General features: G+C 63.7%; 46 protein-coding genes, 1 tRNA gene and 2 pseudogenes. 26 read left to right on the top strand and 23 right to left on the bottom strand.

The genetic code is table 11. From position 1 onward, the window contains the following. Positions 1-91 precede the first annotated feature (91 nt). Together C8K18_RS24060 and C8K18_RS34085 are read left to right on the top strand one after the other, a co-directional pair. Positions 92-640 carry an META domain-containing protein gene (locus C8K18_RS24060; RefSeq protein WP_107710261.1) on the top strand — a complete coding sequence of 183 codons (549 nt, stop codon included), beginning with the start codon at positions 92-94 and terminating at the stop codon, positions 638-640. Between the two features lie 170 nt (positions 641-810). Continuing rightward, the gene (locus C8K18_RS34085) at positions 811-5,325 is read left to right on the top strand and encodes a DNA translocase FtsK (RefSeq protein ID WP_107710263.1); all 4,515 of its coding nucleotides are present in this window, start codon (positions 811-813) and stop codon (positions 5,323-5,325) included. Between the two features lie 138 nt (positions 5,326-5,463). Here the strand turns inward: C8K18_RS34085 and C8K18_RS24050 are convergent, their stop codons facing one another. Further along, on the bottom strand, positions 5,464-6,756 hold the full coding sequence (locus C8K18_RS24050) for a lactonase family protein (RefSeq protein ID WP_107710265.1): 1,293 nt from the start codon (positions 6,754-6,756) through the stop codon (positions 5,464-5,466). 242 nt (positions 6,757-6,998) lie between these two features. Here C8K18_RS24050 and C8K18_RS24045 point away from each other — a divergent pair, with 242 nt between their 5' ends. Continuing rightward, positions 6,999-7,151, top strand: a complete 153-nt coding sequence (locus C8K18_RS24045; protein WP_006048361.1) for a DUF3096 domain-containing protein — start codon at positions 6,999-7,001, stop codon at positions 7,149-7,151. A 223-nt stretch (positions 7,152-7,374) separates the two neighbouring features. Here C8K18_RS24045 and C8K18_RS24040 read toward each other — a convergent pair whose 3' ends face one another. Further along, a complete protein-coding gene (locus C8K18_RS24040; RefSeq protein WP_006048362.1) occupies positions 7,375-7,620 on the bottom strand; it encodes a hypothetical protein in 246 nt (81 codons plus the stop codon). Between the two features lie 253 nt (positions 7,621-7,873). On the opposite strand from C8K18_RS24040, the gene C8K18_RS24035 reads away from it, so the two are divergent. After that, a complete protein-coding gene (locus C8K18_RS24035; protein WP_107710267.1) occupies positions 7,874-9,796 on the top strand; it encodes a glycoside hydrolase family 15 protein in 1,923 nt (640 codons plus the stop codon). Between the two features lie 181 nt (positions 9,797-9,977). Beyond that, positions 9,978-11,255 carry a polyhydroxyalkanoate depolymerase gene (locus C8K18_RS24030; protein WP_006048364.1) on the top strand — a complete coding sequence of 426 codons (1,278 nt, stop codon included), beginning with the start codon at positions 9,978-9,980 and terminating at the stop codon, positions 11,253-11,255. A gap of 110 nt (positions 11,256-11,365) precedes the next feature. Here the strand turns inward: C8K18_RS24030 and C8K18_RS24025 are convergent, their stop codons facing one another. After that, the gene (locus C8K18_RS24025; RefSeq protein WP_006048365.1) at positions 11,366-11,998 is read right to left on the bottom strand and encodes a TetR/AcrR family transcriptional regulator; all 633 of its coding nucleotides are present in this window, start codon (positions 11,996-11,998) and stop codon (positions 11,366-11,368) included. Positions 11,999-12,299: 301 nt separating this feature from the next. Between C8K18_RS24025 and rsxB the strand changes: the two genes are divergently transcribed. The 3 genes from rsxB (at position 12,300) to C8K18_RS24010 (ending at position 14,472) form a co-directional block, all read left to right on the top strand. After that, on the top strand, positions 12,300-13,217 hold the full coding sequence (gene rsxB, locus C8K18_RS24020) for an electron transport complex subunit RsxB (protein WP_107710269.1): 918 nt from the start codon (positions 12,300-12,302) through the stop codon (positions 13,215-13,217). A gap of 40 nt (positions 13,218-13,257) precedes the next feature. Next, positions 13,258-13,902, top strand: a complete 645-nt coding sequence (nth, locus tag C8K18_RS24015) for an endonuclease III (RefSeq protein ID WP_006048367.1) — start codon at positions 13,258-13,260, stop codon at positions 13,900-13,902. Between the two features lie 135 nt (positions 13,903-14,037). Continuing rightward, positions 14,038-14,472, top strand: a complete 435-nt coding sequence (locus tag C8K18_RS24010) for a DUF1841 family protein (RefSeq protein WP_006048368.1) — start codon at positions 14,038-14,040, stop codon at positions 14,470-14,472. Between the two features lie 95 nt (positions 14,473-14,567). Here C8K18_RS24010 and C8K18_RS24005 read toward each other — a convergent pair whose 3' ends face one another. Continuing rightward, entirely contained in the window at positions 14,568-14,951 is a 384-nt protein-coding gene (locus tag C8K18_RS24005; protein ID WP_006048369.1) for a c-type cytochrome, read from the bottom strand. Positions 14,952-15,009: 58 nt separating this feature from the next. Further along, positions 15,010-15,378, bottom strand: coding sequence for a c-type cytochrome (locus tag C8K18_RS24000; protein WP_107710271.1), 369 nt, complete (start codon positions 15,376-15,378; stop codon positions 15,010-15,012). 312 nt (positions 15,379-15,690) lie between these two features. On the opposite strand from C8K18_RS24000, the gene C8K18_RS23995 reads away from it, so the two are divergent. From C8K18_RS23995 to C8K18_RS23975, 5 genes are all read left to right on the top strand, one after another. Next, complete coding sequence (locus tag C8K18_RS23995) at positions 15,691-16,533, top strand: MoxR family ATPase (protein WP_006048371.1); 843 nt, start codon at positions 15,691-15,693, stop codon at positions 16,531-16,533. 56 nt (positions 16,534-16,589) lie between these two features. Continuing rightward, positions 16,590-17,765 (top strand): VWA domain-containing protein, encoded by a 1,176-nt coding sequence (locus C8K18_RS23990; RefSeq protein ID WP_006048372.1) that lies wholly within the window; start codon positions 16,590-16,592, stop codon positions 17,763-17,765. 67 nt (positions 17,766-17,832) lie between these two features. After that, positions 17,833-19,053, top strand: coding sequence for a benzoate/H(+) symporter BenE family transporter (locus C8K18_RS23985; protein ID WP_107710273.1), 1,221 nt, complete (start codon positions 17,833-17,835; stop codon positions 19,051-19,053). A gap of 263 nt (positions 19,054-19,316) precedes the next feature. Then, positions 19,317-20,270 carry a transaldolase gene (tal, locus tag C8K18_RS23980; protein ID WP_006048374.1) on the top strand — a complete coding sequence of 318 codons (954 nt, stop codon included), beginning with the start codon at positions 19,317-19,319 and terminating at the stop codon, positions 20,268-20,270. Positions 20,271-20,554: 284 nt separating this feature from the next. Next, the gene (locus C8K18_RS23975; RefSeq protein WP_006048375.1) at positions 20,555-20,974 is read left to right on the top strand and encodes a VOC family protein; all 420 of its coding nucleotides are present in this window, start codon (positions 20,555-20,557) and stop codon (positions 20,972-20,974) included. Positions 20,975-21,027: 53 nt separating this feature from the next. On the opposite strand, the gene C8K18_RS23970 is transcribed toward C8K18_RS23975, so the two are convergent. The 5 genes and pseudogenes from C8K18_RS23970 to C8K18_RS33795 all read right to left on the bottom strand — a co-directional run. Continuing rightward, a complete protein-coding gene (locus tag C8K18_RS23970; RefSeq protein ID WP_029969984.1) occupies positions 21,028-22,209 on the bottom strand; it encodes an FUSC family protein in 1,182 nt (393 codons plus the stop codon). A 116-nt stretch (positions 22,210-22,325) separates the two neighbouring features. Continuing rightward, a complete protein-coding gene (mctP, locus tag C8K18_RS23965) occupies positions 22,326-23,876 on the bottom strand; it encodes a monocarboxylate uptake permease MctP (RefSeq protein ID WP_006048377.1) in 1,551 nt (516 codons plus the stop codon). After that, the gene (locus C8K18_RS23960) at positions 23,876-24,115 is read right to left on the bottom strand and encodes a DUF3311 domain-containing protein (protein ID WP_006048378.1); all 240 of its coding nucleotides are present in this window, start codon (positions 24,113-24,115) and stop codon (positions 23,876-23,878) included. The genes mctP and C8K18_RS23960 overlap by 1 nt, the downstream gene beginning before the upstream one ends. Before the next feature lie 492 nt (positions 24,116-24,607). After that, positions 24,608-25,543, bottom strand: a complete 936-nt coding sequence (locus C8K18_RS23955; RefSeq protein ID WP_107710275.1) for a spermidine synthase — start codon at positions 25,541-25,543, stop codon at positions 24,608-24,610. After that, a pseudogene (locus C8K18_RS33795) lies at positions 25,540-25,692 on the bottom strand (DNA-deoxyinosine glycosylase); the annotation flags it as partial. The pseudogene C8K18_RS33795 and the gene C8K18_RS23955, both read right to left, overlap by 4 nt. 107 nt (positions 25,693-25,799) lie before the next feature. Between C8K18_RS33795 and C8K18_RS23945 the strand changes: the two are divergent. Both C8K18_RS23945 and C8K18_RS23935 read left to right on the top strand, forming a co-directional pair. Next, positions 25,800-26,963, top strand: a complete 1,164-nt coding sequence (locus C8K18_RS23945; RefSeq protein WP_132384615.1) for a hypothetical protein — start codon at positions 25,800-25,802, stop codon at positions 26,961-26,963. A gap of 327 nt (positions 26,964-27,290) precedes the next feature. After that, a complete protein-coding gene (locus C8K18_RS23935; protein ID WP_107710281.1) occupies positions 27,291-28,379 on the top strand; it encodes a hypothetical protein in 1,089 nt (362 codons plus the stop codon). Positions 28,380-28,415: 36 nt separating this feature from the next. Here C8K18_RS23935 and C8K18_RS23930 read toward each other — a convergent pair whose 3' ends face one another. Together C8K18_RS23930 and C8K18_RS23925 are read right to left on the bottom strand one after the other, a co-directional pair. Further along, complete coding sequence (locus C8K18_RS23930; RefSeq protein WP_107710283.1) at positions 28,416-28,889, bottom strand: DNA-deoxyinosine glycosylase; 474 nt, start codon at positions 28,887-28,889, stop codon at positions 28,416-28,418. Then, a complete protein-coding gene (locus tag C8K18_RS23925) occupies positions 28,890-29,609 on the bottom strand; it encodes a chorismate lyase (protein WP_107710285.1) in 720 nt (239 codons plus the stop codon). Between the two features lie 238 nt (positions 29,610-29,847). On the opposite strand from C8K18_RS23925, the gene C8K18_RS23920 reads away from it, so the two are divergent. Further along, complete coding sequence (locus C8K18_RS23920; protein ID WP_006048382.1) at positions 29,848-30,354, top strand: OmpA family protein; 507 nt, start codon at positions 29,848-29,850, stop codon at positions 30,352-30,354. 86 nt (positions 30,355-30,440) lie between these two features. On the opposite strand, the pseudogene C8K18_RS23915 reads toward C8K18_RS23920, so the two are convergent. Continuing rightward, positions 30,441-32,164 (bottom strand): annotated as a pseudogene (locus tag C8K18_RS23915) (hypothetical protein). Between the two features lie 13 nt (positions 32,165-32,177). Then, a complete protein-coding gene (locus C8K18_RS23910) occupies positions 32,178-34,052 on the bottom strand; it encodes a tetratricopeptide repeat protein (protein ID WP_107710287.1) in 1,875 nt (624 codons plus the stop codon). Positions 34,053-34,346: 294 nt separating this feature from the next. Here C8K18_RS23910 and C8K18_RS23905 point away from each other — a divergent pair, with 294 nt between their 5' ends. Beyond that, on the top strand, positions 34,347-34,616 hold the full coding sequence (locus tag C8K18_RS23905; RefSeq protein WP_006048385.1) for a hypothetical protein: 270 nt from the start codon (positions 34,347-34,349) through the stop codon (positions 34,614-34,616). Positions 34,617-34,723: 107 nt separating this feature from the next. Here C8K18_RS23905 and htpG read toward each other — a convergent pair whose 3' ends face one another. Continuing rightward, complete coding sequence (gene htpG / locus C8K18_RS23900; protein ID WP_107710289.1) at positions 34,724-36,628, bottom strand: molecular chaperone HtpG; 1,905 nt, start codon at positions 36,626-36,628, stop codon at positions 34,724-34,726. A gap of 97 nt (positions 36,629-36,725) precedes the next feature. Continuing rightward, a complete protein-coding gene (locus C8K18_RS23895) occupies positions 36,726-38,177 on the bottom strand; it encodes a PLP-dependent aminotransferase family protein (protein WP_053857735.1) in 1,452 nt (483 codons plus the stop codon). Between the two features lie 457 nt (positions 38,178-38,634). Between C8K18_RS23895 and C8K18_RS23890 the strand changes: the two genes are divergently transcribed. From C8K18_RS23890 to C8K18_RS23865, 6 genes are all read left to right on the top strand, one after another. After that, positions 38,635-39,333 (top strand): VOC family protein, encoded by a 699-nt coding sequence (locus C8K18_RS23890; RefSeq protein ID WP_107710291.1) that lies wholly within the window; start codon positions 38,635-38,637, stop codon positions 39,331-39,333. A 75-nt stretch (positions 39,334-39,408) separates the two neighbouring features. After that, positions 39,409-40,605 (top strand): PLP-dependent aminotransferase family protein, encoded by a 1,197-nt coding sequence (locus tag C8K18_RS23885; protein ID WP_053857733.1) that lies wholly within the window; start codon positions 39,409-39,411, stop codon positions 40,603-40,605. Positions 40,606-40,685: 80 nt separating this feature from the next. Further along, positions 40,686-41,150, top strand: coding sequence for a RidA family protein (locus C8K18_RS23880; RefSeq protein WP_006048390.1), 465 nt, complete (start codon positions 40,686-40,688; stop codon positions 41,148-41,150). Positions 41,151-41,339: 189 nt separating this feature from the next. After that, positions 41,340-42,242, top strand: coding sequence for a PhzF family phenazine biosynthesis protein (locus C8K18_RS23875; RefSeq protein ID WP_107710293.1), 903 nt, complete (start codon positions 41,340-41,342; stop codon positions 42,240-42,242). A gap of 609 nt (positions 42,243-42,851) precedes the next feature. Further along, complete coding sequence (locus C8K18_RS23870) at positions 42,852-45,200, top strand: EAL domain-containing protein (protein ID WP_006048392.1); 2,349 nt, start codon at positions 42,852-42,854, stop codon at positions 45,198-45,200. A gap of 195 nt (positions 45,201-45,395) precedes the next feature. Further along, entirely contained in the window at positions 45,396-46,604 is a 1,209-nt protein-coding gene (locus C8K18_RS23865) for a chromate transporter (protein WP_029969996.1), read from the top strand. A 5-nt stretch (positions 46,605-46,609) separates the two neighbouring features. Here C8K18_RS23865 and C8K18_RS23860 read toward each other — a convergent pair whose 3' ends face one another. From C8K18_RS23860 to C8K18_RS23840, 5 genes are all read right to left on the bottom strand, one after another. Further along, a complete protein-coding gene (locus C8K18_RS23860; RefSeq protein WP_029969999.1) occupies positions 46,610-47,068 on the bottom strand; it encodes a CopD family protein in 459 nt (152 codons plus the stop codon). A gap of 319 nt (positions 47,069-47,387) precedes the next feature. Next, positions 47,388-49,712, bottom strand: coding sequence for a DNA topoisomerase IV subunit A (gene parC / locus C8K18_RS23855; RefSeq protein WP_107710294.1), 2,325 nt, complete (start codon positions 49,710-49,712; stop codon positions 47,388-47,390). A gap of 58 nt (positions 49,713-49,770) precedes the next feature. Next, positions 49,771-51,756 carry a DNA topoisomerase IV subunit B gene (locus C8K18_RS23850; protein WP_006048396.1) on the bottom strand — a complete coding sequence of 662 codons (1,986 nt, stop codon included), beginning with the start codon at positions 51,754-51,756 and terminating at the stop codon, positions 49,771-49,773. A 394-nt stretch (positions 51,757-52,150) separates the two neighbouring features. Continuing rightward, on the bottom strand, positions 52,151-54,145 hold the full coding sequence (locus C8K18_RS23845; RefSeq protein WP_006048397.1) for an ATP-binding cassette domain-containing protein: 1,995 nt from the start codon (positions 54,143-54,145) through the stop codon (positions 52,151-52,153). 247 nt (positions 54,146-54,392) lie between these two features. Beyond that, entirely contained in the window at positions 54,393-54,794 is a 402-nt protein-coding gene (locus C8K18_RS23840; RefSeq protein WP_107710296.1) for a DUF4399 domain-containing protein, read from the bottom strand. A 217-nt stretch (positions 54,795-55,011) separates the two neighbouring features. On the opposite strand from C8K18_RS23840, the gene C8K18_RS23835 reads away from it, so the two are divergent. From C8K18_RS23835 to C8K18_RS23825, 3 genes are all read left to right on the top strand, one after another. Further along, on the top strand, positions 55,012-55,203 hold the full coding sequence (locus C8K18_RS23835; RefSeq protein WP_029970007.1) for a rubredoxin: 192 nt from the start codon (positions 55,012-55,014) through the stop codon (positions 55,201-55,203). Between the two features lie 140 nt (positions 55,204-55,343). Then, positions 55,344-55,418, top strand: a tRNA-Arg gene (locus tag C8K18_RS23830). A gap of 138 nt (positions 55,419-55,556) precedes the next feature. Continuing rightward, entirely contained in the window at positions 55,557-55,829 is a 273-nt protein-coding gene (locus C8K18_RS23825; RefSeq protein WP_029970008.1) for a hypothetical protein, read from the top strand. 465 nt (positions 55,830-56,294) lie between these two features. On the opposite strand, the gene C8K18_RS23815 is transcribed toward C8K18_RS23825, so the two are convergent. Together C8K18_RS23815 and C8K18_RS34080 are read right to left on the bottom strand one after the other, a co-directional pair. Further along, on the bottom strand, positions 56,295-56,999 hold the full coding sequence (locus C8K18_RS23815; protein WP_107710300.1) for a glutathione binding-like protein: 705 nt from the start codon (positions 56,997-56,999) through the stop codon (positions 56,295-56,297). 225 nt (positions 57,000-57,224) lie between these two features. Continuing rightward, positions 57,225-57,446, bottom strand: a complete 222-nt coding sequence (locus C8K18_RS34080) for a hypothetical protein (protein ID WP_029970009.1) — start codon at positions 57,444-57,446, stop codon at positions 57,225-57,227. Between the last annotated feature and the right edge of the window lie 225 nt (positions 57,447-57,671).

Raw genomic sequence — 57,671 nt, 5'->3', positions numbered from 1 at the left:
CGCCTAGTCAGTTCGCGCCAATGTCCACGAGCGCGCCGCGCGCCGAGTGCGTTACCCTTACGCCTTTGCCAGTTTGAAGAGGAACGACGCCATGCAACCACGCTTGTCCACGCGACGTCTTGCGCGCATCGCCCCTTACGCGCGCACGGCCCTCGCCGCGTTGAGCGTCGCGGCGCTGCTCGGCGCATGCGCGATTCCGAAACATCCGGATTCGGAAGCAGCCGCGCCTGACCCGTTCAACCCCGCCGCGACGCAATTGCTCGATGACACGAGTTGGACGCTCACCGCGTGGAAACAGTCGGACGGCACGGCGCGCACGGTTCCGTTCGCGAACCTCGGCACGCCGATCACGCTCACGCTTTCGACTGCCGGAGGCCAGCGGCACGCGAGCGGCTTCTCCGGCTGCAACCGCTATATGGGCTCGTACGCGCTGAAGGACGGCAAGCTCTCGTTCGGCACACTCGGCGGTACGCGCATGGCCTGCGCGACGCCGGGCGGACAGATCGAAAGCACTTATCTGAACGCGCTCACGCATATCGCGCGAACCGGCGTGCAGATGCGCGCGCCGCAGCAGATGCAGCTCGTGCTCGACAACGGCGATACGCTGGTGTTCGAGCGCAGCGGCAGTGGGGACAAATAAGCGGGAAACAGTGGTGAAGCGAACGGCGCGTGAGTTTGAGTTGTCCGGCGCGCCGCCCGCTTTGCACGAGGACGCAGGCATACTTGCGTCCGCCTTCGAAGCGTTGCGCTTCGCCGGTTTAAACTCGACGGATTGCGTTTTTGCCAATCCGTCATTCGTCGATGTCTAGTATGCACACGGTAGTTTTCGGCTGGTTCGGCGGGTCGGCCGTCTGGTTCATTCCTCTCATCTGGCGGCTCATCAAGTCGATGTTGCCGGGCGGCGCGGGCTTGCGCGGCCCCGGCACGATCCGGCTATGGCTCGGCTTCGTCTGTGCGATGGTGGCGAGCTGCACGCTCGAGGCGTCGCTGATCGGCGCGGCCGGTATGAACGCGATCGGTCACGCGCTCGCGGCGGGCTTCGGCCATCTGCTCGGGCATATCGGCACGCCGCTCGCGGCGCTCGCGCTCTTGGTCGTGAGCCTGCCGTGGCTGATCGGCTTTCACTGGAGCGAGTTCCTCGCGTGGGCGGACGGCGCGTTCGGCCTCGGCCTCGCGTCGCGCGGTCTTGCGAAACGCGACGACGAAGCGCGCCGCCATCGCGCGCTCGACGACGGTGCGCCGCCGCACATCTCCAGTTCGATGAACACGATGGCGCCAAAAAGCAAGGGGCGCTACGCGCGGCCGACCGTGTGGCGGCCGCCTGTCAAGGGACGAGCTGCGGGTGGTGCGGCTGTCGGCGGTGCGGGTTCGGTGGCGGCTGGACCGGCTGCTGGCCGGGACGCGGGGACGCGCGCGGCTGCGCAAGGGTGGCGTGGCGGGCAAGGTGTGACGCGCGGCCAGGTTGCGCCGGTTGAGCCGGTGTTGCGGACTGGTAGTGCGGCGCCGGTGCGGCAGGCGTCGGGGCAGACGCCGGTGTCTGGGTCCGGTGCTGGGAAATCGGGTTGGTCGCCGGCTGAGCCGGTTGCGCCCGCTGGGTGGTTGCGGGAAGGGAGTCCGCGGTCGGGGGCGGGTGCGAAGGTCGGCGTTGGTGGCGTCGGTGGCGTCGGTGGTGTTGGTGGTGTTGGTGGTGTTGGTGGCGTCGGTGGGGCTGCGTCGGTGGCCGTCGGCCGCGCGGCTCGCGAGCCTGCAAGCGGTGGATCGTTGCTTAGCGGAGCCGCCGCTGGTGTTTCAGGTGCGGGCGCGACTGCCGCCTACGGTGCGTCGAGTCTTGCCGCCCGCGCGGGAACAGCAGCCGACGCGACGCCGACTAGCGTGGACGTCAGTGGACGTCCTATAGCGAACAGAACCGCCGCGCCGCTCAATCGCGCGGTATCGCCAGCGCACGGGTTGTCGTCGGCTGCGCGCGTGGAGGATGCCGCGGCGGCCTCGGGCGTGCGCCGTCCGTCATCGACGGCGCCGGCCTTTACGAGGCCGATGGCCGCCGCCGAAAAAGTCACGCCGCCCGCCAGCGTCCAGGAGACGCTGCGCAGCATCGCGGAAAACGCCGCACGTTGGACGGATATGGCCGGCGTCAGCCTCGCGCGCAGTAGCGGCGCGGAAGGCGCGAAAATCGCGGGTATGAATGTAGCGTCGAAGGGTCTGGCGGGCGCTGGTTTGGTGGGCGGGGCGAGCGAGGCGGCTTCGGGAGGCCCCGGAGTCGCTTTGGGAGGTAGCGGAGCTGCTGCAGATTCACAGGGCAGCGGAGTCGAAGCCACTTTGGCACGCGCCGGAGTCGAGGCTGCTTCACGATGCACCAGCGTCGATGCCGGTTTGGTAGGTGGCGGAGCCGCGGCCGATTCACAAAGCAACGGAGTCGATGCCACTTTGGCACGCACCGGAGTCGACGCTGGTTCACCATGCGTCGAAGTCGACGCCGCTTCGGGACGCGCCGCAAGCGACGCGCCGTCCTCTGACGCGCACGCCCTTTCGCGCGACGCTGTGGAATCCGCATCCTCAACGAGCGATGCGTCGCATCAGCAGTCCGATCGCAGTGTCGAAGACGCTTCTATCGCGCCGACCGTTCAATCGGCATCGCCTACGCCCGCGGAAACGTCGCCGGAAACGGCTGTCGAAACGCCGACTCGCGCGCCGTGGACTGAAACGCAGCCCTCTGCTGCGGCCAGTCCCCCGCCAGTCGTGCAATGGCCGATCGAACCGCCTGTCATTCAAACACCGGCTGGCGCACTGACCGACCAAGCTGTACCTTCCGCGCCCGCGTTCCAGCAGGCAGCGTCTATCACGCCAGCGACACAGCCCGCAGCAGAAGCGCCCGCGCGGACAGCAGTGGCTGAACCGTCATCTGCTTTTGCATCGACGGTCGCCCCGCCGGTTGCGCCAACGACGCACGTCGCCCCGCCGCTTGCTCGCACGCCGTTCGGAATCTTCGCGAGCCGGTTGCAGCAAACGGATGCGCCGTCGCAGACGCCGCCGTGGGAACAGGAGGTGCACTCTTCGACGGAAGAACGGGAAGAGGACGCGCAAGAAGACACGCACGGTATAGCAAGCGCAAACGCGAGCACGGATACCAACCCCGACACGGACCGGAACCGCGATCCGCAACGCGAACTACCCGCTGCGCCGCCCGCGGACGACGCGCGGTTCATCGCATCTGACAACGGTTCGTGGACGCCGCACGCTGCAAGTGCAAGTGCAAGTACAAGCAAAGACGCAGCGGCAGGCGCAGCTACGCCGTCGTCGTCGGCCGATAGCGACGCGCTCGCGTCCCCTGCTCTCTCGCACGTCGAACCGAGGCTCGCTGATGTCGACAGCCCGCAAGTAGCCGAGCTCGCCGCCGCACCCGAGCAAACCATCGCACCGCCGGCATCATCGAACGTCGTGCGCTTCCCGGGTCTCGCGACGCCGATGCAAGCGCAGACGGAGGCACATGCACCGACGCACGCCGCGCCGGTCCAGCACAATAGCGTCACTGCGCCGCCGCCCGCTGCACTCGTTCAGCCGACGCCTGGCCAAAGTCATGGCCTCTTGGCACCGCTCGCTCAAGCGAACGCTGAGCGCGAGCCGACGCCCGCCCAAAATCCGGACCTCTTGGCATCGTCCGCTCAGGCTCACGCTCAAGCTCAAGCTCAAGCGAACACCGAATTCCAGCCGACGCCGCCCCAAAACCCAAGCCTCTCCGCACCACCCGCTGAGGCGCCGGCCCAGCCAACCACCGAACCCCAACGCACGCCCCTGCGCGGCCACGGTCCAACCAACGGCTTCGAATTCCACGCGCCGGCTGCGTCGATGGTCGAACTGCCCACGCTCGACCTGCTCGCGCCCGCGGACACCCACATCGAACCCGTCTCCGAGGAGAAGCTCATCGAGACAGGCCTTCTGATCGAGCAACGACTGCAGGAATTCAAAGTGCCGGTCACGGTGGTCGGCGCATCGGCCGGTCCCGTGATTACGCGCTTCGAAGTGGAACCGGCGCTCGGCGTGCGCGGCAGCCAGATCGTCGGCCTGATGAAGGACCTGTCGCGCGGTCTCGGACTCACGTCGATCCGCGTCGTCGAAACGATTCCCGGCAAGACCTGCATGGGGCTCGAGTTGCCGAACGCGAAGCGCCAGACGATCCGCCTGTCCGAGATTCTCGAAGCGAGCGTCTATCAGAATTCGCACTCGCAACTGACGCTCGCGATGGGCAAGGACATCACCGGCCATCCGGTCGTCGCCGATCTCGCGAAGGCGCCGCACATGCTGGTCGCGGGCACGACGGGTTCGGGCAAGTCGGTCGCGATCAACGCGATGATCTGCTCGCTGCTCTTCAAGGCGACGCCCGAGGAAGTGCGCCTCATCATGATCGACCCGAAGATGCTCGAGCTGTCGGTCTACGAAGGCATTCCGCATCTGCTCGCGCCCGTCGTCACCGACATGAAGCTCGCCGCCAATGCGCTGAACTGGTGTGTCGGCGAAATGGAGAAGCGTTATCGGCTGATGTCCGCAGTCGGCGTGAGAAATCTCCCTGGCTTCAATCAGAAAATTCGCGACACGGAAGCGAAAGGCAAGAAGCTCGGCAATCCGTTTTCGCTGACGCCCGAAGCGCCCGAGCCGCTCGCGCCGTTGCCGCTGATCGTCGTCGTGATCGACGAGCTTGCGGACCTCATGATGGTGGCGGGCAAGAAGATCGAGGAACTGATCGCGCGGCTCGCGCAGAAAGCGCGCGCGGCCGGCATCCATCTGATTCTGGCGACGCAGCGGCCGTCCGTCGATGTCATCACCGGGCTCATCAAGGCGAACATTCCGACGCGCGTCGCGTTCCAGGTGTCGTCGAAGATCGACTCGCGCACGATTCTCGACCAGATGGGCGCGGAGTCGCTGCTCGGCCAGGGCGACATGCTGTTCCTGCCGCCGGGCACGGGCTATCCGCAGCGCGTGCACGGCGCATTTGTCGCCGACGAGGAAGTGCATGCAATCGTCGAGTATCTGAAGCAGTTCGGCGAGCCGCAATACGAGGAAGGCATTCTCGACGGCCCTGCGACCGACGGCGGCGCGGCGCAGGACCTGTTCGGCGACTCGCCGGATGCGGAAGCCGATCCGCTTTACGACGAAGCCGTGGCGTTCGTGGTGCGCACGCGGCGCGCGTCGATTTCGTCGGTACAGCGGCAGTTGCGCATCGGCTATAACCGCGCGGCGCGTCTTGTCGAACAGATGGAGACGGCCGGGCTCGTGTCGGCGATGGGCATCAACGGCAGCCGCGAAGTGCTCGCGCCCGGGCCGGCGGAATAGCGCGCAGACCGCCGGCAAATTGCCGGCAGCAACCATGCGCGTGCATGACGCCGGTTAGCGGCGCCGCATGAACCACCAGCCACGAACAGGGGCCGCTCGAAGCGGCCCCTGTTCGTTCAACCTGCCGCCTCGCCTCCCTCACGACGGCGACACCAGCTTGAAGTCCACCGGCGAGCCGATCTCGATCCGCTTGGGATTCGCTTCCAGCAAACCGCTCTGCTGATCGCGCCGGAACACATAGACGGTATCGCTGTTCTGATTGCCGACGATCAGCCATTTGCCGGTCGGATCGATTGCAAACTCGCGCGGCGACTTGCCGAGACTCGATTGACGCCCGATCTTCTTCAGATGTCCATTCGTCGGATCGACGGAGAAGATCACGATCTCGTTCGCATCGCCGCGATTGGTCGCGTAGAGAAAGCGCCCGTCCGGCGACAGATGAATCGCCGCCGCGCCTACCGCGCCCTTGAAGCCCGGCTCGGTCAGCGGGATGGTCTGGACCTGCGTGAGCTTGCCGTCGGCGTAATTGAACGTGCTGACGGTCGCGGCGAGTTCGCTCGTCAGGTAGGCGTGCTTGCCGTCGGCGCCGAAAACCAGGTGCCGCGGACCGGTGCCTGGCTTCTCCTGCGTGTAGCGCCAGTCGGTCGGACTGAACAAACCGCGGCTGCCGTCAGCCGTGTAGCGGTACGAGTACAGCTTGTCGGCGCCGAGATCCTGCGCGAAAAGATAGTGCCCGTCCGGAGAAAACACCGTCGAGTGCACGTGCGCGTTGTCCTGGCGCCCCTTGACCGGACCGCTGCCTTCATGATGCACGGTCAGCACCGACGCGCCGAGTTGCCCGTCGGCTTGCACCGGCAAAACGGAGAAGCTGCCGCCCGGATCGGCCGCGACCGAATAGTTCGCGGCGAGCAGGTATTTGCCGTCCGGCGAGAGACTCAGGAAGCACGGGTCGTTGCCATCGGCGGAAACCTTGTTGAGAAAGGTCAACTGGCCGCTCGCGGCGTCGAAGCGAAACGCGCTGACGCCGCCGCGCTGGCTCGCCGGTCCGTTGTCGCCCGGCAGCTCGTTGACCGCGTAGACGAAGCGGCGGTCGCGGCTCACCACCAGGTACGACGGGTTCACCGTCTGCGCGACGGACACGCGTGTGGCGTCGCCCGTCTTCGTGTCGAAGCGATAGACGTACAAGCCTTCGCTCTTGCCGCCGGTGTAGGTGCCGACCAGCAGGTTATAGACGGCGTCGGCGGGAGCGGAACCGGCACCCGAACCGGCGTCTTGCGCGAACGCGGGCGAAGCGGCAATCGAGACCATGAGCGCGAAACCTTTTATGATCGAGCGGGCGGAGTGCATGGGAGACCACGCGCGCACGCGTCGTGAAGAAGACCGGTCAGGAGCTGGCGCGGCAGGCACAGCGTCCCGGTGACGAAGAAGCATACGACCTCCTCTACGTGGATTATGAGAGCAAAGCGGTTGTCATCGTGCCTCTGGTCTGCCGCGCCGAAGTCGAGCGTTATTCTTGTCGGGCAAGTATAAAAGCGTTGCAACGGATCATGCAGCGAAGCGGCCTGCCGTGTCGCCGCGGCGAATCGTCGGGCGGCATGACGACTGCATCGGTAGCAATTGCCCTGCCTCTCGGGGACGTTTTTAATCGCGTGTCACCACACTACGGAGTTTTCATGAACATCACACTGAGCCTGGGCCCGCTGGTTTCGCTGATCGCCGGCATTCTGATTCTCGTGATGCCGCGGCTGTTGAACTACATCGTCGCGTTGTATCTGATCATCATCGGGATCATTGGTATTTTTGGCGTGGGCTCGTCGCACTTCTGACCGGAGAAGCCGGGCGCAGGACGGCCCGGCTTCTCTCGTTGGTAAAAGACGTGGATGCAGCGGGAAAGAATGCCGTAGGGGGAGCAACGGCGCGCGAAGACGCACGCGCGCCGGCGCGACCGCACCGTTCATTGGCGCGCGTTAAGCGATAGATATCATGCGTTCAAACGGCACAGCGCATCCGGCCGCAGCCGGCCGCCGACACCTGCGTCGCAGACGCGACTCAGCCGTTCGAAAGCTGTTCGAGGCGCCAGCGCCCCTGCAGCGACAACGCGCCGACGGCATAATGGCCGTCACCTTCCTGATAGCGCCGGAAGCAGGCGCGTTCGATCAGAAAGCTCGCGGCAGTCTGCATGCCATTGCGGCTGAGACCGAGGCGGCTATGATCGAGTGGCAGCATGGAATCGTCCGCGAGTTGGCTCGCGGCGGAGAGAATCGTGATGCAGTCGGATTTTGACGGATTCAGCATGGCTTTCGTCCTCCAAACGGCGTGTGCATGCGCGATGGGCAAGCCGGCTTCGCAAACCCGAAAGTTTTAGGCATCGGCTGGATTACTGATTGTAGGCAGCCATTTGACAATTACAACCCGCGTTTTGCCGCATTGTGTGCGGTGAACCAAACTGCAACCCGCAAGTCCGGAAGAAACCAGTGGGGCGCAGCCGAACTTGCCGCGCCCGCTACTCAAAACGATCAACGTACATTAGGTATCGAAACGCACGGCCATGCCCGCACTCATCGAAGACTATGCGCTCATCGGCGACGGCCACACGGCCGCGCTCGTCTCACGCGAAGGTTCCGTCGACTGGCTCTGCTGGCCGCGCTTCGACTCCGGCGCCTGCTTCGCCGCGCTGCTCGGCACGCCGGACCACGGCCGCTGGCTGATCTGCCCCGATAGCGGCAGCGGCAGCGGCACCGAGACCGACGCCGACAGCGGCAGCGACACGCCGCCGAAAATCACCCGCCGTTATCGCGGCGAAACGCTGATCCTCGAGACCGACTTCGAAACGCCCGAAGGCGCGGTCACGCTCGTCGACTTCATGCCGCCGGGCAACGGCTGGTCGGAGATGGTGCGCATCGTCGTCGGCAAGCGCGGCACCGTGCGCATGAAGATGGAACTGGTGCTGCGCTTCGACTACGGCTTTTCGATTCCGTGGGTCGACCGCCTGAAGCACGAGAGCGGGATTCGCGCGATCGTCGGTCCGGACAACGCGGTGCTGCGCACGCCCGTCGATCTGCGCGGCGAGAACATGAAGACGGTTGCCGAGTTCACCGTCAGCGAAGGCGAGCGCGTGCCGTTCTCGCTCGCGTACTCGGCCTCGCATCTGCGGCTGCCGCCCGCGCGCGATCCGCATACGGCGCTGGCGCGCACCGAGAATCACTGGCTCGAATGGTCGGCGCGCGGCACCATCGAAGGCAAATGGGCCGAGCCGATTCGCCGCTCGCTGATCACGCTGCGGGCGCTCGCGTATGAACCGACCGGCGGAATCGTCGCCGCGCCCACGACGTCGCTGCCGGAACAGCTCGGCGGCACGCGCAACTGGGACTACCGCTACTGCTGGCTGCGCGACGCGACGATCACGCTGCTCGCGCTGATGCGCGGCGGCTACTACGACGAGGCGCGCGCCTGGCGTACCTGGCTCGGCCGCGTGATGGCCGGCGCGCCCGACCAGTTGCAGATCATGTACGGCCTGGCCGGCGAGCGGCGCCTGACCGAATACGAGGTCGACTGGCTGCCCGGCTATTGCGGCGCGAAGCCGGTGCGGATCGGCAACAACGCGGTCGGACAGCTCCAGCTCGACGTGTATGGTGAAGTCATGAACGCGCTGCATCTCGCGCGGGTCGGCGGCCTGCAGGCAGACGACACCGCGTGGAACGTGCAGTGCGCGCTGCTGCGTCACCTCGGCACGATCTGGCAGCAACCCGACGAAGGCATCTGGGAAACGCGCGGCGGCCGCCAGCATTTCACTTTCTCGAAGGTGATGGCGTGGGTCGCGTTCGACCGCGCGCTGGCATCGGCGGAAATGTTCAATCTCGAGGGGCCGCTCGACGAATGGCGCGCCACCCGCGCGCAGATTCACGCGGAAGTCTGCGACAAGGCGTGGAACGCTTCGCGCAATGCGTTCTCGCAGACGTACGGCAGCGATCAGCTCGACGCTAGCCTGCTGCTGCTGCCGCTCGTCGGCTTCTTGCCGCCGCACGATCCGCGCGTGAAAGGCACGGTGGAGGCGATCGAGCGCGACCTGATGCACGACGGCTTCGTAATGCGCTACCGCACCACCGAATTCGACGACGGCCTGCCGCCGGGGGAAGGCACGTTTCTGGCTTGTTCGTTCTGGATGGTGGACAACCTGGCGCTGCAAGGCCGCCTCGACGAAGCCATTGCCATGTACGAACGGCTGCTCGGCCTCTGTAACGACGTCGGGCTCCTCGCCGAGGAATACGATCCGGCGGCAAAGCGGCTCGTCGGCAACTTCCCGCAGGCGTTCTCGCATGTGGCGCTCGTCAACACGGGCCTGAACCTGATGAAGCACGAACAGGCGATGGCGCGCGCAACCGGGCAGCCGTCGCATAACGGCACGGAAGATGCTGAACTTAAGGCTGCTGCAAGCCCTGATGGCGGCGCAGCAGCATCGCCAGTAGCATGATTCGATGACATTTTTACGGATCGGCGCCGCCGGAATGCTGCATTGCACAAGTATCCTGCTTTCTATATGATCGAACTGTCTGTCGGCCTATAACCGATCTACCAACAACCAAGAATGGCCAGCCGCAACGCCACATGCGTGTTTGCGAAGCCCCATGCGAACCGCTTAAAACGGAGCACCCATGCTCTATCAACTGCACGAATTCCAGCGGGCTATGCTGAGCCCGCTCACCGCCTGGGCCCAGGCCGCGTCGAAATCGTTCGCGAATCCTGCTAGCCCGCTGGCTTACGTGCCCGGCGCTACCCGCCTTTCGGCCGGTTACGAACTGCTCTACCGGCTCGGCAAAGACTATGAGAAGCCGGAGTTCAACCTCCATCAGATCGTCAAGGACGGCCACAACATCCCGATCATCGAACAGACGATCGTCGAGAAGCCGTTCTGCCGCCTGCTGCGCTTCAAGCGTTTCGCCGACGACAGCGACGCCGTCACGCAACTGAAAGACGAGCCGGTCGTGCTGGTGTGCGCGCCGTTGTCGGGCCACCATGCCACGCTGCTGCGTGACACAGTGCGCACGCTGCTCCAGGACCATAAGGTTTACCTGACAGACTGGATCGACGCGCGCATGGTCCCGCTGGAAGACGGCGAGTTTCATCTGGACGATTACGTCGCCTACATTCAGGATTTCATCCGCCACATCGGCGCGAAGAATCTGCATGTGATCTCGGTGTGCCAGCCGACTGTGCCGGTGCTTGCCGCCATTTCGCTGATGGCGAGCCGCGGCGAAGAGACGCCGCGCACCATGACGATGATGGGCGGCCCCATCGACGCGCGCAAGAGCCCGACTTCGGTGAACTCGCTCGCCACGCAGCATTCGTACGAGTGGTTCGAAAACAACGTGATCTTCACGGTGCCGCCGAACTATCCGGGCGTGGGCCGCAAGGTCTACCCGGGCTTCCTGCAGCACACCGGCTTCGTCGCGATGAACCCGGAACGTCACGCGGCTTCGCACTGGGACTTCTATCAGAGCCTGTTGCGCGGCGACGAAGACGACGCGGAAGCGCATCGCCGCTTCTACGACGAGTACAACGCGGTGCTCGACATGGACGCCGACTATTACCTCGACACGATCCGCGTCGTGTTCCAGGAATTCAGTTTGGCCGAGGGCACGTGGGACGTGGCCGGCGAACGCGTGCGGCCGCAGGACATCACGAAGACGGCGCTCTTCACGATCGAGGGCGAGCTGGACGATATTTCCGGCGACGGCCAGACCTATGCCGCGCACGAGCTGTGCACCGGCATTCCGGAAAAGCACAGGCGTCACTTCACGGCTGAGAAGTGCGGCCACTACGGTATTTTTTCGGGCCGCCGCTGGCGCACGATCATCTATCCGCAGTTGCGCGACTTCATCCTCGAGCACAACAAGGCGCCGAAGGTCGTGAAGGAAAAAGCCGAAGTCTGAACGCGGCTCACGCTATGCAGCATATGAAACGGCCTCCTGACGGAGGCCGTTTGCTTATGCGTGCATCTCGAGGCAATGCGGGTCTATCAAGTCCAACGCAAGACGCCGCCCTACTTCCGCAACAGATACGCAAGCAGCAGTTCGGTGTTCATCTGAATCACTTCGCTGCGTTCGCCCGGACTGCTGAAATCGCGGCCAAGCGTGGCTTCGAGCGTGAAGCGGTTCGACACGATGTAGTAACCCATGCCCGAGAGCGTCACGTAGAAGCGCAGCGGATCGACGTTCGTGCGAAACAGACCCGCGCGCTGGCCTCGCTCGAGAATGCTGCCGAGCGTGGCGACGATCGGCGAAATCATTTCGCGGATGCGCGTGGACTTCTGCATATAACGCGCCTCGTGCAGATTTTCGTTGTTGACGAGGCGCAGCAGTTCGGGATGATCGCGGTAGTAATCCCAGACAAAATGCGCGAGGCGTGTAACGGCTTCCACCGGCGCAATGCCGTTCAGCTCGAGCGTGCGCTCGGCTTCGTTGAGCGCGCTGAACGCGTGCTCGAGTACTGCCGTGAAAAGCTGCTCCTTGCTACCGAAGTAGTAATAGAGCATGCGCTCATTCGTCTCCGCGCGGCGGGCGATCTGATCGACGCGCGCGCCGAATAGCCCACCATTTGCGAACTCTTCGGCTGCCGCAAGCAGAATGCGGCGCCGGGTGCCTTCAGGATCTCTTTTGATTTTCGGCTGATTCATGGTGGCATGGTCTTCGTGAGCCGCGTTATCCGGATCGCACCGCCGGCCTCTCCTCGGGCCTTGCACCGACAGCACTGGACGGCTGGTTGGAGGGAAAACCCTTCTGCGGTCTTTCGAAAAAGGCGCTTCGATTATGGCACATGGATTGCGGATGGCAATTGGGGAAATCGGCGATAATGTGGTGCTTAGTTCAAGCTGTGCGGCCGCCCGCCGAGACGCGCTTGAGTCGCCTGCTAGTCGCCTGCTAGTCCTTTGCTGCTCCCCCGCGAGTCCCCTGCCCGGCCTTGCTTCGCCCCACCTTGTGACCGTGACACTGATTAAAACACTCGCAGATCGCATCGAAGATCTGCTTCCCCAGACGCAATGCACCAAGTGCGGTTATCCGGCGTGCCGTCCGTATGCCGAGGCCGTCGCGTGCGGCGAAGCGAGCTACAACCAGTGCCCGCCGGGCGGTGCCGAAGGCGTCGCGCGGCTGGCCGCCCTGCTCGGCAAGCCGGTGATTCCGCTTAATCCTGCCAATGGCGTCGAACGGCCGCGGCCGCTCGCGGTCATCGACGAACAGATCTGCATTGGCTGCACGTTGTGCATGCAGGCGTGTCCCGTCGACGCAATAGTTGGGGCACCGAAACACATGCATACGGTCGTCGCGGAGCTGTGCACGGGTTGCGACCTGTGCGTGCCGCCGTGTCCCGTCGATTGCATTTCGATGCAGCCCGTCACCGGCGAGGCGACCGGCTGGGACGCATGGAGCCAGCCGCAGGCCGACGCGGCGCGCGAACGTCACGAGCGGCGCGACGCGCGTCTCGCGCAGGAACGCGAAGCCGCCGAAGCGCGTGTTGCGGCGCGGCGAAGCAGCGCGGGCGCTGTTGGCACGGCTGTTGGTGAACCGCCGGCCAGTGCGCCGCCGGCTGGTGCGTCTGCGTCAGCGGCGGCGGCATTGTCCGCGCCGGCAACTGACGACGCCGAAGCGAAGAAGCGCGCGATCATCCAGGCCGCGCTCGAACGCGCGCGCAAGAAGAAGGAAGAACTGGCGGCCAAAGGCCAGGCGCCGTTGAACACCGAGCACGTCAGCGCGGACGTGCAGGCGCAAATCGACGCAGCGGAAGCGCGCCGACGCCGCCTTGGACTCGCCGACAACAACGACAACAACAACGCCGACACCGACACAGCCGCCGCGAACACGCCGCCAATCCCGGCCGGCACGCGCAATCCACGCTAACGCCAACTGCAACCGCCTCCGCCCACTCAGCCCGCCCAGCATGAACGCGAACAAACGCCGCGCCATCTACGAAACGCTTCAGAGCCTCAATCCGCATCCCACCACCGAACTGGAGTACACGACACCGTTCGAACTGCTGATTGCCGTGCTGCTGTCGGCGCAGGCCACGGACGTCTCAGTGAACAAGGCGATGCGCAAGATGTTTCCGGTCGCGAATACGCCGCAGAAGGTGCTCGAACTCGGCGAGGAAGGCGTCGCGAACTACATCAAGACGATCGGCCTGTACCGCAACAAGGCGAAGAACGTGATCGCGACTTGCCGCATCCTCATCGAGCAGTATGGCGGCGAGGTGCCCGAGGACCGTGAGGCGCTGGAAAGCCTGCCGGGCGTCGGACGCAAGACGGCGAATGTGATTCTGAATACGGCGTTCGGTCATCCGACCATCGCCGTCGACACGCACATCTTTCGGGTTGCGAATCGAACCGGGCTCGCTCCCGGCAAGGACGTCCGCGCGGTCGAAGCGGCGCTCGAAAAATTTACGCCCGACGAGTTCAAGAAGGACGCGCATCACTGGCTGATCCTGCACGGCCGCTATGTTTGCAAGGCGCGCCGGCCCGAGTGCTGGCATTGCGCGATCGAACCGCTGTGCGAGTTCCGGCCGAAGACGCCACCGCCCGATCTTTGAGCCGGCGCACGCTCAGCGGGCGCACGCTCAGCGGACCACGGCAGTGGCGCGTAAAATGATCGCTCGTGTGCGCCGCATGCTGTGCGCCGCCTGCTTCTCCCACTCTCACTCCCCACTCAAGACACCCGTCCCACGATGTTCAATCCGAGCCGCGACGAAGTCCGTCAATTCTTCACCGAGACCTGGCGCAAGCAGCGCGAAGGCGCGATCCTGACGCCGCTCGAAGCGATGGCCGCCGACTGGATCGCCGAGCATCCCGAGTATCACGCGGAGCTGACCGATGCCGAGGCCGCCCAGGCGCAGGACTACTCGCCCGAGCGCGGACAGACCAATCCGTTCCTGCATCTGTCGATGCATCTGGCCATCAGCGAGCAGTTGTCGATCGATCAGCCGCCCGGCATCCGCGCCGCGCACGAGCGTCTTGCCGCGCGCCTCGGCTCCGCACACGACGCGCAGCACGCGATCATGGAGTGCCTCGGCGAAACCATCTGGGAAGCGCAGCGCACCGGCCTGCCGCCGGACACCGACGCGTATCTGCAACGGATCGAACGGCGCGCGACACGCGATTAACGCCGCATAGCGCGAACCTGAAACCCGCGCGCCAAAGCAAAACACCCCGCGAAAAGCGGGGTGTTTTGCAATCGATCGCTCAAACGGCGGCGCGCTTACTTCTTCTGCACCAGATCGCCCTTCAGCGATTCGACATAAGCGGCGATGTCTTTCATGTCCGATTGCGACAGGCTTTGCACCTGAGCCTGCATGATCGCGTTGTTGCGGCCCATGTGCGGGTTGCCGTTGCCCATCTGATACTGACGCAGCGCCCAGTAGACGTAATCGGCGTGCTGACCGGCGAGCTTCGGATACTCCGGGCTCACCGGCTTGTTCAGGTTCGGACCGTGGCATGCCGCGCAGTTGTGGCTCTCGGACAGCACCTTGCCGTTGCCGGCGTCGGCCGCGTGGGCGACGCTCGCTGCAACCAGACCGAATACTGCCGCCGACGCGCATGCAGCCTTGAACACCGTGTGGAGTGCCTGTTGGGGCTTATTCATGAATTCTCCTATCCCGCGAATTTAATAGCCGTGTGACTGGTTGGATAACCGCAGCCGGTCACTTGTCGGGATTGTTTTTCGATGAGGAATTTTGCGCCGCGTAGTAAGCAGCGATGTCGGCGATGTCCTGATCCGATAGCGACGCGGTGATCGCGTGCATCGTTTCGAAGTGGCGGTCGCCCTTCTTGTAGCCGCGCAGCGCGTTTTCGAGGTACGCCTGGTTCTGGCCGCCTAGCATGGGCACGCGATACACCTCAGGATAAGCCGTGCGATATTCAGGGATACCGTGGCAGCCAATACACATCGCGACCTTGCCCTGGCCCGCTTTCGCGTTGCCGACGACATCCGCTGCCTGCGCAATGGCCGCATAGCCCGCGAGCACCGACAGCGCTGCGATCACGACGTGTTTGCCGACGAATTTGTTCATAGCATGTAACCTGGCTTGAGGGGAAACGGGCGCCCAAAAAGGCAACGGCCCGCGCCGTTTTTCTTATAGGGAGCCACGCAGGCCAAAAAAATCGGGCTAATTGTACCGCGACGCCGCGCCGAACGTCCACCGCGCGGGGCGCACGGCCCGGCGCGGCTGCCTGCGCACGGCGCCGCGCCACGCTGCGTCACGTTTGCGCGGCCACGCGAAGCACCGCCCACAGCGCGGCTGCAACCTTACGCGAGGCGGTTTCAGGGCAACAGGGCTTCTGACTTATACTGGGTTTTTTCCCACGCCAGAGAGCACCTCGCCATGCGTTTCGAAGGCTCATCGCAGTACGTCGCCACCGACGACCTCAAGCTCGCGGTCAACGCCGCGATGACGCTCAAGCGCCCGCTGCTGATCAAAGGCGAGCCGGGCACCGGGAAAACCATGCTGGCCGAAGAAGTCGCCGCCGCGCTCGGCATGCCGCTTCTGCAGTGGCACATCAAGTCGACCACCAAGGCGCAGCAAGGCCTGTACGAATACGACGCGGTCTCGCGCCTGCGCGATTCGCAACTCGGCGACGAGCGCGTCAAGGACATCCGCAACTACATCGTCAAGGGCGTGCTGTGGCAGGCGTTCGAGTCGGACGAGCAAACCGTGCTGCTGATCGACGAGATCGACAAGGCCGACATCGAATTTCCGAACGACCTGCTGCGCGAGCTCGACCGCATGGAGTTCTACGTGTACGAGACGCACGAGCTGATCCGCGCGAAGCAGCGGCCGCTCGTCATCATTACGTCGAACAACGAGAAAGAGTTGCCCGACGCGTTTTTGCGCCGCTGCTTTTTCCACTACATCAAGTTTCCCGATCCGGCCACGATGCAGCAGATCGTCGAGGTGCATTACCCCGGCATCAAGAAGGATCTGCTGGCCGCGGCCATGCAGAGCTTCTTCGAACTGCGCAACGTGGCGGGGCTGAAAAAGAAGCCGTCCACGTCGGAATTGCTCGACTGGCTCAAGCTGCTGCTCGCCGAAGACATTCCGCCCGAAGCGCTGCGCTCGTCGGATCAGAAGCAGATCATCCCGCCGCTCGCCGGCGCGCTGCTGAAGAACGAGCAGGACGTGAGCCTCTTCGAGCGGCTCATTTTCATGAATCGCAATAACCGTTGAATCCCTATTGAGCGATATCGGGCGCTCTTGAGTGCTCGCGCCGCAGAGGACCCAGCATGCTGATCGACTTCTTCTACTCGCTGCGCGCCGCGAAGCTGCCCGTGTCGGTGAAGGAATACCTGACGCTGCTCGAGGCGCTCAAAGCCAACGTGATCGCGCCGTCGCTCGACGATTTCTACTACCTCGCGCGCATGACGCTCGTGAAGGACGAGCAGTATTTCGACAAGTTCGACCAGGCGTTCGGCGCGTATTTCAACGGCGTCGCGAAGGCTTCGGAGCTTGCCTTCGACGTCCCGCTCGACTGGCTGAAAAAGAAGCTGCAACGCGATCTGTCGCCCGAAGAAAAAGCGCAGATCGAAGCGATGGGCGGCATCGACAAGCTGATGGAACGCCTGAAGCAGCTCTTCGACGAGCAGAAAGAGCGGCACGAGGGCGGCAATAAATGGATCGGCACTGGCGGCACGTCGCCGTTCGGCAATGGCGGCTATAACCCGGAAGGCGTGCGCATCGGCGGCGACTCGGCGGGCAATCGCACGGCGGTCAAGGTCTGGGAAGCGCGCGCCTATCGCGATTACGACGATCAGGTCGAAATCGGCACGCGCAACATCAAGGTGGCGCTGCGCCGCTTGCGCCGCTTCGCGCGCGAAGGCGCGGCCGAAGAGCTCGACCTGCCCGACACGATCCGCAGCACCGCCGCGAACGCCGGCTGGCTCGACCTGAAGATGGTGCCCGAGCGGCACAACAAGGTGAAGGTGCTGATGCTGCTCGACGTCGGCGGCTCGATGGACGATCACATCAAGCGCACCGAGGAGCTCTTTTCCGCCGCGAAGGCCGAGTTCAAACACCTCGAGTTTTATTACTTCCACAACTGCGTGTACGACTTTCTGTGGAAGAACAACCGCCGCCGTCACGCCGAGCGCACGCCGACGTGGGACGTGCTGCACAAGTTCACGTCCGACTACAAGCTGATCTTCGTCGGCGACGCGACCATGAGCCCTTACGAAGTACTGCAACCGGGCGGCTCCGTCGAATACAACAACACCGAGGCCGGCGCCGTGTGGCTGCGCCGCCTCGCCGATCATTTCCCGCATCACGCGTGGCTCAATCCCGAACCGGAAGGCTTGTGGGCGTATCGCCAGTCGGTCAGCGCGATTCGCGACGTGCTCGGCCACCGCATGTATCCGCTCACGCTCGCGGGCCTCGAGTCCGCGATGCGCATGCTGAGCAAATAGACCCACCGAAACGCACCCGCCCCACTCGCCCCCCCCGCCCCACTCTCAACGACAAGAAAGCATTGGCATGAACCGCTCGTCTTCGCCTGAACTGGCCAACTCCGGCATCGCGCCGCGCCGCTTCAATCCGTTCGCCGACACCTCCCTATCGGCCATCGTCGCCGGCTTCGTCGCGATGATGACGGGCTACACGAGTTCGCTCGTGCTGATGTTTCAGGCGGGCCAGGCCGCGCACCTGAGCAACGCGCAGATTTCGTCGTGGATCTGGGCGTTGTCGATCGGCATGGCGGTTTGCACAATCGGGCTGTCGCTGCGCTTTCGCGCGCCGATCGTCATTGCATGGTCGACGCCCGGCGCGGCGCTGCTCGTCTCGTCGCTGCCGCATGTGCCTTACGCGGAGGCGATCGGCGCGTTTATCGTCTGCGCGTTGCTGCTGACCGTCGTTGGTCTGACAGGATGGTTCGATACGCTGATGAAGAAAATTCCGGCGGGCATCGCGTCGGCCTTGCTGGCGGGCATCCTGTTCGAGATCGGCATTGAGATATTTCGCGCCGCGCAGTTCCAGACCGCGCTCGTGCTGACGATGTTTCTGACCTACCTGATCGTCAAACGCGTCACGCCGCGCTATGCGATTCCCGCGACGCTGATCGCCGGCACCGTTGCCGCGGGCGCGCTCGGCCTGCTCGATTTCAGCCACTTTCAGATCGCGCTCGCGCATCCGGTGTTCACGATGCCGGCGTTTTCGGTGGCCGCGAGCATCAGCATCGGCATTCCGCTTTTCGTGGTCGCGATGGCTTCGCAGAACGTGCCCGGCATCGCCGTGCTGCGCGCGGACGGCTACACGACGCCCTCGGCGCCGCTGATTTCGACGACCGGTATCGCGTCGCTGCTGCTCGCGCCGTTCGGCTCGCACGGCATCAATCTTGCCGCGATCACGGCGGCCATCTGCACCGGCCGCGAAGCGCACGAGAACCGCGACAAACGCTACACGGCCGCGGTCTGGTGCGGCATTTTCTATCTGATCGCCGGCATTTTCGGGGCGACGATCGCGGCGCTGTTCGCGGCGTTCCCGCGCGAGCTGGTCGTTTCCGTGGCGGCGCTGGCGCTGTTCGGCTCGATTATGAGCGGCCTGACCAACGCGATGCAGGACGCGAGGCAGCGCGAAGCGGCGCTCGTGACCTTCATGGTGACGGCGTCGGGACTGACGCTGCTGTCCATCGGCTCCGCGTTCTGGGGCCTGGTCGCGGGCGTGCTGACGCAGGTCGTGTTGAATGCGCGGCGTGCCTGACGCCAGGCGGCAGCACGCGGCGGCGCAAGCCGTGCGGCGCCGCGGCGCACGGTCGCTGAAATAGCCGTGAACGGATCGGCGGCGCACACTGTCAATACTGCATCAGGCGATCCGCCATAAAATAGAAGCATCCGGCAGCGTTTCCCGGCAACATCGGGTGAGCGTTGCAGCGTGACTCGCGGCCGCCGGCCTGAAGCGGTCTTTCAATCCGGCGGCGACTCATTCCCCCTGAACCACGGCGCATGCGCCCTGAAGGCACGAATATGACAACCGCACTCGATCAACTCAAGCAGTACACGACCGTCGTGGCCGATACCGGCGACTTCCAGCAGCTCGCGCAATACAAGCCGCAGGACGCGACCACCAATCCGTCGCTGATTCTGAAAGCCGTGCAGAAAGACGACTATCGTCCGCTGCTCGAAAAGACGGTGAAAGATCACGCGTCGAAGCCAATGGGCGCGATCATCGACCAGTTGCTGATCGCCTTCGGCACCGAGATCCTGAAGATCATCCCGGGCCGCGTGTCGACCGAAGTGGACGCGCGTCTTTCGTTCGACGTACAGGCCTCGATCGCCAAGGGCCGCGAACTGATCGCGCTGTACAAGGAGCACGGTATCGATCGCGAGCGCGTGCTGATCAAGCTGGCTTCCACGTGGGAAGGCGTGCGCGCCGCCGAAGTGCTGCAAAAGGAAGGCATCAACTGCAACATGACGCTGCTGTTCTCGCTCGCCCAGGCCGCGGCCTGTGCCGAAGCGGGCGCGAAGCTGATCTCGCCGTTCGTCGGACGCATTTACGACTGGTATAAGAAAAATGCCGGCAGCGCGTGGGACGAAGCGAAAGACGGCGGTGCGAACGATCCGGGCGTTCAGTCGGTGCGCCGCATTTACGGCTACTACAAGAAGTTCGGCTACAAGACCGAGGTGATGGGCGCGAGCTTCCGCACCACGGGTCAGATTCTGGAACTGGCCGGCTGCGATCTGCTGACCATCAGTCCGGATCTGCTGCAAAAGCTGCATGAAAGCACGGACAAGGTGGAGCGCAAGCTCTCGCCGGAAAGCTCGCAGGACGCCAATATCGAGCGAGTGCCGGTCGACGAATCGTCGTTCCGCTTCCTCGTCAACGACGAGGCGATGGCAACCGAAAAGCTGGCCGAAGGCATCCGCGCGTTTGCGGCGGACGCGGTCAAGCTGGAAAAGCTGATCGAAGCGCTGCGTTAAGGCGCTGGACGGCAGACTCGCCGCCATCCATCGTGCGATTCAATCATGCGGCCCCGAACCTTGCGGTTCGGGGCCGTTTGCTGTTTACGGCCGGTCGTTTTATCGGCTGATTCACTCGTTTTTTTGTGCAGCGCGGTGATCGCGCGAGTCGTCTTTTCCGCACGACACAAAGTCACAAACGCCCGAACGCCGTTGCCTAAAATGGTCTGCACGCCCGCGGTTTCCGCAGTTTCCTTTGCCGTCTGGCAGCGCGGGCATTCACATCCTTATTTCTGGAGGCAACGATGGAAGTCCAACCGTACGTATTCTTCAACGGGCGTTGCGAAGAAGCGCTCGATTATTACCGCCAGCATCTGGGCGCCGAAGTCACGTTCATGATGCGTTTCAAGGACGCGCCGCCCGATCCGCAAAACACGCCGCGCCCCGGCGTCGAAGAAAAGATCATGCATGCGAACGTGCAGATGGGCTCGACTCAATGGATGGCGTCCGACGGCAACTGCGATCAGGACGCGAAGCCGATGAGCGGCTTCAGTCTGTCGCTGACCGCGGACGATACGGCGTCGGCGCAAAAGTACTTCAACGCGCTCGCCGACGGCGGCCAGATCGTCATGCCCTGGGGCGAAACGTTCTGGAGCAAGGGCTTCGGCATGGCGGTGGACCGCTTCGGTCTGATGTGGATGGTGACGCTGCCGCCGCATGAGTGAGCGGTGGTAGACCGCGGTGGGCGGCGGTGGGCGCTAGCGTCGGCCGCCATCGCCTAGGTCTTCTGCAGAATCCGCGAGTGCCGCTCGATGTTCCAGTTCGGCTCGGTCTCGAGGAGCGCCGCGCGTAAGCGCTCGATCTGTTCCGCGAGCCGCTGCCCGAGCCAATACGGTCCTTGCAGATCGGGCGGCAAGGCGAGCGCCGCGTTGCCCGTCGTCGGCGCGGGCGGTGAGCCGGGCGGCGACGCGGACGCACTATCGGTCAACGCAGCGCCGCTTGCCGACGTACCACTCACCGGAATCCCAAAGTGCGTCGCGCGGCCAAAGCGCAGGCCGCGCGCAATCGCCAGCAAAATCGTACGCACGGCCCGCACTTCCGCGCCGCATCGCTGCGCATACGCGGCGCGCGCGGCGGCGTCGGCCTGCATCAGCGGACCGGTCGCGAGCAGCTCCAGCGAACTGAGCACCGAGCGATGCAAGCGCTGAATCTCCTCGAGCTTCGCCTGCGGCACATCGATTTCCTTCGCCACCGAAGGCATCAGCGAGCGCAGTTGCACGAGCCGCCGGTTGATCTCGAGAAAGCGCTTGACCTGCTCTTCGTCGCCGATCGTTTCGCCTTCCAGCAAACGCGTATAGATGCGCGCGCATTCGCGCAGATTGGCCGCGATCCCGTAGCGCCAGGAATACGTCGCGTGCAGCGGCAACGCGAACGAAAACGCGAGTGCGATCACGATGCCGATCAGCACGTTCAGCGTGCGCCACAGGCCGACGTCGATCACATTGTCGCCATGACCCGCGACGATGCACATCGTGATGGCCGTCAACAGACCGATATATCCCGACGCGCCGATAGCGAACCACGCGCAGATCGCCGCGACGATCGACATCAGCACGTACGTCAGCGGCAACGAGCCGATGAGATTCTGCTGCACGATCAGCAGCAAGCCGATCGACGCGCCCAGCAGCGTACCCGCGGCGCGCTCCGCGGCCTTCTTGCGGATATTGCCGTGATGCTGCAATCCGCCGATCACGACCAGCAACGTCACCGACGACCAGATGCCGTGCGGAATGTCGATACCGGTGGTCGCGAGAATCGAGAACAGCATCGCCAGTCCCACGCGCAGACTGTGCAGCACTTTTGCGTGCCGGTAGCGGTAATACGGCGACGTGACCGCGCGAACCATGCGGCTCACCGCCGAGCGGCGCGGAACGACGGTGCGGGAATCGGCAGAAGCCATGGCGGGAGCGGCAGCGCTTTTGGAGGTAGTTCCGCTATCCTGCCCTGGACTGCGCCGCAAATACAAACGCCCGCGGAGTTTCGTCCGCGGGCGCCTGGGTTAGGTTGCGTCGGGTCTTAGCTTTCCACGACGTCCAGATAGTCTTCCGGACGCGTGCGGTCTTCGGCGCGCTGCATGCCGAACGCGCGCACCAGCAGGCTCACCACCACGGCCACGACCAGATTCACGATCAGCGACCACACCGCCGCATAGCCCGGAATCGCCATGCCGAACAGGTGAATCGTGAAGATCGAGCCGGCGAGCTTCAGCGAAATCGCCATCCACGTACCCGTTGCGATGCCGACTGCCCAGCCGATCAGCAAGCCGCGATAGTCGAGCACGCGCGTGTACAGTCCGAGCACGATGGCCGGCAGCGTCTGGATGATCCAGATACCGCCGAGCAGCTGCAACTGGATCGCATACGTGAGCGGCAACGCCAGAATGAACGCGACCGCGCCGACCTTGACGATCAGCGACACCAGCTTCGCGACGTTGGTCTCCTGCTCGTGCGTCATGTTGCGGTTCACGAACTCCTTGTGGATGTTGCGCGTGTACAGGTTCGCTGCCGCAATCGACATGATCGCCGCCGGCACCAGCGCGCCGATGCCGATCGCCGCGAACGCCACGCCGACGAACCACGACGGGAAGAAGTGCAGGAACAGCGCCGGCACCGCGAAGTTCGGGCCGAACGCCTTGAAGTACGGCGCGAATTCCGGCATGTCCTTCACGCCCGAAGCGAGCGCCATGAAGCCGAGCAGCGCGAGCAGGCCGAGCACCAGCGAGTAAGCCGGCAGCATCGCCATGTTGCGGCGGATCGTGTTGCCCGATTTCGACGACAGCACCGCCGTGATCGAGTGCGGATACAGGAACAGCGCGAGCGCCGAACCGACCGCGAGCGTCGCGTACGCGCTATAGCCGTTCAGACTCGACACGTCCGGCGCTTTCAGCAGCAGCTTGGCCGGCGGCACCGAGCCGAAGATGTGGCTGAAGCCGCCGAGTTGCGGCGGAATCACGATGATCGCGGCGAAGATCGTGATGTAGATCAGGACGTCCTTGACGACCGCGATCATCGCCGGCGCACGCAGGCCCGACGTGTACGTGTAGGCGGCAAGAATCGCGAAGGCGATGATCAGCGGCAGGTCGCCGACAAAGCCCTTCGTATCGAAGCCGAGCGCGCCGATCACCACTTCGATGCCGACCAGTTGCAGCGCGATGTACGGCATCGTCGCGACGATGCCGGTCACGGCGATTGCGAGCGCGAGCATGCGGCTGCCGTAGCGAGCCGACACGAAGTCCGCCGATGTCACGTAGCCCTGACGTTTCGCGATGCTCCACAACTTCGGAAACACGACGAACGCGAACGGATAGATCAGGATCGTGTACGGCAGCGCGAAGAAACCCGTTGCGCCGGCACCGAATACAAGCGCGGGTACGGCGATAAACGTGTACGCGGTGTACAGGTCGCCGCCCAACAGGAACCAGGTGACGATGGTGCCGAAGCGCCGGCCACCCAGGCCCCACTCTTCGAGATGAGCGAGATCGCCGCGCCGCCAGTGCGCCGCGACGAAGCCGAGAATCGTGACCCCGATGAAAAACAGAACGAAGACGAAAGTTGCGATGGCGTTCATTATCGTGCGTCCCCTTGCGGACGGCCCGCCGAGCGCGTCTTGGTCTTGAAGTACACGATCGCCGTGATGACCGCGCTGATCAGCACCCAGAGGAGCTGATACCAGTAGAAGAACGGAAAATCGAACAGCACCGGTTCGACCTTGTTATACGACGGCACCCAGACCATGGCGATCCAGGGCAACAGCAACAACCAGAGCCAGTGCTTGCTGGCCTTGTTCGCGTCGGCGTCGTGAGCCATGACGTCTCCTCTTCCCTATTATTGAAATGTTGGCCCGTGTTCGACGGGTGGTGAACCCCCAAAGCGGAGAGCCGCCTCGCGGTAGCACGCCCGCGGAGGATCGCCCCGCATGGGACACGAGTGCCCCGAAAGCTTCGAAAGAGTATAGGAGCCGCGAACGTGCGGTCAAGCAGGGACGACCCCGAGGCGAAGGCGCGGGTGCTGGAGTGCGTGGGGCGGTGTTTTAGCGGATGCGGATGGCGCTGCGGATTCCAGTGCGGAGGGGGAAACAACTGAAGCAGCCGACGCCGATGCACGGCGCCGTGGTCGAACGCCCTTCGTTTGCGCGGCCGCGCCGGTGGTTCTGGCGACCTTCCCGAATCGTCGAGCGAGTCCCGCGCCGCTTCGATGCGCGACGGATGGCGGGCCCGCAAAGTGTCGCTGGAATGCGACGGTTGGCTGGTTACGATGCCGGACCTTCGCGGTCCGGCACTTCCCTGCGACTGGCCGGGATCAGATGGCGAACGACGCGCCCGTCTGTCCCGTCGACTCCTGCAGCCCCTTGATCCACTTGCGCGCCGGCAAGCCGAGCTCGGCTTCGATCAGCTTCGCGCGCGCTTGCAGCGCCGTGAACGGCACGTCGAGCGCGGGACCGGAGAACGCGATCGCGATGCGGTTGCCGTCGTGCACTTCGGGCAGCGCGACCACGCGGCCGTCGAACGCTTCGTTCAGGCGTTTCATATTGCGCACGAAGCTCGGGTGATCGCCGAACAGATTGACCGTGACCACGCCCGCATCGGTCAGACACGCGCGCGCCGCACGGTAAAAGCCGACGCTGTCGAGCACGGGACCGCGCGCCGTCGCATCGTAAATGTCGATCTGCAACGCGCCGATCGTGCCGTGGTTCGCGCGGTCGTTGACGAAGTCCCACGCGTCCGTCTCATGCACGGTGAGGCGCGCGTCGTCTTGCGGCAGCTCGAACATCGTGCGCGCGGCGATTACGACGGCCGGGTTCACTTCGACCGCCTCGACCTTCGCGCGCTTCAGGAAGCGGTGCGCGAACTTGGTCAGCGCTGCGGCACCGAGCCCGAGTTGCACGATGCGCTTCGGCGTTTCGATGAAGAGCAGCCACGCCATCATTTGCTGCGCGTATTCGAGCTCGATGTGGTCGGGCTTGCGCAGACGCATCGCGCCTTGCACCCATTCCGTGCCGAAGTGCAGATAGCGCACGCCGCCCTCTTCCGAGAACGTGACCGGCGCAAAGCGCGGCTTGCGCGGCGCTTCGATTTGCGGCGCGTCGTGGAGGTCGTCGCGCAGATCGTTGCGCAGATCGTTGTTATGCGACGCGCGTTTCTTGTTGCGCGCCGTTGCGTGTTTGCCCGCGCCATCGGCGTTGCGATTGCGGAATGCACGCGCTTCAGCCGACGCGCGCTTGATGAGTTTCGTCATGTAAGGATGTCGCGCCACAGGCGCAATTTTTGATCGAACGAGAGCATAGCATTCGCGGGACTCGACGAAGGCAGCACGAGCGTCGTGTAACCCGCCGCGCCGATCACGGGCGCGAAGCGGCCGGCGGTCTTGCCGTTGAAGCAGACTTTCTAGGTCTTTTTCGCGGTTACGCTGTGACTGATATTTACATATAGGCTCAGAGACATACGGTACATTGACGTGCAGTTGAAAGCGAATTTTCATTCGGACAAATGCAATGACAAAGTCATCCGGTCACAGACGTTCGCAACGCATTCCACCGCCGGTCCAATTGCGGATGTTTCGCCCGATTAGCTGGTACAACTCATCGCGCACATCCGCCGGTGAATATATTTGCCACATTTCCCGCGAACTTGGTCGCTTGGGTATGGACGTCGATGACATCGAATCGCATGACCGGTCCAGACACGGACAGACCGTCTTGTCAGATCTGATCAGCTGGATGTCGGACCCTGCCAGCAATGCTTTCTCAAAACTTTTTGACTGGAAGACATTAGACCTCGCGCAAATGCAATTGCGCTTGGGGCAAAACTCGTCGGCGAAGCCACGCATCGAGTTGTCAGCGCACATTACCAAGATGAACAATCTTTCAGTGCGCTGGCATCCGGGCGGCTGGAAGCAATCCTATTTTGATTGGAACGCAACGGGTCGCAATTACTTTAACCTGATTTCGCAAAAGAAGTGGCCTCATCCACCGGATTTCCACTGGTTCGAGGGTGACGAGTCGTCGACCTTTAATAGCCGTGCTTCCAATGAGCTCATGTACATTCGTGGCGTAGGCAATCTCGAACCAGAGCCCGAACAAAAATACGGCCCTTACGCTACCTACAACCGTGACGTCGTCGCATCAATCTTGATATGCGCCGTGCGCTCCGCCTATGAGGGCTTGATTGAGCGGCTCAGATGCACTTTTGAAGTCGACGTAGTGGACGCCTTCCATTTCGAGACTCGCGAGGAGCCAGAGGGAGACGATGCGCGTTCGATTCGTCGTGTCATAAGTTGGAGCCTCGAAGATGCCAATGAACTCCGTGTGCGCCGGGAACAAGAATTAGCCGCAGCGCAAGAACAGAAGGATCGGTCAGATCTCGCCAATATCACGTCGATGTACGGTTTTACGCCCGAAATGTTTGTCGACGCGCTTGTTCGGAGCTCTTCGACCCGAACATCCGCCTCGAGGCCATCCGACGAAACTGTGAATCGCAAAGCTGCCAAAGACTTGCGCGGCAAGGGATTCAACGTCGATTCCGCGAAGGTGCGCCGTATTCGCCAACTGATCGAACACTTCACGCCGGAAATGCTGCCAGAGGCGCTAAAACCGGTGACGATCCCGCAAGCGGAATTGCCCCCTGGCAACATCGTGGACATAGCGTCTTTTCGCTAGTGTCAGTCGCGGCGATTGCCGCGCTTCGACAGGCAAACCACGCCGATAACAAACACGAAGCGGCGCGTGGCCTTTCCGTTGCAGTGGGCTTGCACAGCTTCGGCGAGTGCTCGCGCAGCGAAGCAAAGTCGTTCGGCTCCGTGTTGCGGATCGCCGCGGCACTATCCGTACCTTCCGTTAAACATTGAGGAGATCGCCTTGTCTCATCGGTACCCGCGCAGCCATTTTACAAAGGTGCTTCATCGCATCTGTGGTCGACTCGATGAGCGACCTGCAACCGAGGTGCAATGGGTCGAGCGGTTTTTATGGATTAAACGTCATTGCCACATGACCGAAGTTCTACGAGTATGGGCATTTGGCTCGTACGCGCGCGGCGCATCGGATTGTGGAGACCTTGACCTCGTCGTGGAAATCGCGAGCGAGGCACAGCCACCTGCACCGGCCGTGTATCGCATCTTCTTCGGAAGCGCTCGCGACGTGCGCATCTATCTCGGCACGCCCCCGAAAAACGGGTCTGGAATCGAGATCACTGATCCTGTGCTGCTTTGGAATGGAAGGGATTATGACTGGCGTGCCGCAATAGGGGGAATAAAGGAAGATTCCACGGCGACTCGATTCTGGCGGCCCGTCGACAGACTTCCATTTCGCCTTGAGCAGCTAGCAACCGATGTCGAAGGTCTCGAACAAATCGTGGAAGCGGAAAAGGACGGCTTGATCAAATGGGCAATCTCGCCTCTTCCCGATCTCATTGACGACGACGAACTTGGTGATTCGGGTGCACACTTTATGCGACAGGCACAATACGTCGGCACCAAGACACGAAGGATGGCAAGACATATCCTTGCCTATATGCGTCCACGCGAAAGATGGTTTGGCGCTCGCGCCCATTGGGACAGGAGCGACATAACGTGGGGTGGATGCCGCATTCTGATAGGTACGCCGTACGTGCCGTTACATTGGCTGGACCGGCTCGATGTATTTGAACTGGTCATCGCGCCGCATATCGGTCGCCGAGGGCCCAACGGAATATGGAGCATCGCAAGGTCGGACAATCATCCGATCGTGCGCCGACTAATGGACGTCGAATTCTTTTCCCATGGATGGGGCGACGACTTCGAGCCCCTGATAATTGTTCAGGAGCTGGACTCCGACGACGAGATCTATTTGGTTGAGTTATTCCGTAATGAAGCGGCTGCGGTCAAAGCGGCCAAAGACAATTACGACGATGACTTTCCGAATGTCCAGCGTGTATCCGGAGACAACCTGCTTGCTTTGCTTGCGACGGCGGATGTCATTCAAATTGACGATAGAGTGTTTGCCCGATCTCATCAAGGGAAAAAGGTATACGAACTGGATCGTGTAACGCCCTCCGACGAGCTAATGGACATTATCACGGGATTGACAGCAAGCCCTTGACCAACTCAGAAAGTTCGCGACGTCGGCGCCTAAAGATCATGTAAGGATGTCGCGCCACAGGCGCAATTTTTGATCGAACGAGAGCATAGCATTCGCGGGACTCGACGAAGGCAGCACGAGCGTCGTGTAACCCGCCGCGCCGATCACGGGCGCGAAGCGGCCGGCGGTCTTGCCGTTGAAGCAGACTTTGCGCAGCGTCGGCGAGTGCTCGCGCAGCGAAGCAAAGTCGTTCGGCTGCGCGTTGCGGATCGCCGCATCGAGACTGCCCTCGCGATGACACGCGGCGAGCACGTCCCAGACGCCGATGCCGTGCGACAGGAGCCGCCGCAGCCGCTCTTCGTAGGCGAGTTCGGCGAACGGCTCGTCGAGCACCGCGCCAAGGAGGCGCCAGAACTGGTTGCGCGGATGCGCGTAGTACTGCGTCGCCGCAAGCGACGCCTCGCCGGGAAAGCTGCCGAGAATCAGCGTGTGCGTGTCGGCCGCGACGACGGGAGGAAAGCCGCGCAACATTTAGCGGCTCCGTTCGCCGGCAACACGCGTCGCGGGATGCGCGCGCGAAGCCGTGTGCTCGAGCGGGCGGCCGTGTTCGCGCCAGCGCGGATGGCCTGCGTTAATCACGTCGGCCGCATCGGTGGCGTTCAAATCGGGACGGACCTCGCGCTCGCGCTTCGACAGCGCGGCGACATGCGCCCACAGCGCCGGCAAAAAACACTCGGTGACCATCAGCGGCGCGCCATGCCGCTCGAACACGGAGCGGCGCGCGACCAACGCATGCGGCGGCATCCCGTCGACTTCTCGCGCGGCGAGCCGGTACAGCGGATGTCGCGCGGTCACGCGCCGGCTGACCAGCGCCGAACGCGCGACGCCGCTGTCGCTATACAACAGTTCGGCGAGCGGCCGCGTGCGCAAACGCCGCGTGGCCTGCCACACGCCGACGCTCGCGGCGAGAGGCGCGACGCTGTGCGCGGCGACGAACGGCACGGCATCGACCGACAACACGACCTCGCGCCACCACACCGGCGAGCGCATGCGAAGACCCAGCGCGGCGTGCTCGTCGGCCCACGGCAAGGCCACGCCTTCACGCGTGACGCGCACCGCGACCGCGCCGAGCGCGCGCAGATGCGCGGTCAACGAACCACCGCGGGTCAACCAGTCTTTCTGCGCAGCGCTAAAGCCAGGCAAGGGAGCGACGCGCCAGTGCGCGTCGGCGGCATCGAAACGGATAGACATGGGTTCGGATTATAACGGCGCGCCTGTCGGACCATTCCCCAGCGCGCACGCGCATTTTCCGCCAATCAGCGGTAACGGCCGCATAAGCATCAAACCGCTGAATCATGCCCTCGATTTCGGAAAGGTCCGATTCTCTGCCGACCGCGACGCACGATACAACCTCCGTGCTTTACGAACCGGCGATTCGCCCACTGTCGACGGGCTCGCCCCTGATCCGCAAACGAACGAGAGGACAAACATGAAAAAACTTCTGGCTGCCAGCGCCTGCGCAATGTCGGTACTGTTGATGGCAGGTTGCAGCGCGCCGCTGAACCGCGACACCGAGACGTCGTTGAACCGGGCCGCGGGCATCGAGGTCGCGCCCGTCGCGGACGGCGTCGCCGTCAAGCTGCCCGAGAAAGCGCTGTTCGACTTCGACAAGTCGGCAGTGCGCGCCGATGCGAGCGCGGTCGTCGACCGTTCCGCCGTGCTGCTCAAGCGCAGCAAGAAACCGATCATCGTCGAAGGTTATACGGACAATGTCGGCACGCTCGAATACAACCAGCAACTCTCGGAAGCGCGAGCGGTCGCCGTGGGTTACGCGCTCGTCGGACGCGGTGTGCCGATGGAGCGTGTCCGCACGAAGGGCAATGCGTACAACAATCCGATCGCGAGCAACGACACGCCGGAAGGACGCGCGCTCAACCGTCGCACGGAAATTGTCGTGCGCGGCGAGACGATGGAAACGTTGATGGGCAAGAAGTAAAGGCCTCGTCTTCGGCCTGGCCGCCCGAAACCGGGGCATCGCGCCGGGTCGAAAATCTGAAGCCGGATGCGCCCCACGCATCCGGCTCATTCCCCGACATACTCCCGCAGCGCTTGCGCGACATCGGCCAGCACTGCGTCCCACTGGTTCAACTCGCGCTGTCTGAAAAGGCGCATTGACGGATACCACGGACTATCGTCGCGCGCGACCATCCAGCGCCAATCCGTGAATGTGGGTACCAGCACCCAGACCGGCGTGCCGCACGCGCCCGCCAGATGCGCAACCGCCGTGTCCACCGTGATTACAAGATCCAGCGATTGAACGATCGCGAGCGTGTCCGCGAAGCCATGAATCTCAGGGCCGAACATATGTATCTCTATACCCTCTGGCCCAACCGCCGGGTCGTGTTGCACGTCGCCCTTCTGTAACGAAAACCAACGCACGCCAGGCTGCTCGAGAAGCGCCCGCCATGTCGAAGCGGAATCGACCGATAGCGATCGAGTTCATATCCAGGATTGCCTGCCCATACGATGCCGACACGCTTTCTCAACGGCCGATGCGCCTGCCCGGTACTTAGCGCCTGCACTCGGTTACGCCAGAACTGCAGCTTCGCGGGCTCCGCTTGCAGGTACGCCGTGGCGAGCGGCAACATGCACAGTTCCAGGTCCATACGCGCGGGCATCTGCAGCATGCGGCACCAGTAGTCGTACGGACCAGGCGGCGCAGTGGTCCACGCGGCATGCACGCCGGCCGCGTGGCGCGCTACTTCGCCGAGCGGCTCGTCGACCCAGACGTCCACTTGCGCGCCTCGCCGATGCAGCCAGTCGGCCATGCGCAGAAACTGGATCTGATCGCCCAGTCCCTGCTCGCCGACCAGCAGAAACCGGCAGCCGAGCAACCGCTCGCCTTGCCACTGCGGATAAGCCGGCCGAACCAGGCTGTGGTTTTCGGGCAGTTCGTCATGCCAACGATACTGCTTCCAACCTTGCTCGAAATCGCCCGCGCGAAGCTGTGCCGCGGCGAGGTTGAACTGCATCAGCGCATTGCCGGGCATCAGGCGCGCGGCCTCCGCGCTGTGCCTGTGCATCTGCTCGAACTCGCCCAGCATGTTGAGTGCAAATGATGCGTTGTGATGCAGCCAGCCGTCGTTCGGATCGACGCCGACGCCCTGCCTCGCGACGCTGAGCGCATCGGCAAAACGCTGCGCGCTGTTCAAAGCGAACGCGAGTTGACGAAGCGCGGCGGAATCGGCAGAACAACGTGCGCGCAGCGCGGGCAATAGCGCGTGGAGTTCCGGATCGCGCTGAGCTTTGGACAATGCTTCGACCAGCGCCGACGCGTCTGCAACGTTCGACGCGTCGAGCGCCCAGGCACGCAGCCAAAAGTCCGCTGCCTCGGCATGCTGCTCTCGCTGCGTGCAGATTTCCGCGAGTGCGCGAACCGCATGATGCAGCGTCGGCTCGAAACTGAGCGCGCTCAGATAGTGCCGGCGCGCCTCGCCGAGGCGTGCAGAAACCTTCAGGCAGTCCGCGAGATTCCGATGCAGACTGGCACTGCCGCCGCTCATGCCGAGCGCCCGATAATAGAACGCCTCGGCCGCAATCCGGTCGCCGCGCAGCGCCGCAAGCAGCCCGCGGTGCTCCCAGATGTCGGCTCGCTCCGGTGCAGCATTCAATGCGCGATCGAGTTGCTCGCAGGCTAGCTCGAGCGCGCCGTCGCGGAAAGACGCAAGACCGAGTTGATGCAATGCGTCGGCATCGCCTGACAGCTTCTGGCTCGGGGACGAACCCGCTGATGCTGAACTGCTCATGGCTGGCCCGCCGTCAACCGTTCGCAACGGGATGCGCGACGGCGCCAGAAACGACGTTGCTTGCGTCGTCAGCCATCAGCGCTTGCAGACGCGCCGTCACGCGTTCGACCACCGGCGCCCATTGCCCAGGCTGCGGCTGCCTGAAAAGTTCGAGCGAGTCGTACCAGGCTTGCGTCTCCGCGTTGCCCCACGCCCAATGCGACACGTGATCGAGCATGCCCAACACCGGCCGCCCGAGCGCCCCGCCGAGATGCAGCGGCGCGCTGTCGATCGTGACGAGCGCATCGAGCGCAGCAAGGTGAGCCGCGACATCATCCAGGCCCGTCTGATAGTCCGCCGTCATGTCGAACACGCGATGCCCCTGCGCGGTCATCACAGCGACGTCGGCTGCGCGTCCTGGCGTAAGCGAATAGAACGCGACATCGGCGAGCGACAGCAGCGGCTCGAGCGCAGCGCGCGCAATCGAGCGCTTGTCATCGCGGCGATGCATCGGGCTGCCCGCCCACACGAGGCCCACATGCAGCCGCGCGTGCGGCGCGTGCGCGCGAAGCCGCTCGCGCCAGAGCGCCGCCTTGCCCGGATCGGCGCGAAGATAGGCACCGCCGCGCACCTGCTCTGGCTGCAAATTCAAAACGAGCGGCAAGCTCATCATCGGCAGGCTGTAGTCGGGCGCGCCGAGCGGGCCGTCCTCGATCGATACGCAGTCCTCGTAGAAACGACCAAGCAGCGGTTGCAACGACTTGCGCACGCACAGCACGAGCCGCCCGCCCTCCGCGCGCACGCGTGCAGCGAGTTGCGGCACATAGCGGACCATGTGGATGTCATCGCCATTGCCCAGTTCGCTGTGCACCACGAGCGTCTTGCCCGCGAGCGTCTCGCCGCGCCGACGCGGACAGAGGCGCGCCATGACCGAAACGATGTTATTCGGCTCGCGGTCGTCGCGCGCGAGGCGTGCCTCGAAACGCTTCCAGCCGCTTGTCCAGAAGCCGCGCCGCAGTTCGAGATCGGCGAGATCGACTGCGGGCGTCACCGCGTGGGGGTTCGCCGCGAGGGCTTGATGCAGCATGGCCTCGCTTTCCTCGTAGCGCGCCTGCTCGCACAGATAGAAGCCGATCGCGGCGAGTACGTCTGCGTTACCGGGCGAAGCGGCATTAGCGGCGCGCATGGTCGCCTCGGCAGCCGCCGCGTCGTTGCATTGCCATTGCGCGTGACTGAGCTGCCAGGCCATTTCCGCATCAGCGGGATTGCGCGTCAGCATGTCGCGGGAAAGATGTTCGAGCGCGGCCCAGTCGCGCGCCTCGCGCAAAGCCAATGCAAGTTGCAAGGGCAACGCGGGATCGACAGCGGGGTCGAGCGTATAAGCTCGCGCGAGCGCCACGCGCCGCTCGTCGCGCACACCAGGGCCGCTTAGCGCGCCAAGCGAAATAGCAAGCCACCACGGCCCGTGCGCATCCTCCGGTTCGCGCTGCCGATACGCGCGCAACATGTGCGCCGCCGCGGAATGCGCGCCGCAATCGTTGATGAGCCAGGCGGCCCATTCAAGCGTCACGGCGGGTGCCTGCGCGGCGACCGCCATTTCGCTGTGATGCCGCGCGACTTCGCCGCGCCCGAGTGCGTCGGCGAACAACGCAACGCGGGCATGGCGCGCGCCGTTCTCGCCCGCTTGCGCCTGCGATGCGCTGTGATACGCCAGCTCGAAGTTCCCCGCGCTCGCGTGCAGGTCGGCGTGCAATTGAGGCGTCACGCCCGCGGCGGCCAGCTCGGCGGCACGCGATATGGCGGGCTCGAAACCCTCTTCGCGCAGTATCGACCACAGAAGATGCACGGTCTCCAGACGCGTTGTCACATTGACCATAACGGCCGGGGCGGCCACAGCGGAATCGGACATAAAAATTCACAAGATGCCGCGCTGCGCAGGTGTATGCGCTTGAGTCACAAAACACATTCCACATTCGACGCGCGCGGCCAGGTACACAAAGCGGCCCGAAGGAACCAAGGTGGTTCTTCAAGCCTCCGGTTCGAAGCGCGATTCCCAAGATAATGCCGCGCGCGGCATCTCATAAACCAATCTCAATTTATGGTCGTTGATAAATTTTAGTTAGTTAACCATAATGAATTCCGCCCTGTGTCGAAGACGGCGAGGGGCGTCCAGCAAATCAACAACTAGCAGCAGGGAGGCAGATTGAATACTACAAACGCGAAGGAAACATCTGACCGGATCGCGCATCTTGCGTCGGTCGTATTGCATCGTCCGGGCGCCACGCATATCGAGAAAGAGCTAGCCGGCTCGGCGCTCGCGCAGCACCACACGTCGAAGCAAAGCAGCGCAGCCATTGGCAGCCTCGCGGCAAAAGTGCTCGCCGATCACCACTCGAGTTTCGAGGCTAAGGAATTGGCCGGCAGTGTGCTTGCGCAAGTGCGGCATTTGCACGCGCTGACACTGGAGCGTTAAAACACGCGCACGAATGAGAAGGCGAAAAAAATGCGCTGCCGAAGCAGCGCATTCCGAGTCGCGAGGACATTAAAGCGTCTGCGCGACGCTACGCAATCATCGCCCAGTCAGGCGGCATTCGCGCGCGCGAGCAACAACGTGTTCGTGCGCTTCACAAAGCTGGCCGGATCTTCGAGCGCGCCGCCTTCGGCGAGCAACGCCTGGTCGAACAGCAGGTGACACCAGTCGTCGAAGTTGGCGCTGTCCGCGTGCAAGCCCTTCACGAGCGCGTGTTCCGGATTCACTTCGAGAATCGGGTGGAACGACGGCGCCTGCTGACCCGCAGCCTTGAGCATGCGCTGCAGGTAGCCGCTCATTTCGCCGTCGTCAGCAACGAGGCACGACGGCGAATCGGTCAGGCGGAACGTGAGGCGCACGTCCTTGGCCTTGTCCTTCAACGCGTCCTTCATCTTCTCGACGAGCGGCTTGAGTTCTTCGCTGACCTTTTCCTGCGCCTGTTTTTCCTCGTCGTTCAGCGCGCCGAGATCGAGGTCGCCGCGCGCCACGCTTTGCAACGGCTTGCCGTCGAATTCGTTCAGGAACGACAGCATCCATTCGTCCACGCGGTCGGTCAGCAGCAGCACTTCCACGCCCTTCTTGCGGAACACTTCGAGGTGCGGGCTGTGCGTTGCCGCCTGCCAGGTGTCGGCAGTCACGTAGTAGATCTTCGACTGCTCGGGCTTCATGCGCGCCACGTAGTCGGCGAGCGACACGGTCTGCTCGGGCGTCTCCGTATGCGTGGAGGCAAAGCGCACGAGCTTGGCAATGCGCTCGCGATTCGCGAAGTCTTCGCCGATGCCTTCCTTCAGCACCTGGCCGAATTCCTTCCAGAAACCGGCGTACTTCTCGCGATCGGCTTCGTTCTCCGAGTTGGCCAACTCTTCGAGCATCGACAGCGCGCGCTTGGTCACGCCCTCGCGGATCGCCTTGACGTCGCGGCTTTCCTGCAGAATTTCACGCGATACGTTCAGCGGCAGATCGCTCGAATCGACCACGCCCTTCACGAAGCGCAGATACGACGGCAGCAGTTGCTCGGCGTCGTCCATGATAAACACGCGCTTCACATACAGCTTGAGGCCGCCGCGATGATCGCGGTTCCACAGGTCGAACGGCGCGTGCGTCGGCACGTACAGCAATTGCGTGTACTCGCTGCGGCCTTCGACGCGGTTGTGCGTCCACGTCAGCGGGTCCTGATGATCGTGCGACAGATGCTGATAGAACTGCTTGTACTGCTCGTCCGTGATGTCGTTCTTCGCGCGAGTCCACAGCGCGCTTGCCTGATTGACGGTCTCGTCTTCGTCCTTCGTGACCATCGCGCTCTTTTCGGCGTCCCACTCTTCCTTCTTCATCAGAATGGGCAGCGCGACGTGATCCGAATAGCGCTGAATGATCGACTTCAGCCGATGCGACGACAGCAGCTCATCCTCTTCCGCACGCAGATGCAGCGTGATGGTCGTGCCGCGCGCGGCGCGCTCGATTTGCTCGACGGCGAAGTCGCCCTCGCCCGCGCTTTCCCAGCGCACGCCTTCGGACGCCGGCAAGCCGGCGCGGCGCGTCTCGACGGTGATCTTGTCGGCAACGATAAAGCCCGAATAAAAGCCCACGCCGAACTGGCCGATCAGCGCCGCGTCTTTCTGCTGGTCGCCCGACAGCTTGCCGAAGAATTCCTTGGTGCCCGAGCGCGCGATCGTGCCGAGATTCGCGATCGCCTCGTCGCGGCTCATGCCGATGCCGTTGTCGTCGATCGTGATCGTGCGCGCCTCTTTGTCGTACGACACGCGAATGCGCAGATTCGGATCGCTCTCGTACAACCCGCTGTTTTCAATGGCTTCGAAGCGCAGCTTGTCGGCCGCGTCGGACGCATTGGAAATCAGCTCGCGCAAAAAGATTTCCTTGTTGCTGTACAGCGAATGGATCATCAGGTGCAGAAGCTGTTTCACTTCCGCCTGAAAGCTCATGGTTTCTTGTGCCATGGTCGGACTTCCTCTCTGTTGCGAATCGGGTTTTTGCCAATCGGTTCTTGCGAATGCCGCCGGATTGTCCGCCTAAATAAGGACAATCCGCGCGGTTTCAAGAGGCGCGGCGCGCGACACCGTCGAGATAACGGCACAAAAATGTCGCCAGTTCGGGATCGCCGCAATTGGCAATGTTGAAGCGCATCCACGTCGTTGGCGATTGTTGCGGCGAAAAAAGGCTGCCGGGCGTGAGCAGAAAGCCGGCTTCGTGGCCGGCCGCGGCGAGTCCGTCGGCGTCGACTCCGGTGTCGGCCCACACGAACATGCCCGCCGTCGGCGTCAAAAAGAGCTTGAGGCCCGTCTTTTCCAGCATCCGCGCGGATTTTTCGCGCACGCCGTCAAGCCGCGCCCGCAGCCGCTCGACATGGCGCCGGTAGTGTCCTTCGGTCAGAATCTTGTACAGCACGCGCTCGTTCAACTCGGGACTCGTCATGCCGACCAGCATCTTCTGGTCGCTGACGGCTTTGGCCACCTCGGGCGCGCACGCAATAAAGCCGACGCGCAGATTCGGCGCGAGCGTCTTCGAAAAACTGCCCAGGTAGATCACGCGCTTTAGCTGATCGAGGCTCGCGAGCCGCGTGCCCGCATAGCCCGGCGGGCATAGATCGCCGTAAATATCGTCTTCGACGACGATGAAGTCGTACGCCTCCGCCAGTCGCAAAATGCGAAACGCCTGCGCGGCCGTCAGCGACGTGCCGGTCGGATTCTGCAGCACCGAGTTGATCACCAGCATCTTGGGCCGCCACGTTTGCACGAGCGATTCGAGCGCGTCGAGATCGGGGCCGTCCGGCGTGTACGGCATGCCGACGAGCCGCGCGCCCTGCGACGCGAAGCGCCCGAACATCTGGAACCACGCTGGATCGCCGACGATCACCGCGTCGCCCGCCTTCACATAAATGCGCGAAATGAGGTCGATTGCCTGCGTGACACCGGACACCATCACGATCTGATCGGGCGACGCGCCGATCTCCAGTTCCTCGAGACGCGTCTGCAATTGCTGACGCAGCGGCAGAAAACCGAGCGGCGTGCCGATGCCGAGCATCTGCGCGCCGCTTTGCCGGCCGAGCGTGCGCAGCGCGTTGGTGATCAGCTCGCCGTCGAGCCAGCGCGCCGGCAGATAGCCGAGGCCGGGACTGCGCTCCGGGCGCGCGCCGGTGTGCAGCATGTTGCGCAGCAGCCAGACGACGTCGATGGTGGCCGGCGCGCTTGCGTGCGCGGCCGGGCGAATGTCCGCGACCGCCGTGCCCGCCAATCGCTCGCGCACGAAGAAACCGGAGCCGCGCCGCGACTCCAGGTAACCCTGCGCGACGAGCCGTTCATACGCCTCGACCACGGTGAAGCGCGACACGCCTTTGTCGAGCGCCAGCTTGCGGATCGACGGCATGCGCATGCCGGGACGGAACACGCGCTCCTCGATGCGGCGGCGAGCCCACTGCACGAGCTGCTCGACAAGCGTCAACGACGCCGTGTCGTGCGGGGCGGGAATCTGCGTAAGCGGGACGGACATGACGGGCTCCAACTGTACCGAACGGTATCGAATCGATTGTACCGTTACTGTGCAGGTCGTCGCCGGTACATTTGAGACAGAAGGCGGTCGGGCTGGCGGTAAGCGGCTGGCGGGCGGTGCGTGAGGCTGGGTGGCGATCAGCATACCGAAAGCGCCTGGCGGACCGTGCATCAGGTCGGCGATCTGCTCACCGGAACGTCATGGGCGCGAGTCAGCAACCAGCAGACAGTGCCGACGAGCGCGCAAGCAAACAACCAACTCAGCACGCACGGCAAACCACCAAGCCAGCGCGAAATTCACCCGCGCAGCCCACGCAGCCCGCCCATCGCCCAACCCGCCGATGCGCCGCGCCCGCGAACGGTTATGCTTACGACCCCGGCGCCCGCGCAACCGGCACGCCGCAACCGGCACGCGGCGCAGGCCAGACCTACCGTAGAAACCCGTTTCCCGATCCGCAATGACCGCACATCCGCTACGTCTCGATCATCTCGTCGTTTCCGCCCGCACGCTCGACGAAGGCGTGCAGTACGTCGCCGACATCCTCGGGGTCGAACCGGCCGGCGGCGGCGCGCATCCGTTAATGCGCACGCACAACCGGCTGCTGAACCTGTGGGGCGGCGCGTACCTGGAAGTGATCGCCGTCGACCCGCACGCCGACGTCGCCCGCGAAGCCACGGAAACCGCCGCGCCCCGCCCGCGCCTCTTCGCGCTCGACGACCCGGCGACCCACGCTCGCCTGGAAAACGGCCCGTATCTGTCGCATTGGGTGGCCCGCGTCGACCGGCCGAAGCATCTGCCGACGTGGCAGGCGCAATATCCGCAGCGCATTCCGCCGATCGTGCCGCTCACGCGCGGCGACTTCGCGTGGGGCCTGTCGGTGCCGGAAGACGGCGCCTTCCCCGCCTGGCAAGGCGCCGGCGACGGCGTGCTGCCGTCGCTGATCCAGTGGGACACGGCGCGGCATCCGTCGACGGTATTGCCCGAGACCGGCATCGCGCTCAAAGCGCTCAAAGGCGTGCATCCGCAAGCCGATACGGTGGCGGCGCAATTGCAGTGGCTGGGCGCCGCGCATCTGATCGACGTGCAGGCCACCGACGGCCCCGCCGCGCTCGTCGCCGAATTCGAAACACCGAGCGGTCTACGGACCCTTAAATAAGCAGCGCGCGCGGGTCGCCGACTCGCGCGATAATCGAAGTTTTGACCGGTTCCAGAGACACCAGCAGAGGAGACCATGGACCAAAGCGACCTGAAAGCCCCCACGTGGCAATTGTCCGAACGCGCACGCAAGCTCACGAGCTCGGCGATCCGCGAGATTCTGAAGGTCACGGAACGGCCTGAAGTCATTTCGTTCGCGGGCGGCCTGCCCTCGCCGGCCACGTTCCCGGCTGAACGCATGCGCGAAGCGTCCGACCGCATTCTGCGCGACGCGCCCGCCGCGGCGCTCCAGTACAGCGCGACCGAAGGCTATGCGCCGCTGCGCGAATGGGTCGCGGCGCGCTATTCGGTGAACGGCGCACAGATCCGCGCCAGTCAGGTGCTGATCACGACCGGCTCACAACAGGCGCTCGATCTGCTCGGCAAGGTGCTCGTGTGTCCGGAAAGCCCCGTGCTGGTCGAGACGCCTACGTATCTCGGCGCGCTGCAATCGTTCTCGATGTACGAGCCGCGCTACGTCCAGGTGCCGACCGACGAACACGGGCTGATCCCCGAAGCACTTACGCCGAAGCTCACCGCCGGCGCGCGCCTGTTGTACGCACAACCGAATTTTCAGAATCCGACGGGCCGCCGCCTGCCGGTCGAGCGCCGCCGCGCGCTCGCCGCGTTCGCCAAAACCGCGCCGTTCCCGGTGATCGAAGACGACCCCTACGGCGCGCTCGATTACGCGGGCGAACCGCTGCCGACCATGCTGTCGATGGCGCCCGATCACATCGTCCACCTCGGTTCGTTCTCGAAGGTGCTGGCGCCGGGTCTGCGGGTCGGCTACATCATCGCGCCCGAAGAGCTGATCTTCAAACTCGTGCAGGCGAAACAGGCCACCGATCTGCATACGCCGAGCTTCACGCAGCGCATCGTCCATGAAGTGATCAAGGACGGCTTTCTGGACACGCACGTGCCGACCATTCGCGAGCTGTATCGCGACCAGTGCGCGGCCATGCTGAACTCGCTCGAACGCTACATGCCCGAAGGCGTGACGTGGAATCGCCCGGAAGGCGGCATGTTCGTGTGGGTGAATCTGCCCGCGCAGATCGACAGCATGAAGCTGCTCGCGGAAGCCGTCGCGCAGAATGTCGCGTTCGTGCCGGGCGGTCCGTTCTTCGCGAACGAGGCGCAGCACAACACGCTGCGTCTGTCGTTCGTCACGGTGCCGCCGGCCAAGATCGACGAAGGCGTGGCGCGTCTCGCGGCGCTGATCCGCGCGAAGCTATAAAGGCAAGCGGGCCCCCGCCCGCTTTTGCGTTTTTCGCCCGCTTCCGCTTCTTCCGTTTTTCACTACCGACCGAGGACAACATGGCTCAAACGAATGTGTACGACAAGCTCAAGGAACTGGGCATCGAACTGCCCAACGCCGGCGCGCCGGCCGCCGCTTATGTGATGAGCGCGCAAAGCGGCAATACGGTGTACCTGTCCGGCCACATCGCGAAGAAAGACGGCAAGGTGTGGGCGGGCAAGCTCGGCGCCGACATCGGCACTGAAGAAGGCAAAGTGGCCGCGCGCTCCATCGCCATCGATCTGCTCGCGACCCTGCACGCGCACGTGGGCGACCTGAACCGCGTCAAGCGCATCGTCAAGCTGATGAGTCTCGTCAACTCCACGCTCGACTTCACCGAGCAGCATCTGGTCACGAACGGCGCGTCCGAACTGATCGCCGACGTGTTCGGCGAGCGCGGCAAGCATGCGCGCTCGGCGTTTGGCGTCGCGCAGATTCCGCTCGGCGCATGCGTCGAGATCGAGATGATCGCGGAAGTCGAGTAACGCGGCGTCGCATAAGTTCACGCAGCGTTACGAGCGCGAGGCGCGGTTCGGCCGGGCGCTCGACAGAACGCGTCGCGAGGTGCCAGGCACCCGCGGCGCGTTTTGCATTTGTGGCGAGGTGGATCGTTCCGGCGGCAGCAGATAGAATCCGCGAACCATACCAACCGCAGGATCGACGGACCACGCCCGATGCCCGCCAACACAGTTCGTTTCAAGCAGGTCGACGTATTCACGTCAGTGCCGTTCAAAGGCAATCCGCTCGCCGTCGTGTTCGACGCCGACGCGCTCAGCGCCGCTCAGATGCAGGCGATCGCGCACTGGACCAATCTGTCCGAAACAACTTTCCTGTCGACGCCGACTGACCCGGCCGCCGACTATCGCGTGCGCATCTTCACGACGCACGGCGAATTGCCCTTTGCCGGTCATCCGACGCTCGGCACCGCTCACGCGCTGCTCGAAAGCGGCTATCAGCCGAAGCAGCCAGGCAAGCTCATCCAGCAATGCGGCGTTGGGCTCGTCGAGTTGCAATCCGACAGCGAAGGTCCGGGCGAGGCGCACGGCGCGTGGGCGTTCGCCGCGCCGCCCGCGCGCGTCGTGCCGTTGCCCGAACAGCAGTACGCCGCGCTTTCCGCGGCGATGCGCAGCAACGCGATTGATTTCAGCGCCGTGCCGTCTGCCGTCGATAACGGCGCGCCCTGGCTCATCGTGCGAATGAATTCGGCGCGCGATTGTCTGGCGCTCGAGCCCGACGCGGCCGCGCTCGCGCACATCGTCCGCGCGGTCCGCGCACACGGCGTCGCTGCGTACGGTCCGCACGATGCCGATGGCCCCGCCACCTTCGAAGTGCGTTGCCTGATGGTGGGCGGCGCGTTCGGCGTCAGCGAAGACCCTGTTACCGGCAGTGCCAATGCGGCGCTCGCGGGTCTGTTGAGCGCGCAGAATTTGCGGCCGGGCGCGAGTTATACCGCGCGCCAGGGCACCGCGCTCGGACGCGCCGGCCAGGTGTTCGTGCGCTACGACGACGCAAACGGCAAGACGTGGATCGGCGGATCGTCGGTGACAGTCGTCGACGGCACGTTCCGTATGCCGTGAGCGGCCCGTCGTTTGCTGGCTTCCCGCGAGCCCAGCTAAAGCAACGGCGATGCCGCTGCAAGTCGATGAAGATAAGCCGTACGCGACTCACCTCTTTTAGCCACGCTTAAGCACGTTTAGCCACAAAAAGCCGTTTGCCGCGCTCGCGCGATGCGGCACGGATAACCAAACCGCCCAAAAGATCACGCAGGTACAAGCCGCCATGCCGGAGCGCCGAATCCCGATGGATCATCCGAATACAACGACCGCCAGCATCCGATCCCGCGCGTGCCCGGATTCGCGGGCCGCCCGGGCATGGAGCGGATTCGAAAGCGAACCTGAAAGCGAACCTATAAGCAAACCTATAAGCGAAGCGCAAAACAGCCCGCAAAATAGCCCTTATACGGCCGCGGACCGCGCCCGCGTATACCCGATGCCGGGACCCTTCCTTAATCCAGTGGCATTAAGTAATATCGAAACGTACCCGGCCCGGTGCAGACGATCAGGCGCGAAACCACGCCGTTTCTTCTTGCGCAGCAGTTCCGGCAACTCCATGCAGCCACCCATGAAAACAGCGCAGTCCACGCTCGCGCGTTCGCAACCGGCCGGCAGCTGGGCACGGGCCGCCTGATGAGCAAACCCCGCTTCTCCGATCAGCGCGAAGCCCGAAGCCGCCGCGATCCCGCTGTATCGCGCCGTCGCGCGCTGCTTGCCATTCCCGCGCTCGGCGTGCTCGTCTTGATCCTGCTGTGGACTGTGATCTTCGCGCGTCTTTCGGTCGAAAAAGAAGCCACCAATCGCGAAGCGATGGCGTCTGCCGCAATTCTCTCAGCGGCGCTCGAACAGCATACGATCAAGGCGATTCACCAGGTCGATCAGATCACGCGCTTCGTCAAATACGAGTTCGAGAAAACGCCGGGGCGTTTCGACCTTGCCAGCACGGTGGAAAAAGGCGTCGTGCAAAGCGAGACGCTCGTGCAGGTGTCGTTGATCGACGAGCACGGCCAACTCATCGCCAACACGGCCGAACTGAATCCCAAGCGTATCGATCTGTCGGATCGCGAGCACTTCAAGGTTCACGAGCACGAAAACGACGACCAGTTGTATATCAGCAAGCCCGTGCTCGGCCGCGTATCCGGCCACTGGACTTTGCAGATGACGCGGCGTCTGAATCATCCGGACGGCTCGTTCGCGGGCGTCGTGGTCGTGTCGGAAGACCCGAGCTATTTCACGAGCGACTTCTACAACAACGCGGCAATCGGCCGTGAAGGCGTGATCGCGGTGATCTCCGACAACGGCACCGTGCTCGCGCGGCGCACCGGCAGCGTCGTGAACGCGAGCGGCACGTTTTCGGCAAGCGGCTCGTATCCGACTTCGGAACACGTGTCGGGCACCTACGTCGATTCGCTCGACAACGTCACGCGCATCGTGTCGTACCGGCATATCGACGGCTATCCGCTGGGCGTGCTCGTGGGTCTGTCGCAAGCCGAGGAATTCGCCGACTACAACCACACGCGCAACGTCTATCTGCTGATGGCGGGTTTCATCTCGCTCGCCATGCTGAGCTTCTTCGCGGTCGCAACCGGTCTGATCGGCAAACTGCTCGGCCGCGAGCGCGAGATGACGCATCTGGTCGAATACGATCTGCTGACCGGCCTGCGCAATCGCTATTCGACCTTGCGCACGCTACGGCAAGAAGTGGCGCAGCCGCACAACCTCGGCCACCTCGCGATTCTCTTTATCGACCTCGATAACTTCAAGACGGTCAACGACACGCTCGGCCACAACGCCGGCGACATCGTGCTGCAAATGACGGCCTCGCGTCTCGCCACGGCGGTCGCGGACGGCGGCACGTTGAGCCGCATCGGCGGCGACGAGTTCGTGGTCGTGATCAAGGGCGAGGACGTGGAAAAGCGCGCGGTGGCGCTTGCCGAAGCGGCGGCTGAAGCGTTCGCCAAACCGTTCGAAGTGCGCGGCAGTTCCTTCGTGCTGCATGCGAGCATCGGCATCGCGCTTTATTCGGTGGCGAACGAAAGCGAGATCGACCTGCTGAAAAAAGCCGACCTCGCGATGTACAGCGCGAAAGACGCGGGCAAGAACTGCTACCAGTTCTATTCGCCGCAACTCTCGCATCGCGCGGACCATCTGATGAAGTGGGAGCAGCAGTTGCGCGTGGCGCTCGCCGAAGGGCAACTCTTTCTCGCCTATCAGCCGAAGATCGATCTGACGCGCCGCTGCATCACCGGCTTCGAGGCGCTGGTGCGCTGGAATCATCCGCAGCACGGTCTGATTCCGGCCAACGAGTTCATTCCCGTCGCGGAGTCCACGGGACTAATCGTGCCGATCGGCGACTTCGTGATCGAGACCGCGTGCCGGCAACTCGCGGTCTGGCAGCAGCAAGGCTACGACACGCTGTCGCTCGCGGTGAACATTTCGGCGGTGCAGTTCTGGCGCGGCGATCTGTACGAGACGATCTCGCACGCCATCGAGGAAAGCGGCATTTCCGCGCGCCGTCTGGAACTCGAAATCACCGAGACGGCGATGATGGAGTATCCCGAACTCGTCTCCGAAAAAATCTTTGCGCTCAAGCGTCTCGGCGTGCGCATTGCACTCGACGACTTCGGCACCGGCTATTCGTCGCTCTCGTATCTGAACCGTTTTTCGGTGGACACGCTGAAGGTGGACCGCTCGTTCGTCCAGGCTATTCCGGGCGACCGCAGCGTCTGCGTGATGGTCACCGCAATCGTCAATCTGGCGCGCTCGCTCGGGCTCACGGTGGTGGTCGAAGGAACGGAAACCGAAGAGCAGATTGCGTGGCTCGCCGCGCTCGGCCATATCGAAGCGCAGGGTTTCCTGTTTTCGCGCCCTGTTCCCGTCGACGCGATTCCGGCGCTGCTCGAACGTTTCGGCGTGTGCGGCATGGCCGGCCGGCGCCCGGTTCAGGAAGCAAACAGCACGAGCACCAGCACGAACGGTTAGACAGGGTGCTGAAGGCGTGCGCCGAGGGCTTCATCTAACGCTGCGGCTTTGCAAGCCCATCCATACCGCGGCCGCGCAAAACCGGCTACATTCTCGCTGTATTGCGTTCTCGCGCGATGCCGTCGGACCGGCCGGCCGCGCGCAACATCAAAGGATCACAGGACGGGCGCCCGCCTCGCGGACGCCCGTGGCGCCATGCACACGATAACAAGCCACGAAGCTGCAAGACGAGGGGAGCGGGAACCGCTATGGACGCTGTTCAAGGTCGTGCTCGGCCTGTCGGCGTTGTCATGGGGCGGCCTCGCGCTAATGGCGCAGCTCGAGAATCACTACGTCGAGCGCGAGGCACGGCTCTCGCGAGTCGCGTTCTCCGATCTGATCGCGCTTGCGTGGATGGTGCCGGGGCCCGTGGGCTGCAACGTCGCCGTGCAGCTCGGACACGCGCTGCGCGGACGTGCCGGCGCATGGGTCGCGGGCATCGCGAGCGTGCTGCCCTTCTTCATGCTGATGACGCTGTTCGCGATCTTTTACCGCACGCCGCTCGTGCGCACCTTCGCGTCGCAGACTTTGCTGAATCACTTTAGCGTGGTGCTCGCCACGCTGATCGGCATCACCTGGTACAAGCAGACGCGCGCGCTCGTGCGCGGCAAACTCGAATGGACGGCGGCGGTGGTCGGCTGCTTCGCGCTCTTCTATGCACACAGCCCGGCGGCTTATGTGCTGATGCTGAGCGCGGCATTCGGCGCCGGCTGGGTGGTGAGCCCCGTGCGCAACACGCGCTTTGTCGTGTCGTTCTCGCGAGGCGACTGGCAGATACTCGCCATGCTGTGCGTGTTCGTGCTGCTCTTCGCACTGCCGCTGCCGCATCGCTACGATCTCGCGCTGCTATGGCCGCGGCTCGCCGGCGCGGGCATGACGCTCTTCGGCGGCGGCTTTTCCGCGTTGCCGGTGCTCAAGACGCTGTTCGTCACGCCGACCATCGGCGTCTCCGACAACGACTTCACGCTGGCTTTTTCGTTGTCGCCGATCTCGCCCGGACCGCTGCTGAACGTGGTGCCGTTCTTCGGCTATCTCGTCGACGGCTGGGCGGGCGCATTGCTCGCCACGCTCGCGCTGTTCGTGCCGTCGGGATGCCTCGTCGTGCTGGCGCAGCGGCATCTGCATCAGTTGAAAATGAATCCGCGATTCGAGCATGGCATGCGGATTCTGCGCGCCGTCACCACCGCGTTCCTCGCGGTGGCCGTGCTGCGTATCGCCGGACATGTGCCGCTGCAACCGGTCTATCTGCTGACCGCCGTGTTCTCGGCGATGTGCTTCGCGAAGCTCAAGCTGCCCGTGTATGCGGTGTACGGCACCGTGGCGATTGCGTGCGGGCTGTGGCTTGCGTATGGCGCGTGGGCTTAGCGCGATCAGAATCCGCGTGACAGCACCGCGAAGCCGACCGTCACGACACCGAGCACGATGTTGATCAGCACGAGACGCCGGATCGTGCCGACCGCCTGCGCGCCGTCAGGCCACTTCTGCGCCTGCACTGCGCGGCGAATGCGCGGAAATACGGCGAACCGGATATGCCCGAAGATCAGCATCATGACGATGCCGAGGCCGGCCATTGCATGCAACGGCCAGGTGGCGTGACCGCCGCCGAATTGCATCAGCAGGAAACCGCCCGTCAGCAGAATGACGAGCACCGAAGCCGCCACCCAATTGAAGAAGCGGCCAAACACCGATTCCCACAACGGCAAGCGCAATTGCGGCGAGAGATCGGCTATGGCGGGGCGCAAGCAGAAGTGCGCGAAGATCATCCCGCCCACCCACACCGCGACTGCGAGCAGATGTAGAAAGAGCGCGAGTTCGATAGCCTTGTTCATGTTGTATTCCTCTCCGACGACGCCACACCGCTTATGCCGAATGATATGAGCAGCGGCTATTGAGCGCGTTCGACCGCACGCCCTGCGTGCAGTTCCAAAACGCCCGTGGCTTGCGTCGTTTTTCTTGTTGTTATTGCAGCGCGGCTGATGTCTCGACGAAGTACCGCGACCTGCTACTTCGCTGGTACTTCGACTCGATACCGCGACGCCGCCCCCGAATTTGCCGCGCGCTGTACTGCAATGCGCTGTACTGCAATGACTTGCACGGCCAGCGCCTCGCATGCTAGCAGACGCCGGCCGCTTTCAACATGAATCTTCGTCAGGCAACCGGCACCGGACGCATGCCTTCGAGCTTGAGCTTGCTCTCCGGCGCACGGCCCTTGCGTGCCCGCTTGCCGACATGCGCGGCGAGCGCGGCGCCGCTCAGCTTTTCTTCGTCCAGACGACCGCCGCGGCGCGCGCCGATCAGCATCACGCCGGCCGCGTTGATGGCGAGCGCCTGCACCAGCGTTTCCTTGTCGTCGAGCGCCATCAGCGTGACGCCGCGGCCGCCGCCCGACAGCGTCTTCATTTCGTCGATGCCGAACACCAGCAGGCGACCCGCCGACGACAGACACGCAACCTGCGTCGCGTCCGGCAGCATCGGCATGGGCGCGAGCGGCGCGGCGCCTGCGTCGATCGTCATGAACGACTTGCCCGCCTTCACGCGGCTCACCATGTCGCCGACCTTCGCGATGAAGCCGAAGCCGTTGCTCGACGCGAGCAGCAACGCCTGATCCGCCGAAGCCGCGTAGTAATGCATCAGATGGCTGCCCGACTCCATTTCGATCAGCGACGTGACCGGCACGCCGTCGCCGCGGCCGCCCGGCAGCGACGCCACCGCGACCGAATAGACGCGCCCGTTGCTGCCCCACGCGATGAGCGTGTCCGGCGTGCGGCACTGGAACGCCGCGTACAGACCATCGCCGGCCTTGAACGTGAAGCCCGCCGTGTCGAGGCCGTGCCCCTTCAGCGCGCGCACCCAGCCTTTTTGCGAGACCACGACCGTGACCGGTTCGTCGACCACGCGGGCTTCGTACGTCGCGCGCTTTTCCTGCTGGATCAGCGTGCGGCGCTCGTCGCCGTATTGCTTCGCGTCGGCTTCGATTTCCTTGATGAGCAGACGCTTCATCGCCGATTCGCTGCCGAGCAGTTCTTCGAGCTTCGCCTTCTCGTCGCGCAGTTCCGCGAGTTCCTTCTCGATCTTGATCTTCTCGAGCCGCGCCAACTGACGCAGCCGGATTTCGAGGATGTCTTCGGCCTGCCGGTCGGACAAGCCGAACGCGGCCATCAACGCGACCTTCGGTTCGTCCGACTCGCGAATGATGCGGATCACTTCGTCGATATTCAGGAAGACGATCATCCGCCCTTCGAGGATGTGAATCCGGTCGTCGACCTTCGTCAAACGATGACGCGTGCGGCGCGTGACGGTGGCGAAACGGAACGCGATCCACTCGTGCAGGATTTCGCTCAAGCCCTTCTGACGCGGCCGGCCGTCGCCGCCCACCATCACCATATTCAGCGATGCGTTCGACTCAAGACTCGTATGCGCGAGCAGCGTGTTGACGAACTCCGTCTGATCGATGCGGCTCGACTTCGGCTCGAATACGAGGCGCACGGGCGCGTCCTTGCCCGACTCGTCGCGCACGGCGTCGAGCAGGCCGAGCATGGTCTGCTTGCCCTGCAACTGTTCCGGCGTGAGCGCCTTCTTGCCGAGCTTGATCTTCGGATTGGTCTGCTCCTCGATTTCCTCGAGCACCTTCTGCGCGGCCGTGTTCGGCGGCAATTCGGTGATGACCAGTTGCCACTGGCCGCGTGCGAGGTCCTCGATTTTCCAGCGGGCGCGCACCTTCAGGCTGCCGCGGCCGGTTTCATAGGCCGCCGAGATTTCCGCTTCGCTGGAAATGATCTGGCCGCCGCCTGGGAAGTCCGGCCCCGGCACGTGCTCCATCAACTCCGCGTGCGTGATCTTCGGATTGCGGATCATCGCGACCGTGGCAGCCGCGACTTCGCGCAGATTGTGCGACGGAATTTCAGTCGCGAGACCGACCGCGATGCCCGACGCGCCGTTCAGCAAAACGAACGGCAGACGCACGGGCAAGAGCCGCGGCTCGTCGAACTCGCCGTCGTAGTTCTTCATGAAGTCGACGGTGCCCTGGTCGATTTCGGCGAGCAGCAGCTTCGCGATCGGCGTCAGGCGCGCTTCCGTGTACCGCATCGCCGCCGCGCCGTCGCCGTCGCGAGAGCCGAAGTTGCCCTGGCCGTCGATCAGCGGATAGCGCATCGAAAAATCCTGCGCGAGACGCACGAGCGCGTCGTACGCCGACTGGTCGCCGTGCGGGTGATACTTACCGAGCACGTCGCCGACCACGCGCGCCGACTTCACCGGCTTGGCGTTGTCGGACAGACCCATGTCGTTCATCGCGAACAGGATGCGGCGTTGCACCGGCTTCTGGCCGTCGCAGACATCCGGCAGCGCGCGGCCCTTGACCACGCTCACCGCATAGTCGAGATACGCGCGCTCCGCGTAATTGCCGAGCGTCAGGAAGTCGCCTTCGGGCGGCGGCGGCTCGGTGAAAAGGTCGAGAGTGTTATCGTCGTCCATCTAGAATCCGTATCGTGTTTGGCGTGAGGTTTCGTGCGGGAGCGCTGGCTTGCACCGCTCAGATATCCGCTTCGACTTCATTGCCCTTTTCTTCGAGCCAGTTGCGGCGCGACGCCGCTTCGCCCTTGCCCATCAGCATGGTCATGCGCGCGACCGTGGCGTCGTAGTCGAGCTCGCCGAGCGCCACCGGCGTGAGACGCCGCGTGTCCGGGTTCATCGTCGTATCCCATAGTTGTTCGGCGCTCATTTCACCCAGCCCCTTGAAGCGGCTGATCGACCATTGCGTGTCGCGCACGCCGTCCTTGCGCAGCTTGTCGAGAATCGCCTCGAGCTCGCCTTGGTCGAGTGCGTACAGCTTCTGCGCGGGCTTCTTGCCGCGCGCGGGTGCGTCGACGCGAAAGAGCGGCGGACGCGCGATGCACACATGACCGCGTTCGATCAGTTGCGGGAAGTGCTTGAAGAACAGCGTGAGCAGCAACACCTGGATGTGCGAGCCGTCCACGTCCGCGTCCGACAGAATGCAGATCTTGCCGTAGCGCAGATTCGACAGATCGATCTTGTCGTCCGGGCTGTGCGGATCGACGCCGATCGCCACCGAAATGTCGTGCACTTCGTTGTTCGCAAAGAGACGGTCGCGCTCGGTTTCCCACGTGTTCAGCACCTTGCCGCGCAGCGGCAGGATCGCCTGGAACTCCTTGTCGCGGCCCATTTTCGCGGAGCCGCCCGCCGAATCGCCCTCGACGAGGAACAACTCGTTGCGGCCGATTTCCGTCGATTCGCAATCGGTCAGCTTGCCGGGCAGCACGGCCACGCCCGAGCTCTTGCGCTTCTCGACCTTTTGCCCGGCACGCGTGCGCGCCTGCGCCTGCTTGATGACGAGGTCCGCGAGCTTCTTGCCGTGCTCGACGTGCTGGTTGAGCCACAATTCGAGCGCCGGACGCGCGAACGACGACACGAGCTTCACCGCGTCGCGGCTATTCAGACGCTCCTTGATTTGCCCCTGGAACTGCGGGTCCAACACTTTCGCCGACAGCACGAACGACACGCGCGCGAACACGTCTTCGGCGAGCAGCTTCACGCCCTTCGGCTGCAGGTTGTGCAACTCGACGAAACTCTTGACCGCCTGGAACAAGCCTTCGCGCAAGCCGGATTCGTGCGTGCCGCCCGCGGGCGTCGGAATCAGATTGACGTACGACTCACGCGTGAGCGGCCCTTCCTCGCTCCACGCGACGACCCACGCCGCGCCCTCGCCTTCGGCAAACGTCTCTTCGTTCGCGCGCGAGTTTTCGGCGTAACGCTCGCCTTCGAAAAGCGGAATCAGCAGGTCGCTGCCGCTCATGCCTTCGAGCAGATAGCCGCGCAAGCCGTCTTCGTATTTCCAGCTTTGCTGTTCGCCGGTTCGCTCGTTGACGAGTGTGACTTCGACGCCCGGCAACAAGACCGCTTTCGAGCGCAGCAGACGCTGCAGTTCGCCGAGCGGCAGATTCGGCGAGTCGAAGTACTTCGGATTCGCCCATGCGGTCACGCGCGTGCCCGACTTCTTTTCGCCCCTGGCTGCGGCGCGCACTTCGAGCGGCTTGGCGACGTCGCCGTTGGCGAAGCTGAGCGCGGCGACCTTACCGTCACGCCATACGGTGACGTCGAGGCGCGTGGACAGCGCGTTGGTGACCGACACGCCGACGCCGTGCAGGCCGCCCGAAAACGTGTACGCGCCGCCAGCGGCTTTATCGAATTTGCCGCCCGCGTGCAGGCGCGTGAACACGATTTCGACGACCGGCACGCCTTCTTCCGGATGCAGGCCGAAGGGGATGCCGCGGCCGTCGTCTTCGACCGACACCGAATGATCCGCGTGCAGCGTGACCGTGATTTGCCGGCCGTAGCCGCCGAGGGCTTCGTCCGACGCGTTGTCGATGACTTCCTGAATGATGTGCAGCGGATTCTCGGTGCGGGTGTACATGCCGGGCCGTTGCTTGACCGGCTCGAGACCCTTCAACACCTTGATCGACGCTTCGCTATACGCGGCGTTTGGCTTTTTCGTGGACATGGTTGACTCGGGTGCGTCGGTTCATCGTTGTCCACAGGTCCGGTTGATAAGTCCGTGGACAATGCGTTGAGTTTTCAAAAAAAGCGAAACGAAACAACGTGGTTAGGTGGGATGCCCGCGATGCGGGCAAGCTGTTTGTCGCATGGGTTGCGCTCGTTCGCCGCGTGATGAGCGCGCGGCGTTCGTGCGCATTTACAGCACTCCCCTGATTGGGCGCTGCATCGCGGCCCAGCGCCACCGCTGGTGAAAACGCCGGGGATGCCTTGTTCGCGGGGTATTTTACTGATTTCGAACCTGGCGGCAATTCACGGCGCACACGATTGGCCATTCGGACAAGGCGCGGTCCACACGCAAGCGAAAGCGCCGACGACGAAAGACGCCGGCGCTTGCCGCCTCATTTGCGACGGTTTTCGAGTTCGTCCCAGCGCTCGAGCGCGGCCAGCAGTTCTTCGTCGATGGCGGCATAGCGTTCGGAAAGACGCGTGCCTTCCTGTGGGTCCTTCGCGAAGATCGAGCCTTCTTCAAGCTGGGCGCCGATGGTTTTCTGCTCGGCCTCCAGCGCGGCGATTTTCTGCGGCAGTGCTTCCAGTTCGCGCTGCTCCTTGAACGACAGCTTCGCCGCGCGCTGCGGATTGCGGCCGGCTGTGTTGTCGTTGCCGGAGGCGTCTTTGGCTGTGTCTTTATTGGCGTCTTTAGCCGCGTCTTTCGTTGTGTCCTTAGTTGTGTCCTTAGCCGCGTCCCTGCTCGCCTCTTTCTGCGCTTCCTGCGCCAACTGCTGCGAGCGCTCGCTTTGCAACTGCCAGTCGGTGAAGCCGCCCACATACTCGCGCCACTTGCCGCCGCCCTCCGACGCGATCACCGACGTCGCGACGTTATCCAGAAACGCGCGGTCGTGGCTCACCAGTAGCACGGTGCCGTCATAGTCCGTGAGCAGTTCTTCAAGCAGTTCGAGCGTGGGAATATCGAGGTCGTTGGTCGGTTCGTCGAGCACCAGCACGTTGGCCGGCCGCGCGAACAGACGCGCGAGCAGCAGCCGGTTGCGCTCGCCGCCCGACAGCGACTTGACCGGCGAACGCGCTCGCTCCGGCGCGAACAGAAAGTCGCCGAGATAGCTCATGACGTGCTTTTTCTGACCGTTGACCTCGACCCATTCGCTGCCGGGGCTGATGGTGTCGGCGAGACTTTTGTCCAGGTCCAGTTGCGCGCGCATCTGGTCGAAATACGCGACCTGCAGATTGGTGCCGACGCGCACCGTGCCCTCGTCCGGCTTCAATTCGCCGAGGATGATCTTCAGCAGCGTGGTCTTGCCCGCGCCGTTCGGACCGACAAAGCCGATCTTGTCGCCGCGCATGACGGTCCCGGTGAAGCGGTCGATCACCGTGCGCGAGCCGTAGCGCTTCGTGACATCCGTCAGTTCCGCGACGATCTTGCCCGACTTCTCGCCCTGCCCGACGTCGAGCTTGACGTTGCCTTGCACGTTGCGGCGTTCCGCGCGCTGGTTGCGCATTTCGACGAGCCGCGCGATGCGGCCGACGCTGCGCGTACGCCGCGCCTCGACGCCCTTGCGAATCCACACTTCTTCCTGTGCGAGCAGCTTGTCGGCCTTTTCGTTTTCGACGCGCTCGATTTCCAGTTGCTGCGCCTTGCGCGTCTGATAAGCCGAAAAGTTGCCCGGATACGACAGCAGACGCCCGCGATCGAGTTCGACGATGCGCGTGGCGACGCGGTCGAGAAACGCGCGGTCGTGGGTGATGAAGAGGAGCGCCGCGCGCTGCGACACCAGCAGATCTTCCAACCAGCGGATGCCGTCGAAATCCAGGTGGTTGGTCGGCTCGTCGAGCAGCAGAACGTCCGGCTGCACGACCAGCGCACGAGCCAGCGCGACGCGCTTTTGCATGCCGCCCGAGAGCGAACCCACGCGCGCCTCGCCGTTCAGGCCGATCTGCTGCAGCGTGGTGGCGACGCGCGTGCTCCAGTTCCAGGCGTTCGTGGTGTCCAGCGACGATTGCAGCGTGTTCATGCGCGCCATCAGCGCGTCGTGCTGCGCGCCTTCCGGTTCATCCGCGAGCTGGTTGGCGACCGCGTCGTATTCGTCGAGCAGCGCGCGGGCGTGCGTGAGGCCGGCCGCGACGGCTTCGAAGACTGTGTCGTCGGTATCGAACTCCGGCTCCTGCGGCACGTACACCGTGGTCAGACTCTGCTGACGCGTGACGAGGCCGTCGTCGGGCTTGGCCAGATCGGCGACGATCTTCAGCAGCGACGACTTGCCCGCGCCGTTGCGGCCGATCAGACCGACCCGCTCGCCCGGTTCGAGAGAGAAGTCCGCGTGATCGAGCAACGCGACGTGACCGAACGCCAGTTGCGCTCCGGTAATGGTGTAAAGCGACATGGGAAATTGGAGAAGACAGCGAGGATTCGGAACTGCTCATTGTACCGGGCGCGCGAGCGGGTGCCTGTATGCCGGAAGATATAGGACGAACGCCCCGCGTCGCGATGCCTGGCGTCGACTGTCGGGTCGGATGGTTTGCGTCGGCTTGCGTCGGCTCTTATCCCCTTGCGAGCCGTGCGAACGCGAGCATGAAGCGGCTGCCGGGCGATGCCGACGCGCGCCCGGCCATTTGCGATCCGGCGGCGCGCTACTTCACATGCACAGTGATGGTCTTGCTGAGTCCGGGACCATAAGAGCGATGTGCGCCGTCGCCGAATTGCAGCGTCAGCGTATGGTCGCCCGGCGGCAGTGTCAGGTCCGCTTCCGTCTGACCCTTGCCGAAGTGGAGCGATTTGTCGTTGGCGGGAATCACCTCGCCTTTCGGCAGGGGCTTGCCGTCCACCAGCAGATGATGATGGCCCGTGCCGTCCGTCATCGTGCCGGCCGGGGCGATCTTCATGCCGTCGACGGCGAATACCACGTGGACGGGATTGCTGACGGTCGCGCCGTCCGTCGGCTGCACGAAGGACACGCTTGCCGCCTGCGCCGCGCCGGACGCCGCCAGCAATCCAGCCAGTGCCGCGCCGGTCAACCATCTGGTTTTGAACATCGTTTTCTCCTGGTTAGAAACGTGAGCCACGCACGATACGCAGCGCCGCTGCGAGTCAGCAGCATACACGCGGTGCGTGACAGGGCTTGTGCGTGCCTGCGTCAAATCCGATTGCCGATGCCGTTGACGAATTCCGGTAATATTGCGGCTCTCCGCGGATGCCCGAAAAAGGGGCAGACTGCGCGGGATCATTGCATTGAAGAGAGAAGAGTACGTCGTGAGCGAAGTAACGGAAGTGACTGAGTACAAGAGCTGGGTTTGCCTGATTTGCGGCTGGATCTATAACGAAGAAGAAGGTTTGCCCGAAGAAGGCATCGCCCCCGGCACCCGCTTTGCCGCGATTCCCGAGGACTGGCGCTGCCCGCTGTGCGACGTCGGCAAGGCGGAGTTCGCGGTGGTGGAGTTTTGAGGTTGGGCGTGACGTCGTTTCCGACGGTTTTGCTATACTCTTGCCCTCGCTTGCATGGCTGAAAACGCAAGCGCTTGCGGCGTCATTTCGGCGCGGCAATCACAGATCAGGGGTCCGGTCCGCCCCGTTGTAGCTATCCGCTCCCTGTAGTTCAATGGATAGAACAAGTGCCTCCTAAGCGCTAGATGCAGGTTCGATTCCTGCCAGGGGGACCAACTACCCTTCCAGTATTTCCGTCGCCGCGTTCGCCTTCGGTCGCACTGTGCCGGCGAACCTCCGGCACGATCCGGGGATGTTGCCCCAGCGCGCTGTTGGTTGCACAATTGCAGCCCACGGGGATGACGACAATGAAAATGAAGACCGCCTTGGCAGCGTTGACCATGCTTGCCGCGTGCACCACCATATCCGACGTTACGCCGGCCGGCAACGGTCGCTACATCGTCACTACGCAGGTTCGCGGCGGCATGACGCCGTGGGGCGAAGTAAAGGCATCGAGCCTCAAACGCGCCGACGAATATTGCCGCCAGCAGGGTCAGCAGATGCATCAGGTCGATATGCAGACGCATGGCGTCCGCGGATGGACACCGCAGGAAGCGGAACTAACGTTTTCCTGCACGTCTAGCTAACGTCGTTTGTGATCGGATGGACCGTGACCAAACATGGGCATCGCTGCGCCACTCACCGCTCACCTGGCTGACGATCCGGATGAACTTCGGCGGATCAACCTCTGACCGACGCGCAACTCACTCGTTATCGAATCTGAGCGTCTTCGAATGTAGCCGTCGACATTCGCAGTATGTCGCTCAAGGCATTCATTACGAAGTGAGACCTGGTCTTGTCCGCAACGTCCTGGGGCGCCTTACGGGGTAGAACACCTGCCCGGTAAAGCGCTTCCAACTCCTCCCAATTGACTTCACCAATCGCAGGTCCGCTCGGCAAAGCATTGCTGCCGTTTGATCCCAGACAGTCCGCCGCTTTTCCTGCCAACTCTGCTATCGCACGGGTCTTGGCCAGTCCAAGCGCCTCGCCGCGGAGAATCCTGGCATCGACCAAAAACCGCGGCCCGCAGCGCAGCGCCCGCTCGCTCCCCGCTAACCCCGCTTCGGACTATCCAGCCCGCGAACCACCGCCGGCCGGGCGACGAACGCCGCCAGCGTGCGCTGAACGTTGGGAAAATCCTGAATCGCGACGAGCTCGCCGGCTTCATAGAAACCGATCAGATTGCGCACCCACGGAAACGTCGCAATATCGGCAATTGAGTACTGATCGCCGAGAATCCACTCGCGTCCTTCCAGACGCTGCTCCAGCACGCCGAGCAGGCGCTTCGATTCGGCGACGTAGCGATCGCGCGGACGCTTGTCCTCGTACTCCTTGCCGGCGAATTTGTGGAAGAAGCCGAGCTGGCCGAACATGGGACCGATGCCGCCCATCTGGAACATGACCCACTGAATGGCCTCGTAACGGCCGGCGGCGTCCTGCGGAATCAGCTGCCCGGTCTTGTCCGCGAGATAGATCAGGATCGCGCCCGATTCGAAGAGCGGCAGCGGCTTGCCGTCCGGCCCGTTCGGATCGATGATCGCCGGAATCTTGTTGTTCGGGTTGAGCGACATGAACTCGGGCGTCAACTGATCGTTGGTGTCGAAGCGCACCAGATGCGGCTCATACGGCAAGCCGGTTTCCTCGAGCATGATCGACACCTTCACGCCGTTGGGCGTCGGCAGCGAATAGAGCTGCAGGCGCTCGGGATGCGCGGCGGGCCATTTCTTCGTGATCGGGAATGCGGACAGATCTGTCATGTGATGGTGTAGCCCTGTGCGGGAATGGCGGATGAAAACGGTATCGGGACGATCGACAGAGCCAGTTCGGCGGCATGGCGGCACGGCCGGCGCTGATACGGCGCTCAGCACGCAATGCGTAATGCGCGGCCTCAATGCATCGTCCCGATCCGGCGACGGCCAAATATAAACCGAGTCGCCGCAACGTGTGCGGAAGCCGGCAGGCCCCCCAACGTCAGCCGACGCTCACCACAAATCTTTCGTCGCGCTGCCCGCGCGCACGTTATAGCCCTCGCGCCACAGCGCGGCGCCCACCGTCACCAGCAGCGACCTGTGCCCGGCGTCGAGCTGCTCCCACGTCGACGCGACCCAGGCCGCGAAATTCGCGCAGGTTTCCTCGAGGTCGACGGGCGCTTTGCCCTCCAGATACTGGCGTTCGAACATCGAAAGGACTTTTTCCGGTGTCATTGGCGCGGCCTCCGTGTTGGATGCATTCAGTCTAAAGGCGACGCAGCCTGCGCGGCGCGCTCTGCGCGCCAAAGCCGGGTTACTCCCAGGCCGGATCTGCGCTGCAAAGAGAAAAGGCGCCGAGGCGCCCTCAGACTGCTGACCAACCCCACGTTTTCCGGAGCGTGGGGTTTTGTTTTTCAGGCGTAGGAATTCGCGCGATGGCCCGTGACGCTGCGGACCAGC

It is taken from the genome of Paraburkholderia sp. GV068, assembly GCF_003058125.1.
GTDB classification, from domain to species: Bacteria; Pseudomonadota; Gammaproteobacteria; order Burkholderiales; family Burkholderiaceae; genus Paraburkholderia; species Paraburkholderia graminis.
Note: the sequence above shows the minus strand (reverse complement) of the source record. Positions and strands in the feature narration are given on the sequence as shown.

Excerpts from the sequence above, each read along its gene's own strand:
- C8K18_RS34085 (WP_107710263.1), top strand. The coding sequence starts at position 811 with ATGCACACGGTAGTTTTCGGCTGGTTCGGCGGGTCGGCCGTCTGGTTC.
- C8K18_RS23910 (WP_107710287.1), bottom strand. The coding sequence starts at position 34,052 with ATGTCCGATTCCGCTGTGGCCGCCCCGGCCGTTATGGTCAATGTGACA.
- C8K18_RS23840 (WP_107710296.1), bottom strand. The coding sequence starts at position 54,794 with ATGTTCAAAACCAGATGGTTGACCGGCGCGGCACTGGCTGGATTGCTG.
- C8K18_RS23970 (WP_029969984.1), bottom strand. The coding sequence starts at position 22,209 with ATGGCTTCTGCCGATTCCCGCACCGTCGTTCCGCGCCGCTCGGCGGTG.
- C8K18_RS23845 (WP_006048397.1), bottom strand. The coding sequence starts at position 54,145 with ATGTCGCTTTACACCATTACCGGAGCGCAACTGGCGTTCGGTCACGTC.
- C8K18_RS23975 (WP_006048375.1), top strand. The coding sequence starts at position 20,555 with ATGGAAGTCCAACCGTACGTATTCTTCAACGGGCGTTGCGAAGAAGCG.
- C8K18_RS23850 (WP_006048396.1), bottom strand. The coding sequence starts at position 51,756 with ATGTCCACGAAAAAGCCAAACGCCGCGTATAGCGAAGCGTCGATCAAG.
- C8K18_RS23955 (WP_107710275.1), bottom strand. The coding sequence starts at position 25,543 with ATGACGAAACTCATCAAGCGCGCGTCGGCTGAAGCGCGTGCATTCCGC.
- C8K18_RS34080 (WP_029970009.1), bottom strand. The coding sequence starts at position 57,446 with ATGACACCGGAAAAAGTCCTTTCGATGTTCGAACGCCAGTATCTGGAG.
- C8K18_RS23925 (WP_107710285.1), bottom strand. The coding sequence starts at position 29,609 with ATGTCTATCCGTTTCGATGCCGCCGACGCGCACTGGCGCGTCGCTCCC.
- C8K18_RS24005 (WP_006048369.1), bottom strand. The coding sequence starts at position 14,951 with ATGAATAAGCCCCAACAGGCACTCCACACGGTGTTCAAGGCTGCATGC.
- C8K18_RS23875 (WP_107710293.1), top strand. The coding sequence starts at position 41,340 with ATGCCCGCCAACACAGTTCGTTTCAAGCAGGTCGACGTATTCACGTCA.
- C8K18_RS23960 (WP_006048378.1), bottom strand. The coding sequence starts at position 24,115 with ATGGCTCACGACGCCGACGCGAACAAGGCCAGCAAGCACTGGCTCTGG.
- C8K18_RS24030 (WP_006048364.1), top strand. The coding sequence starts at position 9,978 with ATGCTCTATCAACTGCACGAATTCCAGCGGGCTATGCTGAGCCCGCTC.
- C8K18_RS23990 (WP_006048372.1), top strand. The coding sequence starts at position 16,590 with ATGCTGATCGACTTCTTCTACTCGCTGCGCGCCGCGAAGCTGCCCGTG.
- C8K18_RS23870 (WP_006048392.1), top strand. The coding sequence starts at position 42,852 with ATGAGCAAACCCCGCTTCTCCGATCAGCGCGAAGCCCGAAGCCGCCGC.
- C8K18_RS23860 (WP_029969999.1), bottom strand. The coding sequence starts at position 47,068 with ATGAACAAGGCTATCGAACTCGCGCTCTTTCTACATCTGCTCGCAGTC.
- C8K18_RS23930 (WP_107710283.1), bottom strand. The coding sequence starts at position 28,889 with ATGTTGCGCGGCTTTCCTCCCGTCGTCGCGGCCGACACGCACACGCTG.
- parC (WP_107710294.1), bottom strand. The coding sequence starts at position 49,712 with ATGGACGACGATAACACTCTCGACCTTTTCACCGAGCCGCCGCCGCCC.
- htpG (WP_107710289.1), bottom strand. The coding sequence starts at position 36,628 with ATGGCACAAGAAACCATGAGCTTTCAGGCGGAAGTGAAACAGCTTCTG.
- C8K18_RS23985 (WP_107710273.1), top strand. The coding sequence starts at position 17,833 with ATGAACCGCTCGTCTTCGCCTGAACTGGCCAACTCCGGCATCGCGCCG.
- C8K18_RS23885 (WP_053857733.1), top strand. The coding sequence starts at position 39,409 with ATGGACCAAAGCGACCTGAAAGCCCCCACGTGGCAATTGTCCGAACGC.
- C8K18_RS24025 (WP_006048365.1), bottom strand. The coding sequence starts at position 11,998 with ATGAATCAGCCGAAAATCAAAAGAGATCCTGAAGGCACCCGGCGCCGC.
- C8K18_RS23880 (WP_006048390.1), top strand. The coding sequence starts at position 40,686 with ATGGCTCAAACGAATGTGTACGACAAGCTCAAGGAACTGGGCATCGAA.
- C8K18_RS24045 (WP_006048361.1), top strand. The coding sequence starts at position 6,999 with ATGAACATCACACTGAGCCTGGGCCCGCTGGTTTCGCTGATCGCCGGC.
- C8K18_RS23920 (WP_006048382.1), top strand. The coding sequence starts at position 29,848 with ATGAAAAAACTTCTGGCTGCCAGCGCCTGCGCAATGTCGGTACTGTTG.
- C8K18_RS23945 (WP_132384615.1), top strand. The coding sequence starts at position 25,800 with ATGACAAAGTCATCCGGTCACAGACGTTCGCAACGCATTCCACCGCCG.
- tal (WP_006048374.1), top strand. The coding sequence starts at position 19,317 with ATGACAACCGCACTCGATCAACTCAAGCAGTACACGACCGTCGTGGCC.
- C8K18_RS23890 (WP_107710291.1), top strand. The coding sequence starts at position 38,635 with ATGACCGCACATCCGCTACGTCTCGATCATCTCGTCGTTTCCGCCCGC.
- C8K18_RS23865 (WP_029969996.1), top strand. The coding sequence starts at position 45,396 with ATGCACACGATAACAAGCCACGAAGCTGCAAGACGAGGGGAGCGGGAA.
- C8K18_RS24040 (WP_006048362.1), bottom strand. The coding sequence starts at position 7,620 with ATGCTGAATCCGTCAAAATCCGACTGCATCACGATTCTCTCCGCCGCG.
- nth (WP_006048367.1), top strand. The coding sequence starts at position 13,258 with ATGAACGCGAACAAACGCCGCGCCATCTACGAAACGCTTCAGAGCCTC.
- C8K18_RS24060 (WP_107710261.1), top strand. The coding sequence starts at position 92 with ATGCAACCACGCTTGTCCACGCGACGTCTTGCGCGCATCGCCCCTTAC.
- mctP (WP_006048377.1), bottom strand. The coding sequence starts at position 23,876 with ATGAACGCCATCGCAACTTTCGTCTTCGTTCTGTTTTTCATCGGGGTC.
- C8K18_RS24010 (WP_006048368.1), top strand. The coding sequence starts at position 14,038 with ATGTTCAATCCGAGCCGCGACGAAGTCCGTCAATTCTTCACCGAGACC.
- C8K18_RS24035 (WP_107710267.1), top strand. The coding sequence starts at position 7,874 with ATGCCCGCACTCATCGAAGACTATGCGCTCATCGGCGACGGCCACACG.
- C8K18_RS23935 (WP_107710281.1), top strand. The coding sequence starts at position 27,291 with ATGACCGAAGTTCTACGAGTATGGGCATTTGGCTCGTACGCGCGCGGC.
- C8K18_RS23895 (WP_053857735.1), bottom strand. The coding sequence starts at position 38,177 with ATGTCCGTCCCGCTTACGCAGATTCCCGCCCCGCACGACACGGCGTCG.
- C8K18_RS23815 (WP_107710300.1), bottom strand. The coding sequence starts at position 56,999 with ATGACAGATCTGTCCGCATTCCCGATCACGAAGAAATGGCCCGCCGCG.
- C8K18_RS23995 (WP_006048371.1), top strand. The coding sequence starts at position 15,691 with ATGCGTTTCGAAGGCTCATCGCAGTACGTCGCCACCGACGACCTCAAG.
- C8K18_RS23825 (WP_029970008.1), top strand. The coding sequence starts at position 55,557 with ATGAAGACCGCCTTGGCAGCGTTGACCATGCTTGCCGCGTGCACCACC.
- C8K18_RS24000 (WP_107710271.1), bottom strand. The coding sequence starts at position 15,378 with ATGAACAAATTCGTCGGCAAACACGTCGTGATCGCAGCGCTGTCGGTG.
- C8K18_RS24050 (WP_107710265.1), bottom strand. The coding sequence starts at position 6,756 with ATGCTTCTTCGTCACCGGGACGCTGTGCCTGCCGCGCCAGCTCCTGAC.